This window comes from Campylobacter hyointestinalis subsp. lawsonii (assembly GCF_013372165.1).
GTDB lineage: Bacteria > Campylobacterota > Campylobacteria > Campylobacterales > Campylobacteraceae > Campylobacter > Campylobacter lawsonii.
On sequence record NZ_CP053828.1, the window covers coordinates 287,206 to 344,876 of the forward strand.

Sequence of the window (57,671 nt, forward strand, 5' to 3'; positions counted from 1 at the left end):
CCAGATATCAACGTGGTTTGTGATATCTGCAAAGGCTCTCGCTACAACGCCCAGACTTTAGAGATAGAGTATAAAGGCAAAAATATAGCCGAAGTTTTAAATATGAGCGTAGATGAAGCGCTTACTTTTTTCAAAGCCGTACCAAAAATTTACGCAAAACTAAAGACTATAAGCGACGTCGGACTTGGATACGTGACTTTAGGTCAGCCAGCAACCACTCTAAGTGGTGGCGAAGCACAACGCATAAAGCTTTCAAAAGAGCTCAGCAGAAGTGATACGGGAAACACTTTGTATGTGCTTGATGAGCCAACTACTGGACTTCATTTTGCAGATGTCGATAGACTAGTAAAAGTCTTGCATCATTTAGTAGATCTTGGAAACTCAGTCATAGTCATAGAACATAACCTTGATGTTATAAAAAACTGCGACTATCTGATAGATATGGGACCTGAGGGCGGAGCTGGAGGCGGAAAAGTAGTGGCTAAAGGAACCCCTATCGAAGTAGCTAAAAAATATAAAAAAACAGGCTCATTCACAGGTGAGTTTCTAGAAAACGAACTAAAAGATATGGGGCTTTTAAAATGAGTTTCCTTTTTTAAAATCAGTAAATAAGCAAACGCTATAAGCAGAAACAAAAATTATCAAATTTGTAGCGCGGTTTTAAATGAACAATTTTAATTTTATATGTCTGATAAGGTGATTTTCAGTAGTGATACGATACAAAATTTATTAAATTTAGTGCCAATAAATTTAAAAATACTAGTTATTTTCGGTGGCAAAATTGCAAGAAAATGACATACAAACAAGTAAAAAACGCTCTAAATAACAATAACATAAGCGAGTTTTTACGGAAATCTTAAACTCAAAACTTATTTAAAAGCTCTAATCAACCATTTTATGCTTTGCATTAGTTTGTTTATATTTTATTTAATTGCTGAAATATAACTATATATTATATTGATATGTAAATTTGTAAAAAGAATATTTAAATTTGATCAATATCAAGCATTATAAATTATAAATATGCTATAATTATCAATTATAAGGAAAGATTAAGTTATGTGTAAGTATGTCTTGATATTTTTTCTGTTTATCCAGTTTGTTTTTGGTAAGTGCGAGTTATTACAAAAAGCTAGCAATGACATTTTAAGTGTTGATTGTAGCCAAAATCTTATAGCTTATAACGATGACAAAACGCTATATATCAAAGAATCTAATAGCGCGAAAAATTTATTTGATCTAAAAGCAGGATCTGATGAGATAAGCGTAGTAAAGATTTATGATCAAAATGTTATAGTCGGTTTTGATAGTGGCTTTGCTATACAAACAAACATCAAAGGCTTTCAAGAAACATTGCTAGATCCTTTAAAAACAGGAGTTTTTGAGCGAGTTACTTCGATAAACTTAATTAAAGATAAACTGATTTTTACCTTAGGCAATAGCCATATAATCATATATGATACTATAAATAAAATTTATAAAAAATCAGACATTAGTCTGAATTCAAAGATAATCGCGACGAAATTTATAAACGGCTCTTTATTCATAGCCTGTTACGATAGAAATCTTTATAAATTCGATCTTGCTACTTTAAAACAAAGTCATATTTTAAAAGCTTCAAATTTGATAACTTATATAGAAGAATTGCACCAAAAACCACTTATCGGCTTGATAAATGGAAAACTTATCTATGAGCAAAAAATTTATGATGTAACGCAAAATCAGATAAGTGCTTTAAAAGTGAAAGATAAAAATATTTATGTGGGGGATTCTCGTTCAAATTTATATATTTATGATTCTGATTTAAATTTAAAAAACAAAACAAAGATAGGCGATGATACTATTTTTGGAATATTTATTGAGAATAGTGACATTGTAGTTTTATGGAATGCTACTATTTTCGCATGTGATTTTAATGGTATTAAGTAAATTGATACAAATCTTTTAAAAAGGAGAGTCTTATGAGTAGTTTTTTAAAAACGCCTCTAGCACTTAGTGCTGGCTTATGTTTGAGCTTAACTTCAATGTTTGGCGCAAGTGAGCTTGAAACTATCATGAAAGAGCGGAACTTGAGCGAAAAAGATGTTCTAGCAGCTGCTAAAACATATCAGCCAAGCGGTCGTAAAGATGAGTTCATCGTTTTTAGTTCCGGCGGACAAAGCGGACAGGTTATAGTTTATGGTGTCCCATCTATGAGGATTTACAAATATATCGGCGTATTTACTCCAGAGCCTTGGCAAGGTTATGGTTATGACAACGAGAGCAAAGCTATACTAAAAAGCGGAGCTATCAGAGGTAAAGAGATAAGCTGGGGAGATACTCACCACCCAAATTTCACTGAGAAAAACGGCGAATACGCTGGGGATTATCTATTTATAAACGATAAAGCCAACCCTAGAATGGCTGTTATTAGTTTGCACGACTTTGAGACAACTCAAATCGTAGTAAATCCTATCATGAAAAGTGAGCACGGCGGTAGCTTTGTTACTCCAAATACCGAGTATGTTATCGAAGCTAGTCAGTATGCAGCTCCTCTTGATAACAACTATCACCCGATAGAAGAGTATGAGGCTGTTTATAGAGGCGCTATAACATTTTGGAAATTTGATTATCCAAAAGGCAAGATAGATGAGAAAAAATCATTCTCACTTGAACTTCCTCCATATATGCAAGATCTAAGTGATGCAGGTAAGGGCGAGTCTATGGGTTGGGGCTTTACAAACAGCTTTAACTCAGAGATGTATACAGGCGGTATCGAAAAAGGACTTCCTCCGTTTGAAGCTGGTATGAGTAGAAATGATACTGACTATATGCACGTTTATAACTGGCAAATTTTAGAAAAACTTGTAAAAGATCCTAAAAATTACAAAATTATAAATGATCATAAAGTTATTCCTATAAGTGTTGCAGTTGCGAATAATGCTTTGTTTTTGATCCCTGAGCCAAAATCTCCACACGGTGTAGATGTAAGCCCAGATGGTAGATACATCATAGTCGGCGGTAAGCTAGATACTCACGCTAGTGTTTATGACTTCAGAAAAATCAAAAATTTGATTGACAAAAAAGACTTTGCAGGCAAAGATCCTTTTGGTATTCCTATTCTTGATATGAAAAAGGCTCTTCATGGACAAGTTGAACTAGGTCTTGGACCACTTCACAACGCTTTTGAAGAAAAAGACGGCATCATTTATACATCTTTGTATGTTGATAGCCAAATTGTGAAATGGGATTACAAAAATCTAAAAACATTAGATAGGGTAAATGTTCATTACAACATAGGTCACCTTGATACTATGGAAGGTAAATCAGCAAAACCTGTTGGTAAGTACGCTTTAGCGCTTGATAAGCTTTCAATTGATAGATTTAATCCAGTCGGTCCACTTCATCCGCAAAATCACCAACTTATCGATATAACAGGTCCTAAAATGGAGCTTATCTATGATATGCCTATCCCATTAGGTGAGCCTCACGACGTAATTTCTATAGCAGCTAGCAAATTAAAACCTGCTATGACATACAAAATGGGTACAAACTCAAGAACAGGCGAGCAATCAGTCGGTATGACTCTAGCTGGTCAAGAAAGAGTAGAAAGAAATGGTAAAAATGTAACCGTATATGCAACCTTAGTAAGGAGCCACATAAACCCAGAGCATATCGAGGTAAATAAAGGCGATAACGTTACTATCTACTTAACAAACCTAGAGCGTGCTCAAGATGAAACTCACGGTTTTGCAGTTGATCTATATAACGTTCATGCCTCTATCGAGCCAGGTAAAACAGCTAGTGTTAGCTTTGTAGCTGATATGGAAGGTGTTTTCCCTTATTATTGTACTGAGTTTTGTTCAGCTCTTCACCTTGAGATGATGGGTTATTTATATGTAAAAGATCCAAACAAAAAGTACGAGTCTGCTAAAAAAGCTAAACTAAAAGAGCTTAGCCCAGCAGAGCTTCAAGCAGAGTATAAAAAAGTCATCGAAACAAATAAAGCGACTGATGATGTTATCCAAAGTGTTGTTGCATTCTTAAAAGAAAAACACTTCGAGAAATATCCAAAAGTTAAACAACTTGTTGAAGATGCGCTTGAACAATACGGTAAAATAGCCGAAGTTAAAGCAAAAGCCGATGAGGCTTATAAAAAAGGCGATATAAATGGCGCGATACTTTGGGAATACCAAGTATGGCAATATATGGTAAAAACAGCTGACGTTGGTTTAAGAGCTAAAAATAACCTTACAAAAGCACTTGCAACACCTATGAGCAAAGTTCAAGCTCGTGGCGAAGAAGCGTATCTAAAAGGCGGATGTAATGGTTGTCATGTCATCGGTCAAGTAAGTTCTGGTCCGGATCTAACAGGTGTTTTACTAAGACACGAAAATGCTGAACAATGGGTATTTGATTTCATCAAAAATCCAGCTTCTAAGTATGAAGAAGATTACGTAAAAGCTATGATAAACTACTTTAATCTTAGAATGCCAAATCAACATATGAGCGATCAAGAGATCAAAGACATCATTGAATATCTAAAATGGATCGATGAGAATGCTGGTTTAAATTAATTTTAGCTTACCTTTTAGGTAAATTTGAGATCTTTGCTCTATGAGATTATCTTATTTTGAGTTAAAGATCTCAATAGAATTTACCTTAAGGTATATCTGAGATTTGTTTAGATCTAAATTTGGCAAAGTGTTTTTATAAGATGCTTTGCCATTAAACTCAATCAATACATAAATTTAAATTTATCATTAAACTATTTAGTTTAAGGCTAAATTTAAACGAAAAAAAGGAAGAAAGATGAAGAAGTACCAAATTTACACCGTGCTAGCACTTATATTGATGACGATCGGATTTACTATTCCAGTTATCGCATATCACGGAATGGGCGATAAGATAAAAAATGGGGTAAATTTACCTAGCTATGTTTATCCTGTGTATAATCTATACACAAAGATACAATACAAAAATCATCTTATGCCAGAAGATGTTAAATACAACCTTGCAAAGATGATAGAAACTAGGTCTGAAATAGGCGTTCCTAGTCTTCCTATTTGGTATGTTTCACTTGAAGCTCCAAACTATCCAAAAGAGGCATTTCCAGATGGAATCCCTGTGTATTTTCACGTAGATGGATATAGTGGCGATGTGCATGAGATGAATACTATAAATCACTATATCGGAATGTATCCTATGGAACACGGTGGCAACGTTGAGAGAGCTATAGCGCCTTATTATCTACTAGTTGCGACTATATTTATGCTTTTATACCTATACTATGATGGCAAAGGAAACTCTCTTTTACTTATACCTACTATAATAGCTCCGGTGCTATTTATGAGCGCATTTGTAGGTTGGCTTTACTGGTATGGACACAATATGCAAGAATGGGGTGCATTTAAGATCAAACCGTTTATGCCAACAGCCCTAGGAGATGGAAAAGTAGCTCAATTTACAACTCATTCATATCCTACTATAGGCTTTTGGGTGATGATGGCTATGAGCATACTTTGTATTTTAGCTATATTTTCAAAGAAAAAGTATCTAAAAGATAAGGACGCTGCGTGAGAAAAATTTGCTTTTTAGTCTTTGCTTTTAGCATTTGCTTGGCAAATCCTTTACAAGATGCTATAAATAGCGCTAATGACGGAGACGTTATAGAGCTAGGAAGCGGGGTTTATCAAGGAAATATCGTTATCACAAAACCCATAACTATAGATGGCAAAGATAGAAAAGCGATCATAAGAGGAGATGGCGACTCAGATGTTATAAAGATAAAAAGCTCTAACGTCAAGCTTCTAAATTTAACAATTGAAAATAGCGGCTGGTCTCATACTACTATAGATTCTGGTATAAGCTGCGATTCTGCTAATGGTGTAGAGATATCAAATAACTCTTTAAAAGATACTCTTTTTGGTATAAATTTCAAACAATGTAACGCCTCAAAGATAACAAACAATCTAGTTACTTCAAAGCCTGTTGATCTAGGACTTAGAGGAGACGCCATAAGGCTTTGGTATAGCCATGATAATCTAGTAGAAAATAACCATATCTATAAAAGTAGAGATATGGTTGTATGGTATTCGAGCAATAATATCATAAGAAAAAATTACGGCGAATACGGCAGATACTCTTTGCATTTTATGTATGCGGGTAAAAATTTAGTGGAAGAAAATATATTTAAATATAACTCCGTTGGGATATTTTTTATGTTTTCTTCTGGATCTTTAGTCAGAAATAACAAAGTCTTAAGCTCTACTGGAGCATTTGGCGTAGGTATAGGTATGAAAGATACTAGTGATTTTGTGATTGAAAACAACATACTTTCATACAATGCAAGAGGTCTTTATCTAGATCAGTCACCATTTCAGCCAGAAACTATAAATAAATTTACAAATAATCAAATTTTATACAACACGGTTGGAGTGCAGTTTCATGCCACTCAGCATAAAAGCATATTTTTAGATAATGATTTTGTTGGCAATATGGAAGTAGCCATAAACGATACTCCAGGCTCAAAGATAGCTAAAAATGAGTGGAGCGGTAATTACTTTGATGATTACGCCGGATTTGATAGAAATAAAGACGGCATCGGAGATATAGAGTATAAAAGCTTTGCGTATTTGGATTCGCTTTGGCAGTATTATCCAAATTTAAGATTTTTTTATGGAAGTCCCTCAATGAGTATTTTAAATTTTATAGCAAGACTTGCTCCGTTTTCCGAGCCGGAGCTCTTGATCACGGATCAAAATCCAAAAATGGAGCCTCATCATGAATAGAAGGGAATTTGCCACTTTTAGTATAGTAGCTCTTAGCGGTGCAGCCATAACAGGAGTTTTGGTAAATAAATTTCATAAACCAAGACTTCATTTAAGACCGCCAGGTAGCGCAAAACACTTTGAGTCATTGTGTATAAAATGCGGGCAATGCGTCCAAGTATGTCCGTATCATAGTATAGATTTATTAGGCGTTGATGATGGTATAAGCTTAGCTACTGCTTATATAGATCCTAGTAAAAGAGGTTGCTATCTTTGCGATCTTTTCCCCTGTGTTCTAGCCTGTCCTAGTGGTGCTTTAGATCACAATACCACGACTATCGCAGACGTAAGTATGGGCGTTGCAGTCGTAAGAGACTTTAGTAAATGTTACGCAAATTTAAACAAGCAAGTTTCATCTAAAGATGTAGAGCATCTGCTTGCTAGAGAAACTTTCAATGAAAGAGAAGAAAAAGCAAAACAGATCATAAGTGATAATGTAGGCAAGGCTTGTTCTTTGTGTATCGATGAATGTCCGGTAAAAGGTGCTATAAAATTTATAGAAATAGACGCAAAACTAGTTCCAAAGATAGAACCGAGTTGCGTTGGCTGCGGAGTTTGCGAGGAAGTCTGCTTTGCTAATGTTATAGAAATACTTCCTGATAAAACTTATAACGAAATTTACAAGGAAAACTCATGAAAAAATTAGCTATATTTACGATCTGCGTACTATTTTTTATAGGTTGTTCTGATGAAAAAAATAGACCAGAAACAAAATCTGTAGATCAAAATCAGACTTCTATTACTATCAAAAAAGGCGATGAAAACGCTAGTGGTATAAACAAATGGATCAGTTATGATATGGACGGAGCTAAAAATATCAAATTTGGTATAGGTGATGATAGCAATGAGACTACGAAATCAATCGGAGCTTTAGCTATGAGGCGAATGCCTCTGCAAAGTATAAATAAAGCTCTCATTCGCGGTCAGCTTAGCAAAAACTTTATCACGAAATGCTCGGCTTGCCATGATGATTATGCAAATGGTATCATAGGACCGTCTTTGCTTACAAAAAGTAGTGAAGAGATCTTTGATATGATAAAAGCTTATAAAACAAAGACAAAAGTAAATGTTTTGATGGCTGATCTAGTAAAGCCTATGAGTGATAAAGAGATAAATGGTCTTGCTAATGAGATAAGTGAATTTAATGCACAATTTAGGAGTAAAAAATGAGCATAGGAAAAATAATAGCGTCTATTTCGGGCGTTTTGGTTGTTGCTTTGATGTGCTATATGTTACTTAGCGGTGATGGTTCATCTGTGGCAAAAGATAGCACACCTAAGATAGAAAAACAAGAGGTTAAAGTCGTACAAAAAGAGGAAAATAGCTTCCAAACAAGTGATGAGTTAAATAAGATAAAAGAGCTAAAGCAAAGTGTTGCTCCTACAAATGACGGCGTTAGTAAGCTTTATTTAAAAAGCTGTGCTCCATGCCACGCAAAAGACGGCAAAGGCGTGATCGCACCAAGTATAGTCGGTAAAACAAAAGATGAGCTACTAGTGTCGCTTCATGATTATAAAGCAGGTAAAATGCCAAATAGTTTGATGAAAGGACTTTTAGACAACATCAGCGATGAAAATTTGACTATTTTGGCTGATGAGATATCTAAATTTAAATAATCGATATGAACAAATATAACGAGCGTCAAACAGTAGCAAACGCCGGTTTTTTCAGTACATTTATAAGCACGACAAGAGATGGAAAAAAACGCCCGAGTATAAGATTTTACCGTTATTTGAGTATGTTTTTAGTCCATCTCTTTTTTGTTTTGTCTTTCGTAGCCGACGTACAAGTCTTAGAAGGCGATATAACCGGATCTAGAATGATAGGATTTCACTTAGCAGATCCGTTTATCACTACAGAAGTTATACTCTCACGCAATGAATTTCCTATAAATTTGCTCATAGGCGCGATCACGATTTTATCATTTTACGTGATTTTTGCTGGACGTGCATTTTGTAGTTGGATCTGTCCGTATAATTTTTTTGCTGAGATAGCAGAAAGACTTAACGCAAAGTTAGTAAAAAGTAAAGTCATCAAACAAAGAGAATTTGATCCAAAAATCAGATATGTTTTTCTTTTGGCTTTTTGGGTTTTGAGTTTTGTTAGTGGATATTTGATATTTGAGATTTTCAACGTTGTTGGCATAGTTTCTAGATTTATCATATATGGCTATAGCGCGGCTATTTGGTGGGTTATTTTGATATTTTTAGGTGAAGTTTTCTTTAGTAGAAGGTTTTGGTGTAGATATGTCTGCCCAGTAGGAACGTTTTATTCTATCTTATCTAAATTTAGAGCTATAAAGATTAGTTGGAATAAAGAAAAATGCGATCACTGTGCTGTTTGTATGGACGTCTGTATAGTGCCTAAAGTTCTTGAGATGACTAAAGCAAAAAATAAAGATGCAAACGGCACTACATTTAGCGTCGTAAGCGGGGATTGTACGCTTTGTGGAAGATGTATAGATGTATGTCACCAAGATGCGCTTAGCTATGAAAATAGACTAAAAAAATTATTATAAGGACGTGGATTGATACAAATCAGCAATATAACAAAAAAATTTGGTAACCAAATAGTTCTAAATGATATAAACTTAACCATAAAAGACTCTAGTAAAGTGCTTATAATGGGTCAAAACGGAGCTGGAAAATCAACCCTTATGAAAGCGATACTAGGCGAACTAGTTTGTGATAAGGGAAGCATAACTATAGATGGTATAGATCCGGTAAAAGATAGGAAAAACGCTCTTAGATTTTTAAGCTTTGTACCGCAAATGCCACCTCCTCTTAGGCTAAAAGTATCTGAAATTTGCGAGTATAGTATAAGCTCGACTAGCTCAAGTCTAGATGATATAAAAATGTATTTAAGAGAGCTAGAGTTTGACTATGATAGCGAATGTAAGAAACCGTTTTATAAACTTTCAGGTGGTATGAAACAAAAAGTTTTGATAGCCATAGCGCTTGCAAGGCACTCAAAAACTATAATGTTTGATGAGCCAACGGCAAATCTAGATCCAGAAGCCAGAGATAAATTCTTGCAAATTTTAGGTTCTAAATTTAAAGATCATACGCTTATTTTCATATCTCATAGACTAAGTGAAGTAAAAGGTATAGTAGATAGAGTCATAGAAATGGATCTTGGAAATGTGATAAAAGACAGTAAGGACGCGCAATGAAAAATCTACTTTTGATAGCAAAGATCGACATAAAAGAGTCGTTTCGTTCTAAATGGTTCTTGCTTTATTTATTTGCTTTTGCAGGGCTTATAGCCACGTTTTTTGTAACAGGGGTAGTAGATAGTAGGGTTGCTGGATTTAGTGGGCTTACTAGAATGCTTTTGCTTTTTATCCAAATTTGCATTATCATTTTACCTATATTTATACTTGTAACAACAGTTAGAAGCATAAGTTCTGATAGAGAAGCTGGTGCTCTTGAGTATCTGCTTAGTTTTCCTTTGTCACTAAAAGAGTATTATTTTGGTAAGGCTTTAGGTAGGGCTTTTACGGTATTTTTACCTATACTTTTGGCTTTGGTTTTATCGCTTTTTATAGCAATATTTAAAGGCGCTACTATCCCTTGGGATGTGTTTTTTTACTATACGCTATTGCTTTTGGTTTTGTCTTTCGTATTTTTATCGTTTGGTTTTTTGATATCAAGCCTTATAAAAAGTAGTGAGCTTGGTCTTGGATTCTCTTTTTTGTTTTGGTTATTTTTGTTGGCTTTTTTAGATCTTGCTCTTATAGGACTTATGATGCAAAGTTCTGTAAATGAAAATATCATATATATCATATCTTTAGCAAATCCTGTGCAAATTTTTAGGATAGCGGCGATTAGCTTGTTCGATCCAAATTTAGCCGTTATCGGACCGGCTGCGTATTTTATACTCGATGGTTTTGGAAGAGTCAGCTTTTTGATTTATTCTGTGATTTATCCTATAATACTCGGAAGTATTTGTTTGATTTGCGGATATTTATGGTTTTGTAAAAAGGATTTGGTATGAAAAAAATTATATTTTTTATATTATGTTTTGGTTTGGCTTTGGGTGCAAATTTAAAAGACAGCGAATTTTTTAAAGACGTAAATTCTACTTGTCCTATTAAATTTATAGATGTATTTTCTCATCCTGATTGGATATCTGTTTTGGAGTATAAAAATGGTGAGAAAGTTCTTTTTAGCTCAGTTAAACCTATGTTTCATTATTTTTATGTTAGCTCATATAAGCACATCTCACCGCTTAAAAAGATGTACGTTACGGACTTTAAAACAAAAAATTTAATAGATGCGAGTGATGCTTTTTATGTTTTTGGTAGTCGCATAGTAAGTGCTAGTGGAGATGATCTGATACCATTTTCAAGTATGGAAGATGCTAAAGAATTTATGGATAAAAACTCAGGACATAAGATACTGAAATTCAATGAGATAACAAAAAAATTGATCGATTATTTAGGCTAAAATATGAAAAAAATTCTTTTACTTTCATTTGTAGGTGTCACGTTAGGTCTTGTTTTTGCTTTTATTAGTCCGGCTAAAACAAGCAACTGCGTAGTAGCCCAGTCAAACATAACTTGCGATTTAAATTTAGATAGTTGTAGTGTTCAAAAAGATGGTAAAACAATAACTTTTTCTTTCTATCCAAGACCTCTTAGCGCTATGACGCCAGTAACTCTTAAAGTAGAGGGGCTAGGCGGCGAGTATAAAAATTTAAACGCTCAAATTTATGGTATAAACATGGATATGGGAACCATAAAAGCGGCGCTTGAAAAAAGGTCAAATATCTATATGGGAAGTATCGTTCTTAGCTCGTGCGTAGTTGCTGTGATGAACTATCGCTTAGAGCTTTATGAGGGCGATAAACCACTTGGAATTTACATCGACTTTGATCTTAGGAGCTAGATTTTAGTATAATACACATAAAAAGGAAATTTATGCGTATAAGAATTTACTATGAAGATACCGATGCTGGTGGGATAGTTTATCATTCAAACTATATTAAATTTTGCGAACGTGCTAGGAGTGAGTTTTGTTTTACAAATGGTGTCAAATTTAGCAAAGATAGGCACTTTGTTGTTACGAAAATAGTTGCTAATTATATCAAACCCGCAGTTTTAGGGGACACGATAGATGTAAAAACCAAAGTAAATAAAATCGGCAAGGCAAGCATGATCTTAGATCAAGAAATTTTCAGAGTCGCTTCATTAGAAACTCAGTGTTTTGAGCTACTCTTCACAGCTCAGATAACAGTGGCTTTTATCTGTCATGGACGAGTAGGAAAGATAGATGATGAACTTGCTTCGCTATTTTCGTCTAAGCTGTAAAAGCCAAATTGATTGCTTTTCATTATCTTTGTATCATAAATAACTTGACCATCTTGTACTTTTTCATCAAAGAGTGAGCTTGCGTCACTATTTATAAATTTAGTATAGATATAATCAAACCCAAAAGTAGATGAATAAGCAACCCAGTCATACTCTATGTTTTGTCCTAAGATGGCGTTATTTGAAATGATCTCATCGTCGATTTTAGATATAGAGTTTGCTATGTACATATTTTTTCTATCATTTGGCTGAGTTAGGCTCAAAAGAGCGTTGTTGTAGTTGATCTGAGTTGAAAGTAAGGCGTTTGGATTTAGATTAAATACTCTAAATTGAGAGCTAAGAAGTGCTGTTTTTATGAGAGGAGTATTTAAAAATATGGACGAGTTTCTAAGTCTAGAGTTGTTTTCAAGAATAGGTTTTAGATCAAGCTTGTTTCCGCTTATCTCTTTTGTATATACTGGCGTAATAAGGTTGTTTATATAGCTATTTAGCATATTTCCTAGCCTACTACCGTCGTTAAATACGGCTATTTTTTGGTTTGAATAAGAGAGTAGTTTTTTTATCTGATCTTCATAGTCGATACCACCAAATATCAAATTTTCTGCTGATAATTTTGTTGTTTTTGAATTTAGAGTAGGTATATAAAATATCATATCTGAGTATTTTGGATCTGAGATGACGTTTAGTCCGGCGTTTGTTAGCACAGCTATGACATACCTAAAGCCCTCAGCTCTAGCTTTTAGTAGAGCAGAGTCTATATTTGCACTAGTTTCATTTTGAGATAGGAAGAATTTGATATTGCTATTAAGACCTCTTTTAATAGCGTATGAAAATATAGCGTTTGTAACTATGATAGAGTAGCTTTTTATGACTTGTTCTGGTAGCAAAATGGCTATTTGCACTTCTGCGGTTGATGGATTATAAAAATCACTTCTTGAATTTAAAAATACAAAAAAGTTTCTAAGCTCTTCGTTTGCATATTTTTCATCATATCTTGTTAAAAAGCTTATATAAAGTTCGTCTTTTATAAGTTTTTCAAGGCATTTTGTATCACAAATTTGCGGATCTAAATTTATATAAAAAATCTGAGCAGGCGGGATATCTGAGAGTTTTTGTGTTTTTGCAAAAAGTATGGCTATGCTTATAAATAAAACTACTATTTTTTTCATTCATATCCTTTTAATTTTTCTAAATCTTTTTTAAATTCATTCATATAGCTTGGATTTTTCTTTACCCACTCATGCGAGTAAGTTGGTAGTATGAAATGATCTTTAAACTCAAAAATCCCGCCCCTTACGCTTTCAAACGCACAAACGCATTTTGTAATATAAAAAAACGTCTCTTGCCCAAGTGTCACTATTATCTTTGGTCTTACTAGTTTAAGCTCATGCTCGAAATACATTTTGCATTGTTCATACCAAATTTCTTTATCTGGCCCTGAAGTTTTGCATTTTATCAAAAACGTAAAATAGATAGCTTTTTTATCTATATTTACTTCTTCTAAAACTTTAAAAAGCTCATCATCTATGACAGATCCGGTTTTATCGCTATTTGAATTTGGACTTTTGGCAACTAACATTATATTTGAAGCGCCTTTGCCCAAAACAGCGTGAGTTCTGCTTTTGCAAAGCTCACAGAGATTGCAATTTTTTATGTCTTTATTTAAGATATCTAAATTTAAAAAACCATTTTTTTCTATTTTCGGATTATAAATTTGGTTTTTATCTATAAATTTATACCCGAGAGCTTTGTAAAAATAGAGATTATAAAGTAAATTTTGGCTACTCATCGTAATACTATCTAAAAGCTTTTTAAATACATATAAATTCAGATATCTGCTAGTTTTATCAAATTTTGACCATCAACTCTTAGACTGATCCATTCATCAAGAGTTTTTGCACCTATTTTTTTATAAAACGCAAGGCTTGGCTCATTCCAGTCTAAACACGCCCATTCAAGCCTACCTAGATTTTCATTTATGCAAATTTTAGCTAAAGTTTTTAGTATTTTTTTGCCTATGCCTTTGTTTCTAAATTCTTTTTGTATGTAAAGATCTTCGAGATAAATTCCGCCTTTTCCTAGAAAAGTAGAAAATGAATAAAAATAAATAGCGTATCCTATTATATTGTTTTTATGTTCGCAAACAAGCGCTTTTGCATATTGTTTTTCAAAAAGAGATTTTTTGTAATCATCTTTCGTAAAAGTGATTTGATCTTCCATATTTTCATATTTTGCTAACTCTTTTATGAGATTTATTATAGAGTCTAGATCTTCTTTTTTCGCTTCTCTTATTTCAAACATAATGTAGCCTTTTTTGGAATTTAAGGCTACATTATATCATTTTTAGGTTAATACTCTTATTAGCCTAGTCTTTCTCCGTGGCTTACTATATCTAGTCCTTCTCTCTCTTCGTCTTTAGATACTCTTAGCCCTATAGTTTTATCTATTATCTTTAGTATGACATAACTTATGGTTCCACTATATATGACAGCGATGACTACGCCTATTATCTGAGTGCTTATGCTTCCTGTAGCTCCACTTATGGCTTTGTCGCAAAACACGCCTGTTAAAACTGCTCCTACGATCCCGCCTATTGCGTGTATGCCAAAAGCATCTAAGCTATCATCATAATTTAGCCTTCTTTTTACTATAGTAACTGCGTAATAACAAGCTATAGCAGTAAGAATTCCTATAGCCAAAGCCCCGCTAGTTCCTACAAATCCAGCTGCTGGCGTTATGCCTACTAGTCCGCAAACAGCTCCACTTGCAAATCCAAGAGCAGATGGCTTGTTTTTATAGATGATCTCTAAGACCATCCAAGTAAGTGCGCCTATAGCCGTTGCGACTTGAGTTGTAAGCATAGCCATACCGGCTCTTGCATCTGCTGCTACTGCACTTCCTGCGTTAAATCCAAACCAGCCAAACCAAAGCATCGCAACGCCGATGAGTGTTAAGACTAGATTGTGTGGAGGCATAGCTTCTGTTTTATACCCAAGGCGCGGTTTTAGCATGATAGCCCCTACTAGACCTGCTATACCAGCATTTATATGCACCACAGTACCTCCTGCATAATCAAGTACGCCATGGTTAGCTAGCCAGCCACTTCCTTCCCAAACCCAGTGAGCAGTCGGCGCATATACTGCCAAAACCCAAATGGCTATAAACAAACATAAGGCACTAAATTTGATTCTTTCAGCAAAAGCCCCTGTTATAATAGCGCAAGATATAATGGCAAAAGTCATTTGAAATACGATAAATACAGATTCTGGTATAGAGCCTGCATTTGGATGTACGCTTAAAAGTGTCTCACTGCTAACAACGCTTACTCCGTTTAAAAACAACCTATCAAACCCTCCTGCAAAAGGGCTTCCTTGCGTAAAAGCTATAGAGTATCCTATGACAACCCAAAGCACACTTACTATGGCTACTATAGTATAGTTTTGCATCATAGTGGCTAGGATATTTTTCTTTCTAATCATTCCTGCATAAAACAGAGCGATTCCAGGCATAGTCATAAATAAAACTAAAGCAGCGCTTATCAGCATCCAAGCAGTATTGCCACTATCTATCTTATCAAATGAAGTCATCCAACTATCTGCGCCAAAAAGTGGAGCTAAAAATATCGATAAAAGTGTAATCTTTTTCATCTCTCTCTCCTATAGTGCATTGCTACCGCATTCGTTTGTGCGTATTCTTATGATTTCTTCTAAATTTGTGATAAATATCTTTCCATCTCCAGTAGATCCTGTTTTAGCAGAAGATATGATAGCATCAACGATCTTTTTTGCATCACTATCTGCTGCTGCTATTTCTATCTTTAGTTTTGGTATGTAATTTACCAAATACTCAGCTCCGCGATAATTTTCTTTGTGACCTTTTTGCTTTCCATACCCTTTTACTTCTGTGATAGTTATACCACAAACACCTATTTTGTCGAGCTCACTTCTAACATCCTCAAGCTTATGAGGTCTTATGATCGCTGTTATAAGCTTCATTTTTCCACCTTTCAAAATTAAATTTTTAAAATTGTATATAAAATATTATAAAAGAAAACTTAAACTAAAAAAAATAATTAGTAAAATTAAAATTTACTTTTAATGAGCTATCATTATCCGCAAAATTTAATTTAAAAGGTTTTTTAAGTAATGATTTGATAAAATCCAAAACTTAATTTATGACAAAAGGAAAGTTATGAAAAGAACTTATCAACCACATAAAACCCCTAAAAAAAGAACGCATGGTTTTCGAGAGAGAATGAAAACTAAAAATGGAAGAAAAGTGCTAAATGCCAGGCGTGCAAAAGGTAGAAAAAGATTGGCTGCGTAGCAGTAGTAGGCAGACTTGATTATAGGTAGGTTTGGCTCTATTAGCGATAGCAAGGAGTTTGTGCATGTATATCAAAATGCTAAAAAATGGCATTGCGATTGTGCGGTTGTGTATTTTTTGGAGTCTAGTTCTACTAAATTTGCTGCAGTTGCCAGTAAAAAAGTAGGAAAAGCAGTGATCAGAAATAGATCAAAAAGACTTTTAAGGTCTGCTTTTTATAGTTTTGGCAATGAACTAAAAGATGGCGTTTATATTTTGATAGCAAAAGCAGGGCTTGAAAAATTACCATACGATAGGATTCAAAAAAGTTTAAAATGGTCTTTAAAGAAAGTAAATTCCATATTATGATTTCAAATTTTATAAAAATATCTGTATGTAATTTCGTCATTTTATATAAAAAATACTTTTCTCCAGCATTGCCAGCGGCTTGTCGCTACTATCCAACCTGTTCAGAATATGCTTTGTGGCAACTAAAATATAATAATACTTTTTATGCGATAGTTGCTATTTTTTTAAGGATTTTAAGGTGCAATCAGCTGTTTCGTGGTGGCATAGATTATCCAGTCGTAAAGAGAAAATTTGCACCTTATACTATCTTTTCAAAAAATAGGTTTAGCAGACTGAACTTTTGGTTTGTTCCTTATGGAAAAGATAGATTTTATATTATAAAAGTATTTGATTCATTAAAGGAAACATAGTGTTTGATCAACTCTCAACCCAAAAAAGACTTCTTATAGCAACAGCTATCTCTATACTATTTTTTATCGCTTATGATTATTTTTTTATACCAAAACAACAGATCGCAGATATAAATACAACCACTACTACGACGTCAAATGCTCCAAAAACAGACGTAGTAAATGATATAACAAAAGAAAATGCACCTATTTTTACTAGTAAAAGTATAGTAAATATCAAAGGCAAGACATACAATGCTACGATAGACGAACTAGGTAGGATTAGTACTTTTGTGCTAGATGAGGCTAAATTTAAAAACGAATCTGGTGAGCAAATATCTTTGATAAGTCCAAAGAACTCTCCGCTACCTTTAGAGATTAGATTTTCTAATAAGACATTAAACGATGCGGCTTTTAAGACAAATTATGTAGCCAATATTTCAGAAGTAGATGCTACAAATACAGCTACTAGCGTTACGCTAACTCAAAATTTAAATGACTTGATACTTACAAAAACTATCACGTTTTATCCTCTTGGCTATTATGATGTAAAAGTTGAGCTCAGTAAAAATGAGGACTATTTTATAACCCCAGGATTTAGACCAGATGTTATAGCAGATGGTTATACTGTGCATGGAACGCTTATTAGAAAGACAGATGGTAGTCTAGATATTTTAGAAGATGGAGATATAAAAGGCGATGAAAGAATACCAGGAGCTGATATAGTAGCTAGTAGCGATAGATATTATACTACTTTATTTTTTGAAGCTAATAAAACTTTAGACATTTATATGCAAAAAGATGCAAAAGATAATACTATAGTTTTTGTAAGAGGCGCTCAAAATTTCAGTGCAAAAGGCTATATAGGACCAAAAGATTATAAGATACTAAAATCCATAGATCCAAATTTAATAGATGTTATAGAGTATGGTTGGTTTACTTTTATAGCCAAACCTATGTTTTTGCTGCTTAGCTGGTTGCATACTTATATAGGAAACTGGGGGTGGGCTATCGTAGCTATGACTCTTATAATAAGAATAGTGCTATTTCCTTTAACATACAAAGGTATGGTCTCTATGAATAAATTAAAAGATCTTGCTCCAAAAATGAAAGAGATCCAGACAAAATACAAAGGCGATCCGCAAAAAATAAATGCTCACGTTATGGAGCTTTATAGGAAAAATGGTGCAAACCCTATGGGCGGTTGTCTTCCTATACTGCTACAGATCCCTATATTCTTTGCTATATATAGAGTTTTGTTAAACGCCATAGAGTTAAAAGGGGCTGAGTGGATACTATGGGTAAAGGATCTTGCGATTATGGATCCATACTTTGTGCTTCCTATACTTATGGGTGTAACTATGTTTGTTCAACAAAAGATCACCCCTACAAACTTTACTGATCCTATGCAAGAAAAGATTATGAAGTTTTTACCTTTGATATTTACATTTTTCTTTGTAACTTTCCCCGCTGGACTTACACTTTATTGGTTTATAAACAATCTTTGTTCTGTTGTGCAACAAGTTTTTGTAAATAAAATCTTTCAAAAACACAAAGAGCAAGCTGTTTTGGAGAAGCGTCATGAAAACAACTGAAGTAACTGCACCAAATTTAGAAGCGGCTTATAAACAAGCAGCGAAAGAGTTAGAATGTTCTGTGATGGAGCTTGATATAGAAATACTTCAAAGACCAAGAGCTGGGATACTAGGTATGTTTCATAGAGATGCTATAGTGCGTGCTTCATGTAGCGATAAAAGACAAAAAGAGAATCATAAACTAGAGCAAAAAATAGAGCATCTAGATAGAAAAAAAGATAAAAAAAGACGCAAACTACATAGCGAAAAGCCTATAGTCGAGGCGCAAAAAGAACTAGAACCGATCAAGCAAGTAAGACAAAAAAAACTAGAAATGGATAATTCTATCTTTGATGCGTTTCATAAAAGCGATGAGAATGAAGTCGTAGAAAAAAAAGAGGCTAAAGAGCAAAATCCTATATCACAAGATTTATTAAATCGTATCAAAGAAGGACTGATAGCTATTTTTAAAGTCAGTTGTTACAACATAAATGTAGTAGAAGTCAGCGAGTTTGACGAAGATACTGTATTTATAAAGCTAGATGGAGAAGACGCAGCACTTCTTATAGGAAAAGAAGGCTATAGATACAAAGCGGTTTCTTATATACTTTTTAACTGGATAAATTCAAAATACAACTTAAATATTCGTTTAGAAATAGCTGAATTCTTAAAAAATCAAGAAGTTGCAGTAGGCGCGTATTTAGTTAGTGTCATAGAAAGAGTGGAAGCTTTAGGCAGAGCTCAGACAAAACCTCTTGATGGCGTACTTGTAAAGATAGCTTTAGAACAGCTTAGAAAGCGTTTTCCAGATAAATATGTAGGTATAAAAACTAGCGATGATGGTCGCTATGTCATAGTAAATGATTTTTACAAAAAATGAATATAGTCGCACTTGCTACTGCTTATGGAGTAGGTAGCATATCTATCATAAGGCTAAGCGGAGCAAACTCTTATGAGCTTGCTCTAAAGCTTTGTAAAAAACCACTCACACCAAGACAAGCGCATCTTAGAAAATTATACGATAGTGAGTCTAATTTTTTAGATGAAGCTATCGTCATATATTATAAAGCACCTTTTAGTTTTACCGGAGAAGATGTTGTGGAGTTTCAAACTCACGGCGGTTTAGTAGTATCAAATTTAATCATAGATGAGCTTTTAAATCTAGGTGCTAGAGCAGCTAGTCCTGGAGAATTTAGCAAAAGAGCTTTTTTAAATTCAAAAATGGATCTAGCCAAAGCAGAGAGCATACAAGCCATAATAAATGCTAGAAGCGAGGGCGCAGCTAAGATACTAGCTAGAGTAATGAATGGTGAGCTTAGCGATTTTGTAGGCTCGCTCAGAGATGAGCTGATAAAAATCCTAGCTTATAGCGAGACTTGCATAGACTACGCCGATGATGATCTACCTACTGATATTTTAGATAAGACTAAAGAGTTTTTACTAAGTGCGAGTAAAAAATTAGAACATATAATCCATATATCAAATTCAAAAAAAGGTTTGATAGACGGCTATAAAGTCGCTATCATAGGCAAACCAAATGTTGGTAAAAGCTCTATACTAAACTCATTACTTCACTACCAAAGAGCCATCATAAGCGACATCCCAGGAACTACTAGAGATACCATAGAAGAGCAGATCAAAGTAGGAACTCATCTTGTTCGCATCATCGACACAGCAGGTATCAGAGAGACAAAGCAAAATATTGAAGCCATAGGCATAGAATACTCAAAAAAAGCGGCAAATGAGGCAGATATCGTATTTTGCGTATTTGATAGCTCAAAGAAAAGTAGCGAAGAAGACGTGCAAATACTAAATTTTATATCAAATTTAGATAAAAAAGTCATTTACGTCTTAAATAAAGCCGATCTTGATTTTAAATTTGATATAGATTTAGACGCTATAAAAATATCGGCTAAAACAGATACAACTGCTTTAAACTTAGCACTTGAAGAGTATCTAAATTCTCAAGATACAAATGAGATAATGCTTAGTTCAAATCGTCAAATAGCATCTTGCAAAGAGGCAAACGTAGCTCTTCTTAGAGCTTTTGATCTGTTAAATGAAAACCAGCTTGAACTTTTTGCTTATGAACTAAATTTAGTAATCGAAAAAATAGGAAGTATCACTAAAAAAATGGAAAATTCAGAACTACTTGATGCTATGTTTAGCAATTTTTGTTTAGGAAAATAAATTTATAAAAAAGGGGAGCAATATGGATGAAAAAACGATAAAAGCACATAAAATAAGCGACGCTGAATATGCTAAGATATTAGAAATTCTAGGCCGTGAACCAAATTTACTTGAGCTTGGTATATTTTCTGCTATGTGGAGTGAGCATTGTAGCTATAAATCGAGTAAAAAATACCTAAATGGTTTTCCGACTAAAGCTCCTTGGGTATTGCAAGGACCTGGTGAAAATGCCGGAGTTATAGACTGCGGTGATGGCGTAGCAGCTGTGTTTAAGATGGAAAGTCACAATCATCCTAGCTTCATCGAGCCTTTTGCTGGTGCTGCGACTGGTGTAGGTGGCATCTTTAGAGATGTTTTTACTATGGGAGCTAGAGTCGAGGCTAGTCTAAACTCACTTAGATTTGGCGATATCAAAGGTAAGAGCAAGATAAACAAACATCAAAGATATCTTGTAAAAGGCGTTGTAAGCGGTATAAGCCACTATGGTAACTGTATGGGAGTTCCTACAGTGGGCGGCGAGACTACTTTTGATGAGAGTTTTAATGGAAATATCTTGGTAAATGCTTTTGCTCTAGGACTTTGTAAAAGTGATGAGATATTTTATGGTAAGGCTGAGGGCGAGGGCAATCCGGTTATGTATGTAGGCTCAAAAACAGGTCGTGACGGGCTAGGTGGTGCAGTTATGGCAAGCGATAGTTTTAATGAAAAAAACAAAAGCCTACGTCCGACTGTTCAAGTAGGAGATCCATTCGCCGAAAAACTTCTTATGGAGGCTTGTTTAGAGCTATTTAAGCACGACTACGTAGTAGGAATCCAAGATATGGGTGCAGCAGGACTTACTTCAAGTAGTTTTGAGATGGCAGGACGTAGTGGGAGTGGTATGAAAATGTATCTTGATAAAGTTCCTATGAGAGAAGAGGGAATGACGCCTTATGAGCTTATGCTTAGTGAAAGTCAAGAAAGAATGCTGATCTGTGCTAAAAAAGGCTGTGAAGAGCAGATAAAAGCTATATTTGCCAAGTGGGATCTAAATGCTGAAATAATAGGGGAAGTGACAAATAGCGGTGTTATGGAGCTATTTTGGCATGGAGAACTAGTAGGAAATATCCCGGTAAATCCGCTTAGCGAGGCTGCCCCTATTCTTGATCGTCCTACGAAAAAACCGGCTTATCTTGATGAGATAAAAAATATTAAACTAGAAAATTATCCTAAATTTGATAATAACGACGCTTTTATAAAGCTATTAAAAGACCCAAATATTTCTAATAAATCTTTTATTTATGATCAATATGATGCCAACGTAGGTACAAACACTATCAAAAAACCGGGATTTCTAGGTGCATCTAGTATAAGGATAAAAGGTACAAATAGAGCTATAAGTATGGGTGCTGAGTGCAATACAAGGCACAACTATATAAATCCTAAAATCGGTGCTGCTGCCGCAGTAGCTGCAAGCGGTAGAAAAGTTGCTATGAGTGGTGCTACTCCTCTAGCTATAACAGATTGTTTAAACTATGGAAACCCGCAAAATCCTGAGGTTATGTGGCAGTTCGCAAATGGTTGCGAGGGCATAAAAGAAGCGTGTAAAGCCTTAAATACGCCAGTAGTCAGTGGAAATGTTAGCCTTTATAATGAAACTGATGGTGTAAGTGTTCAGCCAACTCCAGCTATCGTAACTGTGGGCGTAAATGATGATGTAAATAGGAATTTGACTAGTATTTTTACTAAAGAAAATACACCAGTTTATCTTTTAGGTAAAACAACAGGGGAATTTGGCGGAAGTCTTTATATGAAAGCCATTTATAACGTTTGTGGTGGAGAGCTAAAGGATATTGATTTTAAAGCTGAGAGAGCTCTTTGGGATCTTGTCATAGAGGCAAATAAAAGCGGAATTTTAGAGTTTGCGAACTCTATTGGTGTTGGTGGTGTGGCTATAACTTTGGCTAAAATGAGTTCTGTTAGTGGATTTGGATTTGTCGGAAAAACAAACTTTAAAGATACCAGATATAACTTTGATGAGAGCTTCTCAAGATCTATTGTAGGCGTAAAAGATGAGGCTAAATTTGAGCTTTTGGCTGCTAAATTTGGAGTTGAAATTCAAAAAATCGGCTTAACTAACAAAGATAAATTTGAGCTAGACGATATAAATTTAAGTTTAGAAAAAATGAGAAAAATTTATTTTGATGAGTTTGCTTCTATCATAAAGAGTGAAGAATAATGAATGTTTTTCTCGTCTTTTTGGCTGCTATTATTTTATTTTATGCTTTAAGTAAAGGATATCTTTTAAAGCCTGCAACACCCAAAAATTTTGCCTTGCTTGATGCTAAATTTTTGATCAGGCTTTTGGCAAAAGTAGCAAAAAGTGATGGTATAGTAGATAAAACAGAAGCTTCATATATCTCTTTGGTTTTAGACGATATCTGCTCAAAACTTGGCAATGATAGTATCAGATATGAGTTAAAACAAATTTATACACAAGAAAAAGATAGTCAAACTAAAGCATTTGATATAGCTCTTGAGTATAAAACGCTTTTAAATTTAAAAGAGCAGACTTGTATAAATTTGGTTGTGTTCTTTTTAAATTTAGCTTATATAGATGGCGAGTTTAGCGATAGTGAAAGAAAAACATTGATCCAAATTTGCGATGGTTTTGGGCTAAGCGATGATCTTTGCGAACAACTTTTTACTAAGTTTGGGGCTGAGCTAAGATATAAAAATACTAATGATTTAGACCCTTATAAGATCTTAGAAATCGACAAAGACGCCAGTTTTGATGAGATAAAAAAACAGTATAGAAAACTTGCTAAACAAAATCATCCCGATTTCTTAGCAGGAGCGGACGAAAAAGTCATTAGTAACGCTACAAAGAGACTTCAAGAGATAAATGAAGCTTACGCAGTTTTAAAAGCTAAATTTGAAAAATAGGTATTAAATTTAAAAAAGGAGAGATTTATGAGAGCGCTTATCAGTGTGAGCGATAAAAGCGGGATCGAGCATTTTGCAAAAGGACTTGAAAGCTTAGGTTTTGAGATTTTAAGTACCGGTGGAACTTATAAGGTATTAAAAGAAGCAAATTTAAAAGTGGTTGAAGTCAGTGATTATACCAAAAGTCCTGAGATGTTTGAGGGGCGAGTAAAGACTTTGCATCCAAAAATTCACGGCGGAATTTTACATAAAAGAGATAACGCTAACCACGTAAAACAAGCAGGTGATTTTGGAATAGGCGGTATAGATTTGGTTTGCGTAAATTTATATCCGTTTAAAGAGACTACTATCCGCACTGATGATTTTGGTGAAATCATCGAAAATATCGATATCGGCGGCCCTGCTATGGTAAGAAGCGCGGCGAAAAACTTTAAAGATGTCATTATAGTAACAGACGTAAATGACTATGACGCGGTTTTAGAAGCTCTAAAAAATGGTAGTGATAGTTATGAGTTTAGACTGGGTATGATGATAAAGGCGTTTGAGCACACTGCTAGTTATGACTCTATGATAGCAAACTATATGAACGATAGATTTAAAAGCGGTTTTGGCGAAAAAAGATTTATAAGCGGCTCAAAAGTGTTTGAGTGCAGATATGGCGAAAATCCTCACCAAAAAGGCGCTGCTTATGAGTTTGATAGCTTTTTGAGTTTAAACTTTACTCAGTTAAAAGGCGAAGCAAGTTTTAATAATATGACAGATATCAACTCAGCTGTTTCTATCGCTAGTAGCTTTGGCGACGCTCCTGCGGTGGCTATCTGCAAACACGCAAATCCTTGTGGTTTTGCTATAGGCAGAGATGTTTTAGATAGCTATGAAAAAGCTTTGAAATGTGACCCTGTGAGTGCATTTGGTGGAGTCGTAGCGATAAATGGAACTCTTACTAAAGAACTTGCACTCAAGACTAAAGAGATATTTATAGAAGTCATCATCGCTGCAAATGTTGAAGACGGCGTTTTAGAAATTTATAGCGATAAAAAACGCACAAAAATCTTTACTCAAAATAACAAATACCTTGTGCAATCAGGCGATAAATGGGATTTTAAACATATAGATGGCGGTTTTGTGTTTCAAGAAAAAGATTATGTAAAAGATGATGAAGTTACTAATGCAAAATTAGTAACCAAAAAAGGGGCTGACGTTAGTGAGCTAAACGACTTAAAGATCGCATGGAAGATAGCTGCGCTTACAAAATCAAATTGTGTAGTTTATGTAAAAGACGCCATGCTTTTAGCTATAGGTATGGGTATGACAAGCAGAGTGGATGCAGCTAGGGCAGCAGTGGCAAAAGCTCACGATATGGGTATAGACCTAAGGGGCTCTTCACTTGCAAGCGAAGCTTTTTTTCCATTTAGAGATAGCATAGAGATAGCTAGCAAAGTAGGCGTGAAAAATGTCATACAGCCAGGTGGCAGCATACGCGATGAAGACGTTATAGCCGCAGCTGATGAGTTTGGTATGAGTATGTACTTTACTGGTATCAGACACTTTTTACACTAATTTTTATAAAAAATAAGCCGGTACTCCACCGGCTTTTTTATAAATTTACGAATATTACTTATAAATTTAATCTGCTTTTTTATCTTTTACTTTATAAAATTTACAGGCGCCATAGATTTGGTATTGATTATCATCAATTATTATTTGCTAAACTTGGATTATAATTTTCTTAAATTTAAAATAAGGACATAAATATGAAAAACTATTTTGAGGGCTGGGAACAGTTTGAGCTAGATGGTGCGACTGTTAGTTTTTATAAAAAAAGTGAAAATGGAACTATTTTTATAGGCTTTGACAGCTCATCTTGTACGCCTCCAGGTCCCATGGTAAATGCTTCTGCGGCGTTAAATTTAGTGAAAGATAAAAACACAAAAGTAGTGATGATAAACCATAAATTTCCGGTTGGACTTATACCAAAAATAGAAGATATGTTTGATTACACTAATGAGAATTTAGAAGATGGTAAAGTGAAGTTGGTATTTAGTCTTAAAGGTGAAGCTAAGCGTATAGATGATACTTGTGGTTCATTTGCAAAAGGCACGACTTACTAATGGCAAAGCTATTAAATACGTTTGCACCGCCTTTTAAGCTAGTTGGAGCGTATTTTATCATAAGTATATGTTTTGCTATACTTAGTCTAGTAGCTCTTTTGTGGGCTGATTTTAGCGTGCTTACTGATCTAAAAACGGCTGCATTTTTTCATACGTATTTTATAGGATTTGTCATCAGCATCATCATCGGATCTATTTATCAGCTAACTTCTGTTGTGTTAGAAAGGCCGTTTTTTAGCTTAAAGGGTGCTTATCAAAATGTGTTTATTTATCTTTTTGGGCTAAGTATATTTTTAGTTGGAATGCTTGTTGGTAAATCAAATTTAATCTATATCGGCGGAATTTTATTATATATTGGTTTGTTGTATTTTGGAATGTGTTACTTTTTTACATTCATCGGAGCAAAATTTAAAAGTTTTTCTGCTTTTTGTTTTTTTGTATCTTCGATCTTATTTCTACTTGGTATAAGCGTTGGATTGTTGCTTGTAATGACGCTATTTGGAGAGTTTGAGTTTGATTATTTGATGATGCTTAGGTTGCATTTATATTTTGTATTTGGTTTTATATTTTTTGTACTGCTTGGAGCGTCTAGTGTTTTGCTTCCTATGTTTAGTTTAGCACATAATGTTAATTTTGGTTTTTATTATTGTAGTGTAAGTTTGTATATATTTGGATTTGTGCTTATTTTTATTTATCCATATGAGTCTGTTTTTACATTTTTGGCAGCTTTTTTGATGTTTATACTTCAATGTTATTTGATACTTAAAAATAGAGTTAGAAAGGCTTTGAACATTTGGAGTTCAAACCTATATTTTAGCTTTTTAAATTTGATATTAGCGGTTGTATTGTTTAAATTTAATCTGCTTGAAGAGGCGATATTTTGCCTATTATATGGATTTTTGTATCCATTTATAACAGCGCACATATATAAAATAATGCCGTTTTTGATATGGTACCATTATATATCTAAATTTGTAGGCAAGATAAAAGTACCTATGCTTGAAGATATGGTTTTAAAATATTTTGCTTACGCGGCTCTTATTTTAAATTTATTTGGAGTGCTTTTTTGGGTGTTTGGCTTAAAGTATATTGCTATTATATTTATTTTGATAAGCGCTATATGTGTATTTGCAAATATGATAAATTTTTTAAGATATATTAAATTTGGAGCTAAGTTATGAAAGACGAAATTTATGATGAATTAAGAAAAGTAATAGATCCAGAAATTGGCTTTGATATTGTATCTTTAGGGCTGATCTATGGTGTGGATGTTAGTGATAAAAAGGCTGTCGTTACTATGACTTTATCTACTCGGTCTTGTCCCTTACACGAGCTGATTTTAAGCTGGGTAGAAGATGCTGTTTTGAGAGTTGCAAACGAGTGTGAGATAAATTTAGTCTGGGAACCGACTTGGGATATAAGTATGGCTAGTGATGAGGTAAAAAATAGCCTGGGATAAGAATACAAATGGTTTTAAAGATAAAAATTGTCTAGTTTTATCATTATTTTTATTTAAGTTTTTTTGATATATGATTTCAAATCGGATTTTTTAATAAAGGCTTTATTATGAAAATTGATACCATCGGTAAAAAGATAGCTTTTAGTATGATTGCAGTTTTGTTTATCAGCTTTGTCATTATGCAGTTTGTTATTGTCAGTCAGTTTAACAGCTCGACAATGCAGATTGTAAAGCAGAACTTAGATATGTTAAGTAAGTCTATATTTCAGACGGTTCAAGCATCTATGAACACCGGTGATCCGGCTATAATAAGCAAAGCCATCAAAGACGCTGGAGATATACAAGGCGTATCTTCGATAAAAATATATAGATCTGATGAGTTAGCTGAGTCTTTTGGATTAGATAAAGTGCCCCCAAAAGATGAATATATCAAAAAACAATTTGAAAATCCAAAGGCGCAAAGTTTTGATATAAAAAATGCAGAAGATCGCACTCTTAGGCTGATTACTCCTCTTGTTGCAAAAACAGAGTGTTTGGCATGTCATGGTATGTCCAAAGAAGGAGATGTGTTAGGAGTTATGGATCTTTCTTACTCATTTAATACAATAGATAAAAATTTACAAAACAAAAGCATGGTATTTTTAAGTATTTTTGTTTTTTCTCTCATTATAACTACGTTAGTAGTGCTATTTACACTTAGAAGAGTTGTGATAAGACCTATAGCTGAGCTACTTTTAAAAGCAAAAGATCTAGCTAGTGGAGATGGAGATCTAAGCGCTAGGATCGCTGTGAAAAATGACGACGAGATAGGAAGGACTTGTAAAAATATAAATACCTTTATAGAAAAAATTCAAAATACGGTAAATATAACAAAAGATTGTGCTAAGAGCGTTGAAGACGAAACCGAGAATTTAAATAAAAATGCCGGAATGCTTTCAAATAGCGCTGAAGCTGGAAAAACCGGAGCTAAAACATCTTATGATATAAGTAAGCTTGTTAGTAGTGAGCTTGACGACTCTAAAAATATAGCTCAAAAAGCAGCAGATGCAAATAAAAAATCCTACGATGAGCTAGAAAATATGATAAGCTCTCTTAATCAAGTAGTGGAGAATTTAAACGCGTCAAATGTAAAAGAACAAGAGATAGCAGAAAGAACAAATTTAGTCGTTAAACAGACTGAAGATATGAGAAAGGTTTTAGACGTGATAGGCGAAGTGGCTGATCAGACGAATTTACTTGCTCTAAATGCGGCTATCGAAGCAGCTCGCGCTGGAGATATGGGTAGAGGATTTGCAGTAGTTGCAGAAGAAGTAAGGATTTTAGCCGAGAGAACCAATGACTCTTTAAAGGACATAGACTCAAATGCTCAAGGTATGATAAATGCAGTGCGTGAACTAGGAGTGCTTTTAAATGAAAATGCAAAAGATATATCTATCTTAAGTGATGAAGCAAATAAGTTAATGAGCCAAGCTCGCTCTACTCAAGAAACTACGTCGCAGTCCATGAAACTAGCTACAAAAGTCGCAAATAAAAGCGTTGATATAAATGTAAATATAGAAAAGCTACTAGAACAAACTGAAATTTCCGTCTCTCTTTTAGAAGACAATGCAAAACTTGCTAGTGAGTTTATACAAGTATCTGGAAGTTTGAAAAACGTATCTTTAAGCCTAGAAGAAAATTTAAATAAATTTAAAACTTGATATAGCCCTTAAATAGGGCTATATTTTTTAAATAAGCCCAGCCTCTTTTTTTAGCTTATTTGCGTAAAGCTCTCTTAGTTTTGGAGCGTATTTGCCTATCTTTCCATCACCGATAAGTTTGCCATCAGCTTTGATAACTGGTAAGAGTATAAGCGTAGCAGCACTGATAAATACTTCATCTGCATCATAAACTTCATTCATAGTAAAATTTCTTTGCTCTACTTTAAGTCCGATAAGACTTGCTAAATTTAGTAAATTTTTTCTACGAATTCCGGGTAATATCTCGTTTGAAAGAGGTTTTGTTATCAAAGTATCATTTTTAATGATAAATGCACTACTACTGCTAGCTTCTGTTACGAAGCCATCTTCAGTCATAAAACATTCATAAGCACCTGCTTTATAAGCTTCGTTTTTAGCGTAGCACTGCGCTAAAAGAGATATCGATTTTATATCTCTTCTTTTCCACCTTATATCAGGAGTGCTTATGATATTGATACCTTTGTTTGCATACTCATTATCAAAGATCTTTGTTTCATAGACGTATGCTACTAAGGTCGGCTCTAAGCCTTTTACAAATTTAAACTCTCTATCTGCGACACCACGAGTGAGCTGCATATAAGCGCCACCTTCTTTGAGCCGGTTTTTTTCTATAAGAGTATAAAGGATCTGTTCGAATTCATCTTTTTTCATAGGAAGTTCTAGTTCTATTTGTGATAAACTTCTTTGAAATCTTTCCCAAAATTCCTCCTTATCTACTAGTTTTGAATTTACAACAGGCACCACTTCATAAATTCCATCGCCAAATACAAAACCACGATCCAAAATGCTGACTTTAGCATCATCTTTATCTAAAAATTGTCCGTTTAAATAGACTATTTTTGAAGTTACTGGGGCTGGCATATCTTTGCTCCTATATAAAATTTGCGTTATTTTAGCAATATTTGACTTATTTTTGATATAATACAAGACTACAAAACGAATTAGAGTGAAAGAAATGTTTAGCAAAATAAAAGAATTTATATTTAAAAAAATGTTCGTAGTCTCTATACAGCCGGTTTTATTTAAAGATTTATTAGAAGCAAATTCATTGTTCAATGAAGGAATGCTAGTAGATCCGTCTAAACTAAATTTTAGATTTAGATATGGTAGATTTTATGCTTTATACTCGATTTTATGCTTTATATTTTTGTCTTTTATAGTTGTTGTTTTTCACGAAATTTTTGAAAAGATAGATTTTCACTTCTCTATAATCTGCACGATGATAATCACAGCGCTTGTTTTTGTTGGATTTGATTATTTTAAAATTTGGGCTAGAAAAAGTATGAGTAAAGAGCTCATAATGAGAGCGTGGAAAGTTCATTTTCCATACTTTCCGTATGATAAATACTCTCAAAAAATAGAAATCATATACAATGAAGCCATAAAAAAAGAGATACCTAAAAAAGATTTAGAAAAGTATGTTTTAGACCAACTCGTGTTAAGTGTTAGCAGCGCTTGATTATACTAAATTTGCGATCTTATTTTGTCTGTCTGCTATAAGTTTGATCAGATATATTATTTTTTTATCTTCGGATATGACTTTGTCATCTAATGTGTCATAAAAATAATATGGTAGTTTATTTACCTTCTTTTCTATCATCTCAAACCTTGTTTTTATGATATTGATATCAGATGTAAAGCCCATAAAGCCATTCCAACCGCTATGTTTTAGAAGCTTTATATAGTCTTTTAAATTTATGATCAAACTATTTATCTCGCTTAGATTTTTATAGATCTCTAAAGAGGCTTTAAACCCAGAATAATCTCTTTTATCACCTTCTAATACAGCTTGCTTATAAGTGTTTAGATCTTTTAGCACCGCTTTTTCATAAGTTGCGAAATTTCCGTTTTTGTGTATAAGACAAGCAGTTAGTTTGCCTAGGCTAAGCGTGACTAAAAGTAAATTTGAAGTGAGCTTTTGTTCTTCTATCTTTCTAAAAAATATAAAACCAACACCAAATGCAACTAAAAATCCTATCAAAACATCTGTAACTCGGTATATGATCAGCTCTAAAAAATCCGTTTTTATGATGGAAAATACAAGCACAAATGTGATCATAAAAGCAGATGAAAAGTATATGGTTGGAAATATTTTTAGGTAAAATGTCAAAAATACAAAAAACAAAACTATCACTAAAAACAGAAGCGTTGATTTTAAAAAATATATGATGACTAGCCCTAGACAAACCCCTATAAGAGAGCCTTTGATATTGTCAAAGCCAACAACTTTTGTCATATATGAGCTTGCTCTGCTGACGCTCAAAACTCCTATAGCTATCCAAACTCCATGATCTATCTTTGTAAGTTCTGCGATGAGTATAGCAATAGCTACGCTAAGGGCTAGTCTAAAAGAGTTTCTAACTGTATCGTTTTTTAAATTTATCTCTTTATAAATTTGTTTTAGGCTCTTTTTTGGCTTTTTGTCCAAAACTATATTATCCTCGCCGCCGTCTTTTATCAGCTTAAATTTATTATAAAGCACACTTAAAGAAGCGGCAAATATACTAAAATTTGATTTTTTTACTGCCTCAAAAGCATTTTTTGTTATATTTACTTTTTTATCTTGAAAGATATTTTTTAGCTCGGTTAAATTTAAAATGATCTCGTTTTGTATATCTTTTAAAAGCTTATCGTCTTTGATTTTTATAAAATATCTTTTAAGAGATATCAAAGAGTAAAATATATCTTCTATCTTATAAAGATAAAATATGGATTTTGAATGATGTATGATGATACGCTCATCTTTTATACTAGCACTTTTGTTTGCAAATATCTTTTTTATAGCATCTATATGGTCGCCACATTTTGTTGTTAATCCATCAAATTCTTTTGTATCAAATAAATTTTGACTCATTTTTATAACATCATCAAGCAGTAAATTGTATGTTTTTTTAGTAAATTTACCATAAGTTCCTATGTGTAATATTCTCATAAATGAGGCGATAAATCCGCCTAAAACAAGCCCTAAGAGTGAGTTTTGTAGCTCAAAATATCCACTACTTTGGACGATGAGAGCTACTAATCCAGTTACGTTTGCTATGCTTAAAACTTTATTTAAGTTTTGGTTAAATAGTGAGCTTATACCTACAAAAAACATCCAAATAAACATCGGTATGATCAAAAGCCAGCCTATATCATAAGCGATTTTAACAAATGGAAGAAACAGAGCTGAAATGGCTATGTATAAGTATAAATATTTTAGTTTTGTAAAGCTTGTTCCATCAAGCGAGTTTATAAAAAATATAGACATTGAAGCGTTTGTAGCAAAAATAGCGCCGTCCATACCAAAAAAATAGTATGACAAAACACCACAAAGCAGCATAGAAATAGAGGCTTTTAATGCGTATGTAAGTCCGAAATTTGCAGGATCGTAAGTTTTTATAAATTTATAAAGCCACATTAATAACTCATATTGTCTATTATCTGATTTTTATACCTTATCTTTTCTAGTTTGGATTTTAGCTCTTTATTTTCTTCTAAAAGCACATTTAATTTATTTCTTAGTTCGGCTATATCGCGACTAGTGTAGTAAATTTCATTTGCGATATAAATTTTAGGAAGTGCTACTGCAAGTATCAAAAGCAATATCAAATAAGCGATAAAAAGTGATCTTACGCTTAGATTATGCTCAGTTTTTTGGTACTCGTCGTGGCTTTGTAATAGTTGCTCTTTGTCGTTCATTTTTGCCTCAGAATTCTAAAAGTTCTAAGCTTAGCACAGCTGCTTCTAGAGTTTGTTTGCAGCTCTTGTTTTGACGCACTTAGCGGTTTTTTTGTTATTATTTTTCCTATGGCGTGATTGTTTCCACATTCACATCTTAGAGCGGAGTTTGGGCATATACAGCTTTTTTCCCACTCTTTGAATTTAGTTTTTACTATTCTATCTTCTAAAGAATGAAATGTTATGATATCTAAAACAGCATCTTTGATCTTGGAATCTTCTATATGTTTGAGTAAATTTTCTAGCTCATTTAACTCTTTATTTACTTCTATTCTGATTGCTTGAAATACTAGCGTAGCTACTAAAATGGAGCGATTTTTTAAATTTGAGCGTCCGATGATGCTTGCTAGCTCTTTTGCGCTTGTTATTTTGGATTTTTGTCTATAAGCTACTATCTTTGTCGCTATGCTTTTTGCATTTGGAAGTTCGCCATATTTATAAAAAATTCTTGTTAATTCATCGAGCGAGTATGAGTTTATCAGCTCTTTTGCGTCAAAAGTTTGCGATTTATCCATTCTCATATCAAGAGTATCACTATTTATGCTAAAACCCCTCTCATTTAGATCTAGCTGCAATGAGCTAACTCCGATATCTGCTAAGATCCCTTTGATATCATTAGTTTCTATTTTTTCAAAGATAGTTCCAAAAGTGCTTTTGTGTATCTCTATTCTATCTTTGTATGGTCTAAATTTTTCATAGCAAAAACTAAGCGCGTCATCATCTCTGTCACAAGCTATGATTTTTAAATTTGGATTTGATCTTAAGATAGCTTCACTATGCCCACCATAACCTAAAGTACAATCAAGTATAATTCCGCTTTTTATCTCTTTAAATGAGTCTAGAATCTCATTTAGTAAAACCGGTATATGTGGAGATTCCAAAAATCTATCCTTATTTTTATTTTGATTAAATTTGTTATCCTATCATAAATTTAATAAAGTTGTTATAAAATTTGTTGTGTTATAATGACAATAAAAATCGGAGCATAAATGAATATAGAATACTCCATGAACGAGATAAAAAAGATATCTGGATCTATGTTTAAAAAGAACTTTTTTGGCGTTTTTCACGGCTCTATCTCGGCTAGGATAGAACATAATCAGTTTATAATAAACAAAAAAGATGCTATATTTGACGGACTTAGCAATGATGATCTAACTCTGCTTTTTTCAAAGAAAGATTATCGTTGGAATGATGCTAGTATAGATAGCGATATTCATCAAAATATTTATAAAAATATAGGAGAAGCAAAATACATCTGTTATGCTATGCCGCCGTATCTGACTGCTTATAGTTTAGAACATGCCAGTATAGAGCCAAGAGACTATTTTGGCGCTATGAAATTTGATAATATTTTTGTCTATGACCCTAAGCAATTTGATGATTGGTATGAGAGGGCGCCGTTTGAAATTTGTAGATATATGATAGATAAAAAGACTAACGTTATAGTAATAAAGGGCTATGGAGTATATGTTTATGAAAGAACTGCTTACAATCTTGCAAAAACCGTAGCATTGCTAGAAAATAGCTGCAAACTGTTAAGCTATGCGTATAAATTTATGCAGTAAATAAATTTAGTAAAAAAGTTTGTAAAATTTTACAAAATTTAATTTTAGCAGTTGATTTTAAGGTATTTTAAACACAAACTTAGATAACATTTTATCGTATATTGTCATTTAAAACAAAGGAAAATTATGATCACTTGGATGCAAAAGCATAAAAAGTATTTAGTTGTCACTATTTGGGTAAGTACTATAGCGTTTGTTGGAGCTGGTTTTGTAGGCTGGGGAGCGTATGATTTAAACAGCAACAGAGCAACTTCAGTGGCAAAAGTAGGAAACAGAAATATAAGCGTCCAAGAATTTCAGCAAACTTATGGCGATTTATATAATTATTACTCTAGTTTATCAGAGGGTAAATTTAGCACAGAACAAGCTGAAGAAATTGGCTTAGATAAGATAGCACTTGATAAAATCATAAGAGAGAATTTATTTTTAAATTACGCTGATGAGCTTGGATTAGATGCAAATAACCAAGATATTATAGCTTATTTGATGAATGATAAGAGTTTTCAAGTAGATGGTAAATTTGATAAAAATAGATATGAAGAAACTCTAAGAAGAGCTAGAATAACCCCAAAAGACTATGAAAACGCTCTAAAAAATAAGATTTTATTAGATAAAATGTTTAATGCACTGAATTTAAAAGCTACAACATCCGATCTAGAGATGCTTTCTTCAAGTTATTTTATGAAAGACAGAGTTGCTTTACAGATCGTAAAAGCTAGCAGTAATGATATTGTTATAGATGAAAATGAGCTAAAGAAATTATGGGAAAAAGACAAAAACAAATACCTTACAAAAACAGAATATTTTTTGGATACAAAATATATCTCTAAGTTAAATTTAGATGTGAATAATACGGTTTTAATGGCGTTTTTTGAGGATAATAGAGGAAATTACCGCGATATCGCGGATAAGCTTTTGAGTTTTGAAGAAGCTTTGGAGTCTGTAAAGAGAGACTATATACTAAAAAATAGTAGAAAATTTGCCCTTGAAGAGTATCTAAAAATAAAAAAAGGTGAAAGTAACGCTACTGAGCCTATGAAGATATTTGAAGATGCTCAAAATTTCCCTATAAACGAACTTGCTAAAGCTCAAATTGGTGAAGTTTTAAAACCTTTTGAGTATAAAGATGGATTTTTGATAATCAAGCTTCAAAAAGTCGCTAGGCCAGAAGTTATGAGCTATGAAAATGCTAGGAGTGAGGTTTTAAAAACCTATGAAGAGATAAAAATCAGAGAAAAACTTGAAGAAAGAGCTAAAAAGGCTTTAGAAAACTTTAATGGTAAGGATATCGGATTTATCACTAGAGATAGCAGAAAAAGCGTTGATGGACTTAGTGAGACTGAATTCCTAAGTTTTGTTATGAAGTTATTTGAATCTCAAAACAAAAAAGGCTATGTTGTGCTCGATGGAAAGGCTGTTGTATATAATATTTTGGAACAAGAATTGCTTAATAGCGATAAATTAAAAGAGTACAACAGTCTGCTAGTTCAAAATATCGGTGCTATCAAAAACGCTCAATTGCAACAAGATTTATTAGATACATTGCAAAAACGTTATGATGTAGAATTATATTATAGAAGGTAATATCGTGGGAACTAAGATACTTGGTATAGATATTGGATCTACTCAAATTTGTGCTGTAATGGCAGAATGTGAGCAAAATAGCACAAGAGCAGATAACTCTGTAAAAATAATCGGTATAGGAACAGTAAAAGCCCAAGGACTTAAAAAAGGTTCTATCACAAATATAGAATTAGCATCAAACTCTATTAAAGCAGCAGTCAATGATGTGATGAGAATAGCTGGAACTAGATATGATAAAGTTGTAGTTTCTATATCTGGTAAAGATGCAAAAAATATCGATTGCAAAGATGTTATAAATATACCAGAACGTGAAGTTAATATAAAACAGATTGAACGTGCTATAAGTTCTGCTGAGTATAAAGTCAAGATACCTCACGATTATGAGATTATCCATACACTTCCATATAATTTTAAGATAGATGAGCAAGATAACATAGAAGATCCACTTGGTATGAATGGCTCTAGGCTTGAAGTTCAAGCTCACATAATAGTAGTTCAAAAATCAGCACTTATGAATTTAAGAAAAGCTATAGAAAAAGCAGGATTAAAAGCGGATAATGTCGTACTCTCTGGTTACGCATCTGCTATAGCTACGTTAAATGAAGATGAAAAATCTCTTGGAGCTGTACTTATAGATATGGGTGGAGCTAGTTGTAATATGGTTATTCATTCTGGAAATTCTATAAGATATAATGAATTTTTAGGTGTAGGCTCATCGAATATAACTATAGATCTATCCACTATCTTACATACTCCCCCAACTGTAGCAGAAGATATAAAAGTAAAATATGGAACTTTAAAAAATCAAGAAAATGAGCTTATAGTACTACCTGATCTTGGCGATGAAAACTCATCTCACGAAGTCGATATAAGCGTGATAACAAAAGTTATCTATATGCGCGTAGAAGAGACTCTTATGATACTTGCTAAAATGCTTAGTGAGAGTAATTATAAAGACTTAGCAGGAGCTGGAGTTGTCTTAACCGGCGGAATGACAAAACTCGAAGGTCTTAGAGAGCTAGCAACTGCTGTTTTTGATAGTATGCCTGTGCGTGTTGCAAAACCAAAAGAGCTAGATGGGTTAGTTGATGTGCTTAGAGATCCTGCGAATTCATGTGCTATAGGACTTTGTCTATATGGAGCTGGATATTTTACTCCTTATGAGATAGATTCTGAGAGAAAACTAAGATATAAAGACGATCCATTGGTGAAATATCAAGGACTTATTTCTATCAAAGAGATGGATGATGAGCGTGAGAAAAATTTTATTAAAATAGACGAAAAGGAAGATGAGATAAACACAAAAACTCAAAATTATGAGAATTTAGACCTAAAGATAGAGAGTGTTAGTTTGGATAAAAAAGCTACTGTAAATACAATAAAAAGTAGTATAAATCCTTTTTCTAAATTTATTAATTATTTAAAAAATCTGTTCTAAAATAAGGGAGATATGATGAGCGATTTTATAGTCGAAGAGAACAAAAACGTTTATGGTGCAAAGATTAAAGTCGTCGGAGTGGGTGGCGGTGGCGGCAATATGATCAATCATATAGTAAGAGAAGGTATAAATAACCAAGATGGTATGAAAACAGTTGATCTTATAGCAGCCAACACAGACGCTCAAGCCTTAGATGGCTCCTTGGCTACTACTAAAATACAGTTAGGCGAGAAAAAAACAAGAGGTTTAGGAGCTGGAATGCTACCTGAGGTAGGCAAAGAAGCTGCTCTTGAGAGCTACGAAGAGATCAAGACTACACTTGAGTACTCAGATATAGTATTTATAGCCTCTGGTTTTGGCGGCGGTACTGGTACTGGAGCAGCTCCTGTTATAGCTCAAGCTGCAAAAGAGATAGGAGCGCTTACGGTCGCTGTTGTGACTACTCCGTTTTCTTTTGAGGGTAAAAAAAGAATGAGACTAGCACTAGAAGGTATAGAAGAGCTTAAAAAAGAATGTGATAGCATAGTTATCATACCAAATCAAAAATTGATGGGCATAATAGATAAAAAAGCCGGTATAAAAGATAGCTTTAAACAAGTTGATAATATTTTAGCGCGCGCGGTGAGCGGTATGAGTTGTATAGTTTTAAATTCAGGTACAAGCGATATAAATCTTGACTTTGCCGATGTTAGAACTGCTATGAGTCATAGAGGCTTATCTCTTATGGGCGTAGGTGAAGCTCAGGGCGAAGAAGCGGCTCAAGAAGCGCTTAAAAACGCTATTCAATCTCCGCTACTTGATGATATGAATATAAAAGGCGCTATGGGAGTTCTAGTTCATTTTAAATTTCATCCAAGTTGCCCTATGAGCGATATAAGCGAAGCTATGGTTATGATAGAAGAAAATGCGGATCAAGACGCCGATATTTTCTTTGGAACTCTTGCTGATGAGAATATGGAAGAAGGAAAAGTTCAAGTGACTTTAGTCGCTACTGGATTTTACGATAAAACATCAGCCGTAGCACAACCGGCAAAAGAAGCTGAAATAGTCGTAGAGAAAAAAGAACAAAATGTTTTTGGTATGTATAGAAGGGTTTCTGGTTATGATATAAATATACCAAGCTCTGATGATCTAGATATCCCAACTGCTAGTCGTTTTAGACAAGACTGATAAAATCTTCTCCCTTAATAATCAATATCGCCCATTAGCTCTGGGCGATATTCAAAATGCATAGTATCAAAGTGTTCCCATCTGCCACCCCATATAAATCCATTCTTTTCGAAAACATACACTATCTCTTTTGGGATTAGATTTTTATATTTTTTATGCCATTGCCAATAATGACTATTAGCAACATTTATATCTATGGCTATACCCCAGCTGTGAGCTGATAGCTGATCTGTTTTTGCTATATTTCTATAGTTGAAAGTTCCTGCTATATTGTCTATATATTTTAGTAAATTTGGATCTTTTTTTATCAGTTCGTTTAACTCATCGCTAACTTTTTGAAGTGAAGCTGCGGCTCCAAATTTGGCGTTGAATTTTATTTTTTTATTTACACTATCTTTTAGCCAGACTACATCTACTAAATTTGATATAACCTCTTCTTTATTTTTGCCATATAGCTTAGAAAAAAACTCGCTATTTCTTATTCTTCCAGCGTCTATTAGCTCTTCATCAAGCGGCTTTAAAGCATTATAATCAAGGCTAAACATATCTTTTATACTTGGGTTTTTTAGTAGTGCTTTAAAGTCTTTTTTAACTCCGTCATCATAAATCATACTACTTCCATCTTCAAAAATCGCTACATTGTCTATCACTTTTATAGAGTAGGCTTTTTGAAGCGATAATATATTTTTATCGATTATCGTATTTAAAGACGTTATTTTTGATAGCAGTAGAGACTTTTCATCTATATTGTCATATCCTTTTCCTATCTCAAGGTCTGTTATGGCGACTTTTCCTATCATTGCTCTACCGCCGTCTTTTGTGCGTATGCCCCAAGCGTCATGTATGCTTACTAGTTTTCCATCTACTTCGCCGCCATAGATCATTATATGTCCAGGCATATAAAGCAAGCTTAAAAAAGGGAGGCCGACTTTAGAAATGATCTCTTTTTTTTCTTTATTGCTTAAGTTTTTTAGGTCTATCATTTGTCCTATTTTTCCTTGTTCTTTTGAATTTCTAGGAAGCCAAATTCCAAAAGAGCCAAAGAAATCTTTTATAAATAATGAACAATCCCTAAGGTAATTTTCTCCGCCCCAGCCGTAATTTTGTCCAAGTAGCTCATTTAATGTATTTTTTAGATTTGCATTGTTTATGGATTGAAATTTTTTGGCATATTTCTTATCTACTGCGAATTTGTTGTTAAATTTAAAATGCGTGGTATTTTCATCTGTGTATGGAAAAATCCCGCCAAGTCTTGAGTAAAACATAAATTTGCCATTGTCATCTAAAATAGACGCATTATCTTTTACAAAAACCCCAAAGTTGTATTTTTTAAATTCATCTACTTCTTTTTTGCTTAAAATCTTTAAGTTTTTGCTAGGCACAAAACCCCAAAGTGCATCACTTTTTACAAATGCAAAAGCCCTATCTTTGCTAAAATGAGATATCATAACCGGATGAAAAGCACCTATTACTGAATCTTGCAGATAATCAAATGGATATCCTTCTCCGGCTTTTTTAGGATCTAAAAATAGTTTATCATTTGTAGGAAAGTTTCTAATTAAAGTATTTGAAAGCGTGATGGCAGGTTTAAAAACAGTGCCTAGCTCATCAAAATTCGCGTTTTGTTTTTGATATGAAAACCATTCTAAATTCCTTGGTAGTTTGCTCTCGCCAAAATATTGTTTTTTGCCGTTATAAGCATTGAAAGCCCACATAAGATCTGATTTTTTTTCTTTAATAGACTTCATTTGCCAGACTGAAAAAAGCTTGTCTAAAAACTCTTTTTGCCCCATATCTAAATTTAGTTTAAACTCACTAAGGATAGAAGCGTTTTGTTCGTATTCTAAATTTAAAATAGCTGGAGCTTTGTTTGCTAAGCTTAAACTAGTTGGGGCTTTGTTTGATACATTTAAAGTAGTTGTAGTTTTATTTGCACACCCTACAAATAAAAGCATAAAAATAGTAAAAATAACCCTTTTCAAATATCTTCCTTTTAGTTTTTGTGTATAATTATATCAAAAAAATAAGGGACATTTTGTTAGACGAAATTTTAAATATTTTAAAGACTTCAAATTTATTTTTGACAGGCGGTGGCGGAGTTGGTAAGAGCTACTTGACTAAAAAAATCATAGAGCATTATAATAAAAATGAAAAAAATGTAGTTGTCTTAGGAAGTACTGGGATAAGTGCTATAAATATCGGTGGCGTTAGCGTTCATAGCTTTTTTAAATTTGGTATATCGCAAAATGAGGAGATGCTAAAGTTTTTAGACAAGAAGCAAAAATCAAAGCTAGCTGAGCTAAAAGATATCTTAAAAAACACCGATCTTATCATAATCGATGAAATTTCTATGCTTAGTAGCGAACTGATAGAGATGATAAATTTACGCCTTATTTGGGCTAAATTTAGTGGCAAGATACTTTTTGTAGGGGATTTTTACCAACTTCCGCCTGTTAAAAATAAAAGCCAAAGTTCGCTTTTTGACCAAAGTTATGCTTTTCATGCTAGTGCGTGGCATAGTTTAAGTTTGACAAATGTTGAGCTTTTGGTTTCTAAAAGAACTAATGATATAAAGCTTTATAACATTCTCTCAAAGATACGAATTGGGGTTTTAGATGATGAGATTATAAGTTTTTTAAAAAGTAGGATTATAAAAGATATCCCAAAAGATCTAAGCGTTTTGTTTGGAAAAAACAGCGAGGCAAATGCTCTAAATAGCGCAAGACTAAAAGAGATAAGATCTGATTCTAAATTTTTTAGTGCAAAGATAAACGTGTATGATGATAGGCTAAGCGATGAAGTGTTTGATAAATGGGTACAAAATATAAATTTACCTTATGAGCTTGAGTTAAAAATCGGTGCAAAAGTTATGTTTATCACAAATAAATGGGGCGAATACCACAACGGCGAGCAAGGAGTTGTGGTGGATTTTGTAAGCAAAAACGATAAAGAGTTTATCTGCATCAAAAAAAGCAATGGAGATATAATACAGATCGAACCTTACAAGTATGAGCTTTATGAGTTTATTTCAGATAATAGTGATGTTTTGCAAAATATCAGGGCTGATTTTGAGCAGTTTCCGCTCAGACTTGCTTATGCGATCACTATCCATAAAGCACAAGGTATGAGCATAGAAAAATTTGTATGCAATCTAGATAATATCTTTGAAGCCGGACAGCTTTACGTCGCACTTTCTCGTGCCATAAATCCAGATGGGCTTTATATAAACTATACTAAAAATATGGATTTTGAAAAATATTTAAGAAGTATCGTTAAAATAAATCCAGAAGTAGATGCTTTTTATAAAAATACAAACTTTATAAAAGAAGATATAAAATAAAATTTAATCAAAGGAATAATGATGAAAAAATTTATTTTAATGTTTATGCTTTGTCAAGCTGTTTTTGGCGGATCGCTTATTATAAATGATTTTCAAAGCGATCTGTATTCAAAAGCAGGTGTAAATAATATGAAAAAGATCGCTATGAATTTAGAACTTATCACTAGAGATGAAAGTGTGGATAAAGCTCCTATTTATGATGCTATAAATGTTATAGTAAGTAGTTTTTATGTTGAAGATATGATGACTTCTTTAGGTAAAGAAAACTTTAAAAAAACGCTAATACAATACATAAGCAAAAAATACGGCATAGATATCGATGAAGTCTATATCATAAGCCTAAAAACCATAAATGAAATAGATATCGAAAAGATTATAAAAGCTATAAAAGATAGAGATCTGTGCGGCTCTAGCAAAGATATAAATTTAAATAACGACACAGATATAATCAAGGATTTTGGAAAAGATTTTGGCGAAAATTAATTGCTTAAAATATCGTAATTTTCTGGGATATTTGGTTCAAGCAAACCTTGATTTATAGGCTCGTTTTTTCTAGTTTTTGATAGTTTTATGCTAACTTTGTTGTCTAATTTATCGATATAATCTATACTAGTTGGCAGTCCATTTTTTACTTTTATAGTATATGTTGTGTTATCATACAAGGCTTTATAAGTGTCTTTTGATGCCATTTTAGCTTGTGAAAGTATGTTTGTTAGATTTGGTGAATCTTTTAGATCAGTAAGTATGGCTTGCTCTAGTTCTGGCTCTAGTATAGTGACTCTTCCGTAGTTAAAATATATAAGTTTAGTAGCAGGTGTCTTATAGTGCCAAAATGCACCTAGATCTTTGTGTATGGCAAAGTATCCTGAGTATGTGATCTTTTTTGTTTTGCTACTAACAGTTTGTGTAAAATCGCTAGAAAGCGTGTTAAAGTCAAGCTCGTTTGCCCCAAAACACATAGTAGCTAACGCAAACAAAACCAAAATTCTCTTCATCTGTTTTCCTTTTTTTGATCCGTGGTTGTGAGGCGGATTTTATCCAAAATAATATAACAAAAGAATAAATTTATGATTTTTGGATAGAATATAGCTTTTAAATTTACAATAAGGTTAAGCAATGATAACAGCTATTGCAAAGAAGATCTTTGGTACTAGAAATGATAAAGAAGTTAAAAGATATTTTAAGCGAGTTGCTCTGATAAATGCTCTTGAGAGTAAGTATTCAAATTTAAGCGACGATGAGCTAAAAGCAGAATTTAATAGACTAAAAAGTGATCTAATAAGTGGTAAAGCAACAAAAGACGATATTTTAAATGACGTATTTGCAATAGTAAGAGAAACAGGAAAAAGAACTTTAAATATGCGTCATTTTGATGTCCAGCTAGTCGGCGGTATGGTTTTAAATGACGGCAAAATAGCTGAAATGAAAACAGGCGAGGGCAAGACTTTGGTCGCAACTCTTCCTGTTGTTTTAAATGCTATGGATGGTAAAGGCGTGCATGTAGTTACCGTAAATGATTATCTTGCAAAAAGAGATGCTGAGCAAATGAGCGCTATATACAACTTTTTAGGTCTTAGCGTTGGTGTGATACTTAGTGGAGAGTATGACGATGAGAAGAGAAAAGAGGCTTATAATAGTGATATAACTTATGGAACAAATAATGAATTTGGCTTTGACTATCTGCGTGATAATATGAAATTTGAGTTTAGCCAAAAAGTTCAAAGAGAACATAACTTTGTCATCGTCGATGAGGTAGATAGCATTTTGATCGATGAGGCTAGAACTCCTCTTATCATCTCAGGACCTACAAATCGTACTCTTGATGGCTATATAAAAGCAGATGAAGTAGCTAAAGCTATGATAAGGGGCGAAGCTGCGGATCCTAAAATCCCAAATTCAAAAGCCACAGGAGACTTTGTAGTAGATGAGAAAAATCGTACTATAATGATAACTGAAGCTGGTATCGCAAAAGCTGAGAAACTTTTTGGGGTTGAAAATTTATATGATTTAGAAAACGCTATTCTTAGCCATCATCTTGATCAAGCTCTAAAAGCACATAATCTTTTTGAAAAGGACGTTCATTACGTAGTAAGAGATAATCAAGTTGTTATCGTAGATGAATTTACCGGACGACTTAGCGAAGGTAGAAGATTTAGCGAGGGACTTCATCAGGCTTTAGAAGCAAAAGAGGGCGTAAAAATTCAAGAAGAGAGCCAAACTTTAGCAGATATAACGTTTCAAAATTACTTTAGAATGTACAAAAAACTATCTGGTATGACAGGAACTGCGCAAACTGAAGCTACAGAGTTTTCTCAAATTTATAAATTAGATGTTATAAGCATACCTACAAACGTTCCTATTAAAAGGGTTGATAAAGATGATCTTATATACAAAACTGAAAATGAAAAATTCAAAGCCGTTATCGAAGAGATAAAAAAGGCAAATGCAAAAGGACAACCTGTCTTAGTCGGAACTGCAAGTATAGAAAAGAGTGAGATATTTCACAAAATGTTAGTTAAAGAGAAAATAGCACACTCTGTTTTGAATGCTAAAAACCATGAAAAAGAAGCTGAAATAATAGCTCAAGCCGGAGCAAAAGGCGCCGTAACTATAGCTACAAATATGGCTGGACGTGGTGTTGATATACGTATAAATGATGAGGTTAGAAGTCTTGGTGGGCTTTATATCATAGGAACCGAACGCCATGAAAGCAGACGAATAGACAATCAGCTTAGGGGTCGTGCAGGACGCCAAGGCGACCCAGGACTTAGCCGCTTTTATCTTAGTCTTGAGGATAATCTTCTTAGGATATTTGGTAGCGATAAGATAAAAGCTATTATGGATAGATTAGGAATCGAAGATGGTGAAAGTATAGAAAGTAGGCTTGTCACAAGAGCAGTAGAAAATGCTCAAAAGAAAGTAGAGAGTCTGCATTTTGAAAGTAGAAAACATATACTTGAGTATGATGATGTAGCAAACGAGCAAAGAAAAACTATCTATAAATATAGAAATGAGCTTTTAAATCCTCAGTATGACTTGAAAGATAAGATTATATCAAATAGGGAAGATTTTGTAAAAAGTCTTTTAGATCAAGCCCTTATATATGAGAGTGGCATAAGTAGTGAATTTAATATAGAAGCACTTATAAACACTGTTTATAGCAATAGCGGAACAACGCTAACAAGCGATGAGTTAAGTGGGCTTGACTATGCTGCTCTTATCAAAACTATCTGCTCTAAGCTACAAAAAGATTATGAAGATAAGATGTCTGTGATAGATGAAGACCAAAGAAAGAACATCGAAAAAGTCTTATATCTACAGATATTAGATAATGCTTGGAGAGAGCATTTATACCAAATGGATATCTTAAAAACAGGTATCGGACTTCGTGGATACAATCAAAAAGATCCACTAACTGAGTATAAAAAAGAAAGCTATAATCTTTTTATGGAGCTTGTAAGTAGGCTAAAAAATGAAAGCATAAAAACGTTGCAGATAGTAAGATTTAAAACAGAACAAGACGAAGCTAACTCTATAGAAAAAATAAAAAAGAGTGAAGAAAACCAAATAAGTAGAGTATCAAATTCAAAAAAACCTGCTAGAAATGAGCCGTGTCCTTGCGGTAGCGGAAAAAAATATAAAGATTGTTGCGGTAAGAGTGGCCCTAAAAAAGGAATATTTGCTTAAATGGTAAAATATTTACTCTTAAAATATTTAAGGTTTGATAAAAGTCAGCCATTTATAACGCTTTGTTCGGTACTTGCTTTTTTAGGCGTTAGTGTAGGGCTTATGGTTCTTATCGTGGCTATGGCTATCATGAATGGTTTTGATAAAGAATTTGAAAGAAAACTTTTTACTATGAACTATCCTATAACAGTGCTTAGTCATCTAAAAGGTAGTATATCAAGCTGGGAAGTTGATGAGCTTAGAGAAAAATTTCCAGATCTTAAATTTAGCCCTTTTATCAGTTCTCAAACTATCATAAAGGGTGAAAATGCCATGGAGGGCGGACTTATTTTCGGAGTTGATTTTAATGATGAAGTGCTGATAAACTCAGTCGTAAATGAAGCTCTAAAAGGTAAAAGCATAAGTGGCTTTGAGATACTTGTAGGAAAAGGCATAAAAGATGAATTTATGCTAGAAAATGGTGAAAAAGTAACCTTGATATTTATGCAAAGCGATCCTACTGGATTTTCACTAGTTCCAAAGATGAAGAGATTTACTGCTGTAGCGGACTTTAGCTCAGGGCTTATTGCTTATGATAAAGCATATAGCTACACAGATGTCAATGCTTTGCGAAAGATACTTGGATATGAAGATGATAAATTTGATGGCATACACATATACTCTGCGACACCAAAAGAAGACATAGCTAGGATAAATGCAGTTTTGCCAGTTGGCAAAAAAGCTATAGGCTGGTGGGAGCAAAATGGGAATTTTTTTAGTGCTTTAGCTTTGGAAAAAAGAGCATTATTTATAGTTTTGATGCTTATCATTTTAGTTGCTAGTTTAAATATCATAAGTTCGCTTCTTATGACCGTGATGAATCGCAGACAAGAGATAGCTTTACTTCTAGCCCTTGGAGCAAGTAAAAGCGAGATAAAAAAGAGTTTTTTTGCTCAAGGACTTAGCGTGGGTGGGAGCGGTATAGTATTTGGGCTGATCCTTGGACTTTTTGGAGTTTGGTTGCTTGGAAGTTTTGATATAGTAAATTTACCAGCAGATGTTTATGGAAGCTCTAAATTGCCTATGGAGCTATCTTTCATAGATCTTTTTATGATAGTTGTAGGCGCTATATTTATAGTATGTTTTTCATCGTATTATCCTGCTAAAAAAGCTAGCAACGTAGATATCTTGACAACGCTTAGAAATGAGTAATTTATAAATTTAGATAAATTAAATTTGATCTTTTGATTGATATTTTTTAAAATCGATATTTGACTTTGATAACTAATTTATACTAATTACTACCGCAATCTTCTTTTATAGTAACATATCCTGTTTCTGGCTCTACATTTATAGTACAAGTTGATTTATTTTTATGAGTAAGGATTATTGTGCATTGTTTTGTTATGATATTTTGATATGGCGATTTTTGCGAAGTTGGATTGCCTTTATATGGGCGACCAAGCTCATCAAAAGACAGGGTTGTGGTACCACCTTGAACAGAACAACCATTTTTAAATTCTATTGTATCTATATTGTAAGTATCTTCTATATTTAGCTCTTTGCTAACTCTCTTATCGGTATAAGCTAATCCGCCAGAATATCCAGCCGTCATAAGTTTTGCATTATTGTTAGGATTTTTGGCTATTTCACTTATTGAATTTGTATTTCCTGTACTTTCGCCGGATTTATCTTGAAAGACCATATACGTTAGTTTATTATTTGTAAAATCCGTGTCACTAAAAAATATTCTCCACTTTGCTTTATACCAATTCGCATTTCCTGGATCGTATTTATCATCTATCATAGCTAAATGTTGGGTGTATCTGATGTGTGCGGCTATTTGATCTGCTGCTAGTCTTAAATCGTCTCTACTAAATTTTGGAGCAACAAATGCCGCCATAATACCTATAACAACAATAACTACTACTATCTCAAAAAATGTAAATGCTTTTTTCATAGGTATAAGTATATCATATTTATTTTATTTTGCAGATATAATATCTATCTATTATTTTATTAAATTTAACTATTTTTATTGCTTTATTTTCGCAGTTTTGTATTTTAAATTTACTTAGCTCGTATTCATATCCACTGCTAATACCATAAAACTTAAGCCTTAGAGCCAACTCTTTGCTCGTTTTTACAGATGAGATGCCAAATTTTTTTAGCCTATCACTAAGCTCTTTAGCCACGTCGTATTTGTATGCGAAGTGGCTTTGGGGCTTGTCTAAAAAAAGATACAAAAACGTATGAAATATAGATGCTAGTGAGCTTAAGAAAAGAGTAGATAAGATAAGAACGGCTGCTATTTTATGTTTTGTTCTAAACATAGGTAGCCTTACTCTATACGAGTTTAACATCACTTTTACGATAAGTGGCATAAATATGACACAATATGGTAAAAATAGCTCTAAACTGAGCTTTTGTCTCATAGATAATCCAAGTGCGAAAAAAAATGCAGTTATGCTGATAAACCAGAGTAAATTTTTCTCTTCTTTTATCCAAATTCTATAAGCGCTATATATAAAACATAAAAATACCAAAGGCGAAAAAACGGCAGCGAAAACAGCTAAGGCGTCTATAAAATGCCCTTTTGGCTTTCCATATGTTTCAATGCCTTGCATATAAAGCCACAGCAAGCAAAATATCACTCCGCTTATCTTGCAATTTTTATCTTTTTTATATAGTCCAAACAACAAAATGGCTATATATAAATTTATAAATGATTCACTTAAAAATAGTGTAGCTATCAGTGTAAAAACGCCTTTTAACGGCATTTTATTTTGTTCAAAAAATATAAATAAAAGCGTTAAAAATATGATAAATCCAGCCTCATTTACCACAGTTGCACTTGCAAGAACGCCAGGTAGATACATATATAAAGTAGCACATATCATTCTATCTATCTGTTTTCTAAGCATCGGTTTTGAAATTTTATAGATCAAAATAGTGTTTAAAGAGTGTATAAATAAAAAAGGCAGTCTAAGTGCGTAGTCGTTTTGTCCAAAAACTCGCGTAGAAAATGTTATCACATTGTGTAAAAATCCACTACTTTCATAGTAGATCTTAGCTTCATCGTAGCTTATACTAAGGCTAGATATACTAAAGCTAAGAAGAGCTAAATTTAAAAATACCAGTATAAACAGCAATACACGTTCGTTAGTATATAGCTTTATCATTTTTTAGTACTAAAATTGGTATAAGAGATATTATGCTTATCGCAGTTATCAAGCTTAAAAATAGCCCCCAACCGCCAAACATATATACAAATCCAGGCACGAAGCTGCCTAAAGCTCCACCTCCGTAATAAAAGCTCACATAAAGTCCATTTGATATGCCTTTGTGAGATTCTGCCATTTTGTTTATAAATCCGCTTGCTATAGAGTGTGTTAAGAAATTTCCAAGGCAGAAAAGTAGCATAGCCATAAACATTATCATAAAGCTTTCAAATCTAAAAATTTGAAGTGCCACTATAAAGATTATGATGCCGACTATTATAGCATTTATTTGTGTCCCAAAAAATGCAATTATCTTTTTTGAATTAAACGATATAAAAATGCCGATTGTATATCCAAAATACATCATACCGGTTTTACTGCCACTAAACTCTTGCCCCAAATTTGTTAGTTCAAATGGTATAAAATTTAAAATAGCCTGAAATGAGAAAAATATACCAAATATCATTATGTAAATGCTGAGATTATGCTTTATTTTTAGTATATTTAAGATATCGTTTAGCTTTGGTTTTATGAAACTTGCGCTTATTGTTTGGCTAAATTTAAATACTAAAAAAGCAGCCAAAAGCAAAAGCAAACCAACCATAAAAAAGAAAAATCGCCAACCAAATAGATCTGTAAAAAATCCGCTAAGAAATCGTCCTAAAAATCCGCCTATTGTAGTGACGCCTATATACGCTCCTATCGCGCTTGCTACGTTTTCTTTGCTTGAAATTTGAGATATATAGCTCATTATCCCAGTAAGTACGGCAGGGACGATAAGCCCTTGAAATCCGCGTATATTTAAAAGCCAAAAATATGAATCCGCAAAGCTAAATACTATCTCACTTATCCCAAGTAGTAAAAATGCTACTATGAGTAGTTTTTTGATCTCTATTTTTTCTAGTAGATAGCCATAAATTATACTTGCAAATGCTAGGGGCGTCATTATGGCTGTGGTAAATAATGTCGCCTCTGTCCTTGTAATACCTAGCTCACTTTCAAATAATGGAGCTATGGGTTGAGTTGCGTAAAGCACGCAAAGAGTAAGTCCTGTGCAAAAATACATAACCAAAAGCTCTATTTTATTCATTTTATTTTCCTAAATTTAGTCTATTCTTTCCCAAAAAAACTCTATCCAGTCATAAGCTTCGCTAACGCTGTATTCTGGTAAAAGAAGAGCCTTTGACTTATAAAAGATAGTAGCGATCCTAAGCTCTAAATCAGGATATCTTTTCATAATTTCTTTTTTTATGGCAACTATACTTTCGCCGCTATCTATCATATCATCTACTAGTAAAACTTTTTTAAATTTACTAAGATCTGGAATATTAAAAATATTTATCGTATCTAGCTTTTTTGTATCTTCGTAATGGATCGAGTTTAAGCTAAAGCAATTTCTATTATTTAGTCTCATACTAATGGCGTGAGCTAAGCTCAGCCCACCCCTAGCTACTGCTAAAATGACTTCTGGATCAAAGTCTTTTTGAATTTTAGCAGATAAAATCTTAACATCTTTTGCAAAAGATGCGTAACTATAAAATACCATTTTAATTCCTTAATTTATGCCTAAAAGCTGTCCAAAAAGCTCAGGTGCAGATATGACTAAAAATGCTAATAAACTTATAATAGTTAAGATTATTATGCCTGAGTTTATATCTTCCCATTTTCTCAAAACCAACTTAACGATAAAGTATGAAATAAATCCTATGCTAAGTCCGACTGTTATAGAGTAAGTAAGTGGCATAAAGATAACTGTTAAAAACGTAGAAACACAGATCGCAGGATCGCTGTAATTTATCTTGCCAAGCTCACTAAACATAAGCACACCAACCATAACTAGTATAGGATATATTGCATTTGACGGGATTGAGTTAAATAACGGAAGTAAAAATAGCGTAAGTATAAAAAATATCCCTGTAAATATAGCCGTAAGCCCTGTGCGACCACCTGCTTCTACCCCACTAGCACTTTCAGCAAAAGCAGTTATAGTGCTAGTTCCTACCATAGATCCTACAACGCTAGTTATGGCATCGCTTTCTAAATTCTTTGTTAGTTTGTGAGTCCCTTCTTCGTTATTTTCGTCAAATAAATTTGCTCTATTGCAAACTCCAGTTAGAGTTCCAATAGAATCAAAAAGGTGAGTAACAAAAAATGTGATGATAGCAGGAAGTAAAGCAAGCTTTAATGCCCCCATAATATCAAGTTCCATAAATATAGGCGACAAAGATGCAGGTGCTGAGAAAAACTCGCTAGGAGCAGGATACACTCCAAAAATCCATGCGATAACTGAAGTCGCTGCTACAGCTAAGATAAATCCGCCTTTTAAATTTAAAGACCAAAACGCCACTATAATGATAAGCCCTAAAGCTCCTATAAAGACTTTAGGATCTGATATATTTCCTATGCTAACAAGGGTTGCTTGATTGTATGTTATTAGCCCCATTTGTTTAAGCCCTACAAAGCAGATAAACGCTCCTATACCAGCACTTATCGCACGTCTAAGATCTATAGGTATATTTTTTATTATCCATATACGGAAATTTGTAAAACTAAGCACTACAAAGATGATAGCACTGATACAAACAACACCAAGAGCCGTTTGCCAAGGTATCTTCATACCTATAACAAGTCCATAAGTGAAGTACGCATTTAGCCCCATACCTACACTAAGAGCTACTGGCGTATTTGCCCAAAAACCATTAAATATGCACGAGATTATGGTTATAACAGCAGTAGCGGTGAGTATGGCATCTTTTGGCATTCCTGCGTCGCTCATAATGAGCATATTTACAGGGACTATATACATCATTGCTAAAAATGTGGTAAGTCCTGCGTTGAATTCATTTTTTACAGAAGTGTTATTTTCTTTTAATTTGAAAAAATTCACGCCTTCTCCTTAATTATAAATTTTGATTTCATTATATAAACTATCTCTTTGTACCGGGATAAGACCGCTAGTTTGGATAAGTTCTATAAAGTCGCTTTTGCTTTGTCCGTTTTTACTCTTTGCTCCAGCGCTACTTTGTATGCTTTCGTTTTCTATGGTTCCATCTAGATCATTAGCTCCAAATTCTTGAGCTATGAGAGCTAAATTTAAAGTAGAAGTCGCCCAGTAAGCTTTTATATGTGGGATATTGTCTAAAAGCAGTCTTGAGATTGCTATCGTTTTTAGAATTTCAACTGAGCCTAAAATCCCATCTATTTTTAGATAGTTATTATCTCTTTGATACACCAAAGGTATAAAAGCATTAAATCCGCCTTTTAGCTCATTTTTACCCAGACTTGCTCCTTGCTTTATATTTGCATCACCTTGATTATTTTGTAAAGAAATATCTTGCAAATTTCTTATACGCAACATATGATCTATCCTATGGCTGCGATCTTCTATATGCCCAAAAAGCATCGTAGCGTTGCTAAAGCGTCCTTTTTTATGCCAAAGCTCGTGGATTTTTAGCCAGTTTTCGCTGCTTACTTTTCCTTTGCAAATTTTTTCTCTGATGCTCTCATCAAATATCTCAGCTCCGCCACCTGGCATACTATCTACGCCGTAATTTATCATCAAGTCTATCGTCTGCTCATAGCTTAGAGCGTGTTTTCTTTTTAGATAGTCTATCTCTGCTGCGGTCATTGCTTTGATATGTAAAAATGGATATTTTTGTTTTATCATTTTAAAGATTTCAAGATACCACTGCGGGGTAACAAAAGGATTATGAGCTGATACTATGTGTATCTCTTTTGTCCCATTTTTTACGGTATCATCTACTATTTTCATTATTTCTTCGTGACTCATCGTGTAGGCGTTGTCGTTTTTACGATGAGCCGAGAATGCACAAAATTTGCAGGTATCAGCACATAAATTTGTAGGGTTTATGTGTCTGTTTATATTGAAATATACTTTGTTTGAATGTAGTTTTTGACGCACTTTATTTGCATATTTGCCTAGCGTAAAGAGATCTAGATCATATAGGGCTAATCCATCATCATATCCTAGCCTTTGACCATTTTCTAATTTATCTATCAAGCTCATTTTAGCACAACCACCATTTTAAAAAATTTGAAAAAACAATTATATGCTAATGCCACTTAAAAAAGCTTTTTTTTTGAATTTTTTTGATAATATTTTGCTAAAGGAAATAGGTATGAGTAGAATAGGCGATATCAAAAGTTTAAAGCATAAAAACGAAGATGAAATGCTAGAGTTTTGCAAAGATGGTGTTTTAAAATGCAAAAAATCTCTTAAGCATCAGTTTAGCAAACTAGCTGGAAAGAGCTTTGGAGCGTATCAAAGTAAAGAGATAGATAAATTTATAAAACATGCATTTTTGGCTGTAAAATTAAAGTATTTTGGTGAGTTTGATCCTGATGATGATAAAATCCCATTGTCTGTTATAGCGCTTGGGAGTTATGCCTTAAGCGAAATGAGCGTAAAAAGTAGCATAGATCTTTTAATTTCTTATAAAAATATCCCTGGATACAATATCAAAGAGATAGTAGATCATTACGCTATTTTTTTGAAAAATATAAATTTAGATATAAATTGTCTAGTTTTTGAAGTAGGCGAGATATTTGATAAGGTTAAAGATGATATAGAGTTAAAAACTATGTTCTATCAAATCAGATATATCTGCGCTTCAAAGCAACTATATAAGCTAAGTAGAGACGAGGTTGATAAGCTAAAAAACTACAAAAAAGATGAATTTATAAAATGGCATTTATATAAATTGATGCCTTATGATACTATAGCGCCACTTAGTCAAAAACCAGATATCAAAAATGGTTATGGTGGATTTTATGATTATAAGAGAATTTACTGGCTTTTAAATGGACTAGATAAAAATAGCCCTAAATTTCATGCTTTAAGAGTTATGAGCGAAAAGGAACTTAGTGAATTAAATTTAAGTGTTGATTTTATCAGTTCGCTCAGATCTGCTTTACAGATCAGTGGTGGCCTAGACGAACTAAAGAGCGAGTATCTAAGTAGCGTGGCTTGTGTGATGCAAATAAAAGAAAAAAAGATGCTTGAACCAGAAGTTTTACTTGCAATTAAAACGCTCTTTAGTATGCATACGATAGGTATTTATAGCAGATATTTGGCTAAATCTTTGTTTCCTGCTTTTTTTAAAAGCGATCTAAGCTTTAAAGATAAAAAATTTTGTAGGTTAAAATCAGGACTATATAATATCTCAAATACCATTTATGTTCCGCTTAAAAAAAAGCCAAAGCAAATTTATGATATCATCAAAGATCTAAACTCTTTACCAGATGTTCCGCTTAAATTTGATATAACGACTATATTTTATCTCAAAAAAACGATTATCAAAAAAGATAGTATAGACGCAAATCTTATGGCATTTAAGAAGATATTTAGCAGGGATAATAGCTCACAGATTTTAAAAGCGCTTTTAGACTCAGAACTTCTATTTTTGTTTATGAAACCTATGGAGCATACTAGACATTTAGCTGCGATAGATGGATATCATAGCTATAGCGTTGATGAGTATAGTTTGCTTTGCGTTAATGTTCTTGAAAATATCAAAGATAAATTTATAAAAAGCTTATATGACGAGCTTTGTCCTACTGGAAAAACCCTCATTAAAATAGCTCTTCTTATGCACGATGTTGGCAAAGGGCTAGTTGGCGATCATCTTAATATGGGTGCAAATATTTTTAGAGCTTATGCAAATAAACTAGGATTTGATACAAAGGCTGTAAATTTAGGCGTAAATTTGATAAAAAATCACACTCTTATGAATAACGTCGCAAATAGAGAAGATATCTATAATCAACAAGTTATTTTAAATTTCATATCATATATAGGCGATGCTCAGTCTTTAAAGCTACTTTATGTGATAACTTATTGTATGAATAACGCAACAAGCGATGGTTTTTACAACTCATACACGGCAAAACTTTTAAGAGAGCTTTATGAGATCGGTATAAAAAGCTTTGAAAATAGTGATGAAAATTTACTAGATGAAGCTGCGCGTCGTGTCAAAAAAGAGAATGCTATCAAAAAATGTAAAGATTTCTTAGAGCTTAGTAAAGACGAGCAAAATATGATATTTGATATAGGATCAAATTTAATGTTTATAAAATACCCGCCAAGCGAGATAGTTCGTATAGCTTTATGGGCAAATGCAAGTCCAAATATATCTATAAATATACAAAACAAAGATAGTTTTTGCGTGGAGATCATCACTAAGCGTGGCTGGAATATCACTATGGTGCTTGGCAAATTGTCTGATTTAGATCTTGGGTATATGGAAATTTTTGAACTATTTGATAATAAAGTTTTTATAAAATTAGAGTATAATAACGTCGCTTCAAAAGAGCAGATGAAAAATATGGAGACTATGATAATAGGAGCACTTTGCGACAAGCAAAAAGCTAAAACAGCTAAGCCAATTATCTATGAAAATGAGATTAGCTTAGATAAAAATCATAGCAAAATTTATGCTAAAATAAACATAAACGCTAAAGACCAAAGAGGGCTTATGGCGTATGTTCTTAGCATTTTTGAAAAATTTGATATAAAAGTTGCAAATGTGAGAGCTCAAACGATAAAAAACCGAACTAGAAATTTGTTTTTGATACAAAAAGATGATAATTTAGACAAAAACTACGAAGATATTTTAAATTTAATAGTTACAAGAAATAAAAAGGACGAAAAATGTGCGGAATAGTAGGCTATATAGGTGATAAAGAAAAAAAATCCATAATAATAAGCGGACTAAAAGAGCTTGAATATAGAGGATATGATAGTGCTGGAGTGGCTATTATGGATAGCAAATGTTGCAATGATATCAACTATTTTAAATCGGTTGGAAAATTAGAAAATTTGGCAAATAAAATGGAGGGTTTTACAAGTGAGGGTCTAGGCGTAGCCATAGGTCATACTAGGTGGGCTACTCACGGTAAGCCTACTGAGATAAACGCTCATCCGCATCTTGGTGAGTATAGCTTTGTCATACACAATGGTATAATCGAAAATTATAAAGAGCTAAAAGATGAGCTAGAGGCAAAGGGTGTTAAATTTGTAAGTCAAACCGATACCGAAGTCATCGTTCATCTTTTTGAATACTATAATAAAACTGAGAAAACTCCATTTGATGCCTATAAAAAGACTATTTCAAGGCTAAGGGGAGCTTATGCGACTTTGCTAATCACAAAAGCGTGTGAAGGCGAGATATTTTTTGCTAAAAATGCAGCGCCTCTTATCATAGCTAAAAACGGCGATGAGATATATTTTTCAAGCTCAGATGCACCTCTTATCGGTCTTGCAAAAGACGCTATGTATCTTGAAGATGGTAGTTTTGGTGTAGCAAAACTAGGCGAGATAAAGCTTTTTGATAAAGAAGAAAACGAGCTAAGTCTTAGTTTTTCACCACTTCCAAAAGATAAAGGTTACGCTAGAAAAGATGGTTTTAGATTTTTTATGGAAAAAGAAATTTATGAACAAAGCCAAGTTATCGCAGAATGTTTAATGGGTAGGATCAAAGATGATGATATAAACTTAGACATAAAGGAAGATCTATTTGATGAGATAGATGAGATACTTCTTTGTGCTTGTGGAACTAGCTATCACGCCGCACTTAGTGCTAGTTATCTGTTTGAGAGAATTTCGAAGATAAGGGCTAAGGTCGAGATCGCAAGTGAATTTAGATATAAAGATCCACTTTTAAGCAAGAAGTCGCTTTTTATCGTTATATCTCAAAGCGGAGAGACTGCAGATACGCTTGAAGCACTTAAGATAGCTAAAAATGCGGGGCTTAAAACTATGGCGATTTGCAATGTAGATAACTCAAGTATAGTCAGACTTGCTGGTGATGTTATCTTAACTAGAGCAGGTATAGAAAAAGGGGTAGCTAGTACAAAAGCATTTGCTACTCAAGTAGTTTGCCTATGGCTCTTAGCTTTAAAACTCGCAAAACATAGAAAAGCTATAGATACAAAAACATTAGAAGCTGAGATAAAAGCACTTAGAAACATTCCTAGTATTGTGCATTTTGATACAAGCTTACAGGAGAGAATTCATCGTTTGGCTAAGCATTATTTACACGGCCATGGATTTTTCTTTATCGGTAGAGATATATTTTATCCACTTGCTCTTGAGGGGGCATTAAAACTCAAAGAGATAAGCTACCTACACGCTGAGGGCTATCCAGCTGGCGAGATGAAGCACGGCCCTATCGCTCTAGCAGATACGGGGCTTTATACTATAGCTTTACTTCCAAAAACTCTGCTTTATGAAAAGACGAAGTCAAATGTCGAAGAATTAGCCGCTAGAGATGCGTTTATAACAGCTATTAGTCCGTTACCATTTGAGCTTAGTGATGATTTTATCCAAACGAATTTGTATGAGCATCCTATGAGCGAATTTTTTGAAATGATGATAGTTTTACAGCTTTTTGCTTTGGAAATTTCAGTACGTTTAGGAAATGACGTAGATATGCCAAGAAACCTTGCAAAGAGCGTAACGGTGGAATAGGAATTTAATAAAAATTATGAAAAGGCTTATTTGGACTATTTAGCTATTTTTTAGCTTGGTTGTGGCTAAAGATTTGAATTTTAAGCCTAAATTTATTTGAGTTTTAAATTTATAATATAAGGAGATTTTATGACAAAGATTATTTGGACTATTTAGCTACTTTTTAGAGTGGTTGTGGCTAAGGACATGGATCCTAAAAAGCTAGAAAGCTCTTGCGATAATGGCGATATGGATGCTTGCTCTTCTCTTGGAAAGCTATATGATAATGGCGAAGGCGTCAAACAAAACTACCAAAAAGCTGCTGAACTCTTTAAAAAAGCTTGCAATGGTGGCGATGCAAATGGTTGCGGCGCTC

Annotated in this window: 56 protein-coding genes and 1 pseudogene (2 of these 57 only partly in view); 40 read left to right on the plus strand and 17 right to left on the minus strand. The window is 33.5% G+C overall.

Going from position 1 to position 57,671, the window contains the following annotated elements; all coding sequences use genetic code 11:
* The 14 genes from uvrA to CHLWT_RS01650 form a co-directional block, all read left to right on the plus strand.
* Nucleotides 1–585, plus strand: partial view of an excinuclease ABC subunit UvrA gene (gene uvrA, locus CHLWT_RS01585; RefSeq protein WP_111999982.1) — the end only. The gene continues 2,247 nt to the left of window position 1, outside the view; only the last 585 of its 2,832 coding nucleotides appear in the window; its start codon lies beyond the left edge, outside the window; the stop codon is at nt 583–585.
* A gap of 474 nt (nt 586–1,059) precedes the next feature.
* Nucleotides 1,060–1,929, plus strand: coding sequence for a hypothetical protein (locus CHLWT_RS01590; protein ID WP_111999981.1), 870 nt, complete (start codon nt 1,060–1,062; stop codon nt 1,927–1,929).
* Nucleotides 1,930–1,961: 32 nt separating this feature from the next.
* Nucleotides 1,962–4,556, plus strand: a complete 2,595-nt coding sequence (nosZ, locus tag CHLWT_RS01595) for a Sec-dependent nitrous-oxide reductase (RefSeq protein WP_111999980.1) — start codon at nt 1,962–1,964, stop codon at nt 4,554–4,556.
* A gap of 235 nt (nt 4,557–4,791) precedes the next feature.
* Nucleotides 4,792–5,559, plus strand: a complete 768-nt coding sequence (locus tag CHLWT_RS01600; RefSeq protein WP_034963450.1) for a hypothetical protein — start codon at nt 4,792–4,794, stop codon at nt 5,557–5,559.
* Nucleotides 5,556–6,770 carry a nitrous oxide reductase family maturation protein NosD gene (locus CHLWT_RS01605; protein WP_111999979.1) on the plus strand — a complete coding sequence of 405 codons (1,215 nt, stop codon included), beginning with the start codon at nt 5,556–5,558 and terminating at the stop codon, nt 6,768–6,770. The genes CHLWT_RS01600 and CHLWT_RS01605 overlap by 4 nt, the downstream gene beginning before the upstream one ends.
* Nucleotides 6,763–7,446: a 4Fe-4S dicluster domain-containing protein gene (locus CHLWT_RS01610; protein ID WP_111948102.1), complete on the plus strand. Its 684-nt coding sequence runs from the start codon at nt 6,763–6,765 to the stop codon at nt 7,444–7,446. Before CHLWT_RS01605 ends, CHLWT_RS01610 begins: the two co-directional genes overlap by 8 nt.
* Nucleotides 7,443–7,979, plus strand: coding sequence for a c-type cytochrome (locus CHLWT_RS01615; RefSeq protein WP_111999978.1), 537 nt, complete (start codon nt 7,443–7,445; stop codon nt 7,977–7,979). The genes CHLWT_RS01610 and CHLWT_RS01615 overlap by 4 nt, the downstream gene beginning before the upstream one ends.
* Entirely contained in the window at nt 7,976–8,425 is a 450-nt protein-coding gene (locus tag CHLWT_RS01620; RefSeq protein WP_170253216.1) for a c-type cytochrome, read from the plus strand. The genes CHLWT_RS01615 and CHLWT_RS01620 overlap by 4 nt, the downstream gene beginning before the upstream one ends.
* Nucleotides 8,426–8,430: 5 nt before the next feature.
* Nucleotides 8,431–9,327 (plus strand): NapH/MauN family ferredoxin-type protein, encoded by an 897-nt coding sequence (locus tag CHLWT_RS01625; protein WP_111999977.1) that lies wholly within the window; start codon nt 8,431–8,433, stop codon nt 9,325–9,327.
* A 9-nt stretch (nt 9,328–9,336) separates the two neighbouring features.
* Complete coding sequence (locus tag CHLWT_RS01630; RefSeq protein WP_034963459.1) at nt 9,337–9,981, plus strand: ATP-binding cassette domain-containing protein; 645 nt, start codon at nt 9,337–9,339, stop codon at nt 9,979–9,981.
* Nucleotides 9,978–10,805 carry an ABC transporter permease gene (locus CHLWT_RS01635; protein WP_111968583.1) on the plus strand — a complete coding sequence of 276 codons (828 nt, stop codon included), beginning with the start codon at nt 9,978–9,980 and terminating at the stop codon, nt 10,803–10,805. The genes CHLWT_RS01630 and CHLWT_RS01635 overlap by 4 nt, the downstream gene beginning before the upstream one ends.
* Nucleotides 10,802–11,257 (plus strand): nitrous oxide reductase accessory protein NosL, encoded by a 456-nt coding sequence (locus CHLWT_RS01640; RefSeq protein WP_063998695.1) that lies wholly within the window; start codon nt 10,802–10,804, stop codon nt 11,255–11,257. Before CHLWT_RS01635 ends, CHLWT_RS01640 begins: the two co-directional genes overlap by 4 nt.
* 3 nt (nt 11,258–11,260) lie before the next feature.
* Nucleotides 11,261–11,698: a hypothetical protein gene (locus CHLWT_RS01645; RefSeq protein WP_111999976.1), complete on the plus strand. Its 438-nt coding sequence runs from the start codon at nt 11,261–11,263 to the stop codon at nt 11,696–11,698.
* A gap of 32 nt (nt 11,699–11,730) precedes the next feature.
* Nucleotides 11,731–12,120 (plus strand): YbgC/FadM family acyl-CoA thioesterase, encoded by a 390-nt coding sequence (locus CHLWT_RS01650; RefSeq protein WP_063998693.1) that lies wholly within the window; start codon nt 11,731–11,733, stop codon nt 12,118–12,120.
* On the opposite strand, the gene CHLWT_RS01655 is transcribed toward CHLWT_RS01650, so the two are convergent.
* Genes CHLWT_RS01655 through CHLWT_RS01675 form a run of 5 tightly spaced genes read right to left on the minus strand, consistent with a single transcriptional unit; the run spans nt 12,060 to nt 16,115 of the window.
* Entirely contained in the window at nt 12,060–13,289 is a 1,230-nt protein-coding gene (locus CHLWT_RS01655) for a hypothetical protein (protein WP_111999975.1), read from the minus strand. The two genes, CHLWT_RS01650 and CHLWT_RS01655, sit on opposite strands and share 61 nt — an antisense overlap.
* Nucleotides 13,286–13,909, minus strand: a complete 624-nt coding sequence (locus tag CHLWT_RS01660; RefSeq protein ID WP_111999974.1) for a uracil-DNA glycosylase family protein — start codon at nt 13,907–13,909, stop codon at nt 13,286–13,288. The genes CHLWT_RS01655 and CHLWT_RS01660 overlap by 4 nt, the downstream gene beginning before the upstream one ends.
* A gap of 38 nt (nt 13,910–13,947) precedes the next feature.
* The gene (locus CHLWT_RS01665) at nt 13,948–14,421 is read right to left on the minus strand and encodes a GNAT family N-acetyltransferase (protein ID WP_063998690.1); all 474 of its coding nucleotides are present in this window, start codon (nt 14,419–14,421) and stop codon (nt 13,948–13,950) included.
* 59 nt (nt 14,422–14,480) lie between these two features.
* Nucleotides 14,481–15,767: an ammonium transporter gene (locus CHLWT_RS01670; RefSeq protein ID WP_111999973.1), complete on the minus strand. Its 1,287-nt coding sequence runs from the start codon at nt 15,765–15,767 to the stop codon at nt 14,481–14,483.
* 9 nt (nt 15,768–15,776) lie between these two features.
* Nucleotides 15,777–16,115, minus strand: a complete 339-nt coding sequence (locus CHLWT_RS01675) for a P-II family nitrogen regulator (protein ID WP_111999972.1) — start codon at nt 16,113–16,115, stop codon at nt 15,777–15,779.
* Between the two features lie 196 nt (nt 16,116–16,311).
* Between CHLWT_RS01675 and rpmH the strand changes: the two genes are divergently transcribed.
* The 14 genes and pseudogenes from rpmH to CHLWT_RS09650 all read left to right on the plus strand — a co-directional run bounded on the left by rpmH (nt 16,312) and on the right by CHLWT_RS09650 (nt 29,082).
* Nucleotides 16,312–16,446: a 50S ribosomal protein L34 gene (rpmH, locus tag CHLWT_RS01680; protein ID WP_038453578.1), complete on the plus strand. Its 135-nt coding sequence runs from the start codon at nt 16,312–16,314 to the stop codon at nt 16,444–16,446.
* A gap of 15 nt (nt 16,447–16,461) precedes the next feature.
* Nucleotides 16,462–16,794: a ribonuclease P protein component gene (rnpA, locus tag CHLWT_RS01685; protein ID WP_111948112.1), complete on the plus strand. Its 333-nt coding sequence runs from the start codon at nt 16,462–16,464 to the stop codon at nt 16,792–16,794.
* A complete protein-coding gene (gene yidD, locus CHLWT_RS01690) occupies nt 16,791–17,144 on the plus strand; it encodes a membrane protein insertion efficiency factor YidD (protein ID WP_111968620.1) in 354 nt (117 codons plus the stop codon). Before rnpA ends, yidD begins: the two co-directional genes overlap by 4 nt.
* Nucleotides 17,144–18,718, plus strand: a complete 1,575-nt coding sequence (yidC, locus tag CHLWT_RS01695) for a membrane protein insertase YidC (RefSeq protein ID WP_111999971.1) — start codon at nt 17,144–17,146, stop codon at nt 18,716–18,718. The genes yidD and yidC overlap by 1 nt, the downstream gene beginning before the upstream one ends.
* On the plus strand, nt 18,705–19,577 hold the full coding sequence (locus tag CHLWT_RS01700) for a Jag N-terminal domain-containing protein (RefSeq protein WP_111974973.1): 873 nt from the start codon (nt 18,705–18,707) through the stop codon (nt 19,575–19,577). Before yidC ends, CHLWT_RS01700 begins: the two co-directional genes overlap by 14 nt.
* Complete coding sequence (mnmE, locus tag CHLWT_RS01705; protein ID WP_111999970.1) at nt 19,574–20,887, plus strand: tRNA uridine-5-carboxymethylaminomethyl(34) synthesis GTPase MnmE; 1,314 nt, start codon at nt 19,574–19,576, stop codon at nt 20,885–20,887. Before CHLWT_RS01700 ends, mnmE begins: the two co-directional genes overlap by 4 nt.
* A 22-nt stretch (nt 20,888–20,909) precedes the next feature.
* Nucleotides 20,910–23,105: a phosphoribosylformylglycinamidine synthase subunit PurL gene (purL, locus tag CHLWT_RS01710; RefSeq protein ID WP_111999969.1), complete on the plus strand. Its 2,196-nt coding sequence runs from the start codon at nt 20,910–20,912 to the stop codon at nt 23,103–23,105.
* Nucleotides 23,105–23,812 (plus strand): DnaJ domain-containing protein, encoded by a 708-nt coding sequence (locus tag CHLWT_RS01715; RefSeq protein ID WP_063998682.1) that lies wholly within the window; start codon nt 23,105–23,107, stop codon nt 23,810–23,812. Before purL ends, CHLWT_RS01715 begins: the two co-directional genes overlap by 1 nt.
* Nucleotides 23,813–23,839: 27 nt before the next feature.
* Nucleotides 23,840–25,372 carry a bifunctional phosphoribosylaminoimidazolecarboxamide formyltransferase/IMP cyclohydrolase gene (gene purH, locus CHLWT_RS01720; protein WP_111999968.1) on the plus strand — a complete coding sequence of 511 codons (1,533 nt, stop codon included), beginning with the start codon at nt 23,840–23,842 and terminating at the stop codon, nt 25,370–25,372.
* A gap of 194 nt (nt 25,373–25,566) precedes the next feature.
* A complete protein-coding gene (locus CHLWT_RS01725) occupies nt 25,567–25,923 on the plus strand; it encodes a hypothetical protein (RefSeq protein ID WP_111968594.1) in 357 nt (118 codons plus the stop codon).
* Nucleotides 25,923–27,104, plus strand: a complete 1,182-nt coding sequence (locus CHLWT_RS01730) for a hypothetical protein (RefSeq protein WP_111999967.1) — start codon at nt 25,923–25,925, stop codon at nt 27,102–27,104. The genes CHLWT_RS01725 and CHLWT_RS01730 overlap by 1 nt, the downstream gene beginning before the upstream one ends.
* Entirely contained in the window at nt 27,101–27,382 is a 282-nt protein-coding gene (locus CHLWT_RS01735; protein ID WP_111999966.1) for a metal-sulfur cluster assembly factor, read from the plus strand. Before CHLWT_RS01730 ends, CHLWT_RS01735 begins: the two co-directional genes overlap by 4 nt.
* A 632-nt stretch (nt 27,383–28,014) precedes the next feature.
* A pseudogene (locus CHLWT_RS09645) lies at nt 28,015–28,224 on the plus strand (HAMP domain-containing protein); the annotation flags it as partial.
* 87 nt (nt 28,225–28,311) lie between these two features.
* Nucleotides 28,312–29,082, plus strand: coding sequence for a methyl-accepting chemotaxis protein (locus CHLWT_RS09650; RefSeq protein WP_373924805.1), 771 nt, complete (start codon nt 28,312–28,314; stop codon nt 29,080–29,082).
* 27 nt (nt 29,083–29,109) lie between these two features.
* Here CHLWT_RS09650 and CHLWT_RS01745 read toward each other — a convergent pair whose 3' ends face one another.
* Nucleotides 29,110–29,982: a D-amino-acid transaminase gene (locus CHLWT_RS01745; protein WP_111999964.1), complete on the minus strand. Its 873-nt coding sequence runs from the start codon at nt 29,980–29,982 to the stop codon at nt 29,110–29,112.
* 94 nt (nt 29,983–30,076) lie between these two features.
* On the opposite strand from CHLWT_RS01745, the gene CHLWT_RS01750 reads away from it, so the two are divergent.
* A complete protein-coding gene (locus tag CHLWT_RS01750; RefSeq protein WP_063999021.1) occupies nt 30,077–30,580 on the plus strand; it encodes a hypothetical protein in 504 nt (167 codons plus the stop codon).
* On the opposite strand, the gene CHLWT_RS01755 is transcribed toward CHLWT_RS01750, so the two are convergent.
* From CHLWT_RS01755 to rsmH, 3 genes are read right to left on the minus strand one after another with little or no spacing between them, the layout of a single operon-like run.
* Nucleotides 30,581–32,521 (minus strand): FUSC family protein, encoded by a 1,941-nt coding sequence (locus CHLWT_RS01755; protein ID WP_111999963.1) that lies wholly within the window; start codon nt 32,519–32,521, stop codon nt 30,581–30,583.
* Complete coding sequence (locus CHLWT_RS01760) at nt 32,521–32,802, minus strand: hypothetical protein (RefSeq protein WP_111968599.1); 282 nt, start codon at nt 32,800–32,802, stop codon at nt 32,521–32,523. Before CHLWT_RS01760 ends, CHLWT_RS01755 begins: the two co-directional genes overlap by 1 nt.
* Nucleotides 32,799–33,722, minus strand: coding sequence for a 16S rRNA (cytosine(1402)-N(4))-methyltransferase RsmH (rsmH, locus tag CHLWT_RS01765; RefSeq protein ID WP_111999962.1), 924 nt, complete (start codon nt 33,720–33,722; stop codon nt 32,799–32,801). The genes CHLWT_RS01760 and rsmH overlap by 4 nt, the downstream gene beginning before the upstream one ends.
* 108 nt (nt 33,723–33,830) lie before the next feature.
* On the opposite strand from rsmH, the gene CHLWT_RS01770 reads away from it, so the two are divergent.
* The 4 genes from CHLWT_RS01770 to ftsZ all read left to right on the plus strand — a co-directional run bounded on the left by CHLWT_RS01770 (nt 33,831) and on the right by ftsZ (nt 38,601).
* Nucleotides 33,831–34,409, plus strand: coding sequence for a class II aldolase and adducin N-terminal domain-containing protein (locus CHLWT_RS01770; protein WP_111968601.1), 579 nt, complete (start codon nt 33,831–33,833; stop codon nt 34,407–34,409).
* A 126-nt stretch (nt 34,410–34,535) separates the two neighbouring features.
* The gene (locus CHLWT_RS01775) at nt 34,536–35,993 is read left to right on the plus strand and encodes a peptidylprolyl isomerase (protein WP_111999961.1); all 1,458 of its coding nucleotides are present in this window, start codon (nt 34,536–34,538) and stop codon (nt 35,991–35,993) included.
* Nucleotides 35,994–35,997: 4 nt separating this feature from the next.
* Complete coding sequence (gene ftsA / locus CHLWT_RS01780; protein ID WP_063998670.1) at nt 35,998–37,431, plus strand: cell division protein FtsA; 1,434 nt, start codon at nt 35,998–36,000, stop codon at nt 37,429–37,431.
* 15 nt (nt 37,432–37,446) lie between these two features.
* Nucleotides 37,447–38,601 (plus strand): cell division protein FtsZ, encoded by a 1,155-nt coding sequence (gene ftsZ / locus CHLWT_RS01785; protein ID WP_111948126.1) that lies wholly within the window; start codon nt 37,447–37,449, stop codon nt 38,599–38,601.
* A gap of 14 nt (nt 38,602–38,615) precedes the next feature.
* Here ftsZ and CHLWT_RS01790 read toward each other — a convergent pair whose 3' ends face one another.
* Nucleotides 38,616–40,583 (minus strand): bifunctional C40 family peptidase/M15 family metallopeptidase, encoded by a 1,968-nt coding sequence (locus CHLWT_RS01790; protein WP_111999960.1) that lies wholly within the window; start codon nt 40,581–40,583, stop codon nt 38,616–38,618.
* 53 nt (nt 40,584–40,636) lie between these two features.
* On the opposite strand from CHLWT_RS01790, the gene CHLWT_RS01795 reads away from it, so the two are divergent.
* Together CHLWT_RS01795 and CHLWT_RS01800 are read left to right on the plus strand one after the other, a co-directional pair.
* Nucleotides 40,637–41,941: a DEAD/DEAH box helicase gene (locus CHLWT_RS01795; RefSeq protein WP_111999959.1), complete on the plus strand. Its 1,305-nt coding sequence runs from the start codon at nt 40,637–40,639 to the stop codon at nt 41,939–41,941.
* 21 nt (nt 41,942–41,962) lie between these two features.
* Nucleotides 41,963–42,424 carry a hypothetical protein gene (locus CHLWT_RS01800; RefSeq protein ID WP_111999958.1) on the plus strand — a complete coding sequence of 154 codons (462 nt, stop codon included), beginning with the start codon at nt 41,963–41,965 and terminating at the stop codon, nt 42,422–42,424.
* Here CHLWT_RS01800 and lolA read toward each other — a convergent pair.
* Nucleotides 42,421–42,936, minus strand: a complete 516-nt coding sequence (gene lolA / locus CHLWT_RS01805; protein WP_111999957.1) for a LolA-like outer membrane lipoprotein chaperone — start codon at nt 42,934–42,936, stop codon at nt 42,421–42,423. The genes CHLWT_RS01800 and lolA overlap by 4 nt on opposite strands.
* 121 nt (nt 42,937–43,057) lie before the next feature.
* On the opposite strand from lolA, the gene secA reads away from it, so the two are divergent.
* A complete protein-coding gene (secA, locus tag CHLWT_RS01810; protein WP_063998665.1) occupies nt 43,058–45,628 on the plus strand; it encodes a preprotein translocase subunit SecA in 2,571 nt (856 codons plus the stop codon).
* The gene (locus tag CHLWT_RS01815; protein ID WP_111948132.1) at nt 45,629–46,819 is read left to right on the plus strand and encodes an ABC transporter permease; all 1,191 of its coding nucleotides are present in this window, start codon (nt 45,629–45,631) and stop codon (nt 46,817–46,819) included.
* A gap of 82 nt (nt 46,820–46,901) precedes the next feature.
* Here the strand turns inward: CHLWT_RS01815 and CHLWT_RS01820 are convergent, their stop codons facing one another.
* From CHLWT_RS01820 to mqnE, 6 genes are read right to left on the minus strand one after another with little or no spacing between them, the layout of a single operon-like run.
* Nucleotides 46,902–47,567, minus strand: coding sequence for a pilus assembly FimT family protein (locus CHLWT_RS01820; protein WP_111996009.1), 666 nt, complete (start codon nt 47,565–47,567; stop codon nt 46,902–46,904).
* Nucleotides 47,568–47,586: 19 nt separating this feature from the next.
* Nucleotides 47,587–48,789: a hypothetical protein gene (locus tag CHLWT_RS01825; protein ID WP_170253217.1), complete on the minus strand. Its 1,203-nt coding sequence runs from the start codon at nt 48,787–48,789 to the stop codon at nt 47,587–47,589.
* A complete protein-coding gene (locus CHLWT_RS01830) occupies nt 48,770–49,918 on the minus strand; it encodes an MFS transporter (protein WP_112000594.1) in 1,149 nt (382 codons plus the stop codon). The genes CHLWT_RS01825 and CHLWT_RS01830 overlap by 20 nt, the downstream gene beginning before the upstream one ends.
* A 15-nt stretch (nt 49,919–49,933) precedes the next feature.
* The gene (locus CHLWT_RS01835) at nt 49,934–50,374 is read right to left on the minus strand and encodes a phosphoribosyltransferase (RefSeq protein ID WP_063998660.1); all 441 of its coding nucleotides are present in this window, start codon (nt 50,372–50,374) and stop codon (nt 49,934–49,936) included.
* Between the two features lie 9 nt (nt 50,375–50,383).
* Nucleotides 50,384–51,715 (minus strand): NCS2 family permease, encoded by a 1,332-nt coding sequence (locus CHLWT_RS01840; RefSeq protein ID WP_111970823.1) that lies wholly within the window; start codon nt 51,713–51,715, stop codon nt 50,384–50,386.
* A 9-nt stretch (nt 51,716–51,724) separates the two neighbouring features.
* Nucleotides 51,725–52,855 carry an aminofutalosine synthase MqnE gene (mqnE, locus tag CHLWT_RS01845; RefSeq protein WP_112000593.1) on the minus strand — a complete coding sequence of 377 codons (1,131 nt, stop codon included), beginning with the start codon at nt 52,853–52,855 and terminating at the stop codon, nt 51,725–51,727.
* 112 nt (nt 52,856–52,967) lie between these two features.
* On the opposite strand from mqnE, the gene CHLWT_RS01850 reads away from it, so the two are divergent.
* From CHLWT_RS01850 to CHLWT_RS01860, 3 genes are all read left to right on the plus strand, one after another.
* Entirely contained in the window at nt 52,968–55,511 is a 2,544-nt protein-coding gene (locus tag CHLWT_RS01850) for a [protein-PII] uridylyltransferase family protein (protein WP_170253218.1), read from the plus strand.
* Nucleotides 55,499–57,316, plus strand: coding sequence for a glutamine--fructose-6-phosphate transaminase (isomerizing) (gene glmS, locus CHLWT_RS01855; RefSeq protein ID WP_112000591.1), 1,818 nt, complete (start codon nt 55,499–55,501; stop codon nt 57,314–57,316). Before CHLWT_RS01850 ends, glmS begins: the two co-directional genes overlap by 13 nt.
* 174 nt (nt 57,317–57,490) lie before the next feature.
* Nucleotides 57,491–57,671, plus strand: the 5' end (the start) of a protein-coding gene (locus CHLWT_RS01860) for a tetratricopeptide repeat protein (protein WP_151062170.1). 347 nt of this gene lie beyond the right edge of the window; 181 of the gene's 528 nt are visible here — the first part of the coding sequence; its start codon is at nt 57,491–57,493; the stop codon falls past the right edge of the window.

Coding starts and splice junctions, on each gene's coding strand:
- CHLWT_RS01590 (WP_111999981.1), top strand. CDS start 1,060: ATGTGTAAGTATGTCTTGATATTTTTTCTGTTTATCCAGTTTGTTTTT.
- nosZ (WP_111999980.1), top strand. CDS start 1,962: ATGAGTAGTTTTTTAAAAACGCCTCTAGCACTTAGTGCTGGCTTATGT.
- CHLWT_RS01600 (WP_034963450.1), top strand. CDS start 4,792: ATGAAGAAGTACCAAATTTACACCGTGCTAGCACTTATATTGATGACG.
- CHLWT_RS01610 (WP_111948102.1), top strand. CDS start 6,763: ATGAATAGAAGGGAATTTGCCACTTTTAGTATAGTAGCTCTTAGCGGT.
- CHLWT_RS01615 (WP_111999978.1), top strand. CDS start 7,443: ATGAAAAAATTAGCTATATTTACGATCTGCGTACTATTTTTTATAGGT.
- CHLWT_RS01620 (WP_170253216.1), top strand. CDS start 7,976: ATGAGCATAGGAAAAATAATAGCGTCTATTTCGGGCGTTTTGGTTGTT.
- CHLWT_RS01625 (WP_111999977.1), top strand. CDS start 8,431: ATGAACAAATATAACGAGCGTCAAACAGTAGCAAACGCCGGTTTTTTC.
- CHLWT_RS01635 (WP_111968583.1), top strand. CDS start 9,978: ATGAAAAATCTACTTTTGATAGCAAAGATCGACATAAAAGAGTCGTTT.
- CHLWT_RS01640 (WP_063998695.1), top strand. CDS start 10,802: ATGAAAAAAATTATATTTTTTATATTATGTTTTGGTTTGGCTTTGGGT.
- CHLWT_RS01645 (WP_111999976.1), top strand. CDS start 11,261: ATGAAAAAAATTCTTTTACTTTCATTTGTAGGTGTCACGTTAGGTCTT.
- CHLWT_RS01650 (WP_063998693.1), top strand. CDS start 11,731: ATGCGTATAAGAATTTACTATGAAGATACCGATGCTGGTGGGATAGTT.
- CHLWT_RS01655 (WP_111999975.1), bottom strand. CDS start 13,289: ATGAAAAAAATAGTAGTTTTATTTATAAGCATAGCCATACTTTTTGCA.
- CHLWT_RS01660 (WP_111999974.1), bottom strand. CDS start 13,909: ATGAGTAGCCAAAATTTACTTTATAATCTCTATTTTTACAAAGCTCTC.
- CHLWT_RS01665 (WP_063998690.1), bottom strand. CDS start 14,421: ATGTTTGAAATAAGAGAAGCGAAAAAAGAAGATCTAGACTCTATAATA.
- CHLWT_RS01670 (WP_111999973.1), bottom strand. CDS start 15,767: ATGAAAAAGATTACACTTTTATCGATATTTTTAGCTCCACTTTTTGGC.
- CHLWT_RS01675 (WP_111999972.1), bottom strand. CDS start 16,115: ATGAAGCTTATAACAGCGATCATAAGACCTCATAAGCTTGAGGATGTT.
- rpmH (WP_038453578.1), top strand. CDS start 16,312: ATGAAAAGAACTTATCAACCACATAAAACCCCTAAAAAAAGAACGCAT.
- yidD (WP_111968620.1), top strand. CDS start 16,791: ATGATTTCAAATTTTATAAAAATATCTGTATGTAATTTCGTCATTTTA.
- CHLWT_RS01700 (WP_111974973.1), top strand. CDS start 18,705: ATGAAAACAACTGAAGTAACTGCACCAAATTTAGAAGCGGCTTATAAA.
- mnmE (WP_111999970.1), top strand. CDS start 19,574: ATGAATATAGTCGCACTTGCTACTGCTTATGGAGTAGGTAGCATATCT.
- purL (WP_111999969.1), top strand. CDS start 20,910: ATGGATGAAAAAACGATAAAAGCACATAAAATAAGCGACGCTGAATAT.
- CHLWT_RS01715 (WP_063998682.1), top strand. CDS start 23,105: ATGAATGTTTTTCTCGTCTTTTTGGCTGCTATTATTTTATTTTATGCT.
- purH (WP_111999968.1), top strand. CDS start 23,840: ATGAGAGCGCTTATCAGTGTGAGCGATAAAAGCGGGATCGAGCATTTT.
- CHLWT_RS01725 (WP_111968594.1), top strand. CDS start 25,567: ATGAAAAACTATTTTGAGGGCTGGGAACAGTTTGAGCTAGATGGTGCG.
- CHLWT_RS01730 (WP_111999967.1), top strand. CDS start 25,923: ATGGCAAAGCTATTAAATACGTTTGCACCGCCTTTTAAGCTAGTTGGA.
- CHLWT_RS01735 (WP_111999966.1), top strand. CDS start 27,101: ATGAAAGACGAAATTTATGATGAATTAAGAAAAGTAATAGATCCAGAA.
- CHLWT_RS09650 (WP_373924805.1), top strand. CDS start 28,312: ATGCTTTCAAATAGCGCTGAAGCTGGAAAAACCGGAGCTAAAACATCT.
- CHLWT_RS01745 (WP_111999964.1), bottom strand. CDS start 29,982: ATGCCAGCCCCAGTAACTTCAAAAATAGTCTATTTAAACGGACAATTT.
- CHLWT_RS01750 (WP_063999021.1), top strand. CDS start 30,077: ATGTTTAGCAAAATAAAAGAATTTATATTTAAAAAAATGTTCGTAGTC.
- CHLWT_RS01755 (WP_111999963.1), bottom strand. CDS start 32,521: ATGTGGCTTTATAAATTTATAAAAACTTACGATCCTGCAAATTTCGGA.
- CHLWT_RS01760 (WP_111968599.1), bottom strand. CDS start 32,802: ATGAACGACAAAGAGCAACTATTACAAAGCCACGACGAGTACCAAAAA.
- CHLWT_RS01770 (WP_111968601.1), top strand. CDS start 33,831: ATGAATATAGAATACTCCATGAACGAGATAAAAAAGATATCTGGATCT.
- CHLWT_RS01775 (WP_111999961.1), top strand. CDS start 34,536: ATGATCACTTGGATGCAAAAGCATAAAAAGTATTTAGTTGTCACTATT.
- ftsZ (WP_111948126.1), top strand. CDS start 37,447: ATGAGCGATTTTATAGTCGAAGAGAACAAAAACGTTTATGGTGCAAAG.
- CHLWT_RS01800 (WP_111999958.1), top strand. CDS start 41,963: ATGAAAAAATTTATTTTAATGTTTATGCTTTGTCAAGCTGTTTTTGGC.
- lolA (WP_111999957.1), bottom strand. CDS start 42,936: ATGAAGAGAATTTTGGTTTTGTTTGCGTTAGCTACTATGTGTTTTGGG.
- secA (WP_063998665.1), top strand. CDS start 43,058: ATGATAACAGCTATTGCAAAGAAGATCTTTGGTACTAGAAATGATAAA.
- CHLWT_RS01815 (WP_111948132.1), top strand. CDS start 45,629: ATGGTAAAATATTTACTCTTAAAATATTTAAGGTTTGATAAAAGTCAG.
- CHLWT_RS01820 (WP_111996009.1), bottom strand. CDS start 47,567: ATGAAAAAAGCATTTACATTTTTTGAGATAGTAGTAGTTATTGTTGTT.
- CHLWT_RS01825 (WP_170253217.1), bottom strand. CDS start 48,789: ATGATAAAGCTATATACTAACGAACGTGTATTGCTGTTTATACTGGTA.
- CHLWT_RS01830 (WP_112000594.1), bottom strand. CDS start 49,918: ATGAATAAAATAGAGCTTTTGGTTATGTATTTTTGCACAGGACTTACT.
- CHLWT_RS01835 (WP_063998660.1), bottom strand. CDS start 50,374: ATGGTATTTTATAGTTACGCATCTTTTGCAAAAGATGTTAAGATTTTA.
- mqnE (WP_112000593.1), bottom strand. CDS start 52,855: ATGAGCTTGATAGATAAATTAGAAAATGGTCAAAGGCTAGGATATGAT.
- CHLWT_RS01850 (WP_170253218.1), top strand. CDS start 52,968: ATGAGTAGAATAGGCGATATCAAAAGTTTAAAGCATAAAAACGAAGAT.
- glmS (WP_112000591.1), top strand. CDS start 55,499: ATGTGCGGAATAGTAGGCTATATAGGTGATAAAGAAAAAAAATCCATA.